General features: G+C 37.2%; 50 protein-coding genes and 1 pseudogene (2 of these 51 cut by a window edge). 37 read left to right on the forward strand and 14 right to left on the reverse strand.

What is annotated here, in order from left to right; genetic code table 11:
* Positions 1-2,400, forward strand: the 3' portion of a protein-coding gene (locus tag I6E82_RS15015; RefSeq protein ID WP_197118204.1) for a TonB-dependent receptor plug domain-containing protein. The gene continues 636 nt to the left of window position 1, outside the view; only the last 2,400 of its 3,036 coding nucleotides appear in the window; its start codon lies off the left edge, out of view; the stop codon is at positions 2,398-2,400.
* A 141-nt stretch (positions 2,401-2,541) separates the two neighbouring features.
* Here the strand turns inward: I6E82_RS15015 and I6E82_RS15020 are convergent, their stop codons facing one another.
* From I6E82_RS15020 to I6E82_RS15050, 7 genes are all read right to left on the reverse strand, one after another.
* Positions 2,542-2,892, reverse strand: coding sequence for an ExbD/TolR family protein (locus tag I6E82_RS15020; protein ID WP_197118205.1), 351 nt, complete (start codon positions 2,890-2,892; stop codon positions 2,542-2,544).
* Between the two features lie 625 nt (positions 2,893-3,517).
* A complete protein-coding gene (locus tag I6E82_RS15025; protein ID WP_007585695.1) occupies positions 3,518-3,961 on the reverse strand; it encodes a ferritin-like domain-containing protein in 444 nt (147 codons plus the stop codon).
* 177 nt (positions 3,962-4,138) lie between these two features.
* Positions 4,139-5,077: a LysR family transcriptional regulator gene (locus I6E82_RS15030; protein ID WP_002961484.1), complete on the reverse strand. Its 939-nt coding sequence runs from the start codon at positions 5,075-5,077 to the stop codon at positions 4,139-4,141.
* Positions 5,078-5,093: 16 nt separating this feature from the next.
* Positions 5,094-6,812 carry a bifunctional isocitrate dehydrogenase kinase/phosphatase gene (gene aceK / locus I6E82_RS15035; protein WP_197118206.1) on the reverse strand — a complete coding sequence of 573 codons (1,719 nt, stop codon included), beginning with the start codon at positions 6,810-6,812 and terminating at the stop codon, positions 5,094-5,096.
* A gap of 103 nt (positions 6,813-6,915) precedes the next feature.
* Positions 6,916-7,395 (reverse strand): DUF4124 domain-containing protein, encoded by a 480-nt coding sequence (locus I6E82_RS15040; RefSeq protein WP_197118207.1) that lies wholly within the window; start codon positions 7,393-7,395, stop codon positions 6,916-6,918.
* A 91-nt stretch (positions 7,396-7,486) separates the two neighbouring features.
* The gene (locus tag I6E82_RS15045) at positions 7,487-8,983 is read right to left on the reverse strand and encodes a DUF3413 domain-containing protein (protein WP_197118208.1); all 1,497 of its coding nucleotides are present in this window, start codon (positions 8,981-8,983) and stop codon (positions 7,487-7,489) included.
* A 5-nt stretch (positions 8,984-8,988) separates the two neighbouring features.
* Complete coding sequence (locus tag I6E82_RS15050; protein ID WP_007375276.1) at positions 8,989-9,201, reverse strand: DUF1414 domain-containing protein; 213 nt, start codon at positions 9,199-9,201, stop codon at positions 8,989-8,991.
* 62 nt (positions 9,202-9,263) lie between these two features.
* Between I6E82_RS15050 and yejK the strand changes: the two genes are divergently transcribed.
* On the forward strand, positions 9,264-10,280 hold the full coding sequence (yejK, locus tag I6E82_RS15055; RefSeq protein WP_197118209.1) for a nucleoid-associated protein YejK: 1,017 nt from the start codon (positions 9,264-9,266) through the stop codon (positions 10,278-10,280).
* 1,255 nt (positions 10,281-11,535) lie between these two features.
* On the opposite strand, the gene rne is transcribed toward yejK, so the two are convergent.
* Positions 11,536-14,730, reverse strand: coding sequence for a ribonuclease E (gene rne, locus I6E82_RS15060; RefSeq protein ID WP_197118210.1), 3,195 nt, complete (start codon positions 14,728-14,730; stop codon positions 11,536-11,538).
* A gap of 772 nt (positions 14,731-15,502) precedes the next feature.
* On the opposite strand from rne, the gene rluC reads away from it, so the two are divergent.
* Positions 15,503-16,462 (forward strand): 23S rRNA pseudouridine(955/2504/2580) synthase RluC, encoded by a 960-nt coding sequence (gene rluC, locus I6E82_RS15065; RefSeq protein ID WP_010554171.1) that lies wholly within the window; start codon positions 15,503-15,505, stop codon positions 16,460-16,462.
* Positions 16,459-17,121, forward strand: a complete 663-nt coding sequence (locus tag I6E82_RS15070; RefSeq protein WP_331459162.1) for an HAD-IA family hydrolase — start codon at positions 16,459-16,461, stop codon at positions 17,119-17,121. Before rluC ends, I6E82_RS15070 begins: the two co-directional genes overlap by 4 nt.
* A gap of 9 nt (positions 17,122-17,130) precedes the next feature.
* Here I6E82_RS15070 and I6E82_RS15075 read toward each other — a convergent pair whose 3' ends face one another.
* The gene (locus tag I6E82_RS15075; RefSeq protein ID WP_121954231.1) at positions 17,131-17,730 is read right to left on the reverse strand and encodes a Maf family protein; all 600 of its coding nucleotides are present in this window, start codon (positions 17,728-17,730) and stop codon (positions 17,131-17,133) included.
* A 131-nt stretch (positions 17,731-17,861) separates the two neighbouring features.
* Between I6E82_RS15075 and yceD the strand changes: the two genes are divergently transcribed.
* The 14 genes and pseudogenes from yceD to I6E82_RS15145 all read left to right on the forward strand — a co-directional run bounded on the left by yceD (position 17,862) and on the right by I6E82_RS15145 (position 29,799).
* Positions 17,862-18,386, forward strand: a complete 525-nt coding sequence (gene yceD, locus I6E82_RS15080) for a 23S rRNA accumulation protein YceD (RefSeq protein WP_007585727.1) — start codon at positions 17,862-17,864, stop codon at positions 18,384-18,386.
* A gap of 9 nt (positions 18,387-18,395) precedes the next feature.
* Positions 18,396-18,566, forward strand: a complete 171-nt coding sequence (gene rpmF, locus I6E82_RS15085; protein ID WP_002962381.1) for a 50S ribosomal protein L32 — start codon at positions 18,396-18,398, stop codon at positions 18,564-18,566.
* Positions 18,567-18,578: 12 nt separating this feature from the next.
* Positions 18,579-19,619, forward strand: a complete 1,041-nt coding sequence (gene plsX / locus I6E82_RS15090; protein ID WP_007585728.1) for a phosphate acyltransferase PlsX — start codon at positions 18,579-18,581, stop codon at positions 19,617-19,619.
* A 52-nt stretch (positions 19,620-19,671) separates the two neighbouring features.
* Positions 19,672-20,598 (forward strand): ACP S-malonyltransferase, encoded by a 927-nt coding sequence (fabD, locus tag I6E82_RS15095; RefSeq protein WP_197118211.1) that lies wholly within the window; start codon positions 19,672-19,674, stop codon positions 20,596-20,598.
* An 11-nt stretch (positions 20,599-20,609) separates the two neighbouring features.
* On the forward strand, positions 20,610-21,356 hold the full coding sequence (gene fabG / locus I6E82_RS15100; RefSeq protein WP_076923841.1) for a 3-oxoacyl-ACP reductase FabG: 747 nt from the start codon (positions 20,610-20,612) through the stop codon (positions 21,354-21,356).
* Between the two features lie 250 nt (positions 21,357-21,606).
* Positions 21,607-21,843 (forward strand): acyl carrier protein, encoded by a 237-nt coding sequence (gene acpP, locus I6E82_RS15105; RefSeq protein WP_002962377.1) that lies wholly within the window; start codon positions 21,607-21,609, stop codon positions 21,841-21,843.
* Positions 21,844-22,059: 216 nt separating this feature from the next.
* On the forward strand, positions 22,060-23,298 hold the full coding sequence (fabF, locus tag I6E82_RS15110; RefSeq protein WP_007585731.1) for a beta-ketoacyl-ACP synthase II: 1,239 nt from the start codon (positions 22,060-22,062) through the stop codon (positions 23,296-23,298).
* A gap of 59 nt (positions 23,299-23,357) precedes the next feature.
* Entirely contained in the window at positions 23,358-24,173 is an 816-nt protein-coding gene (gene pabC / locus I6E82_RS15115; RefSeq protein ID WP_197118212.1) for an aminodeoxychorismate lyase, read from the forward strand.
* Positions 24,167-25,153: an endolytic transglycosylase MltG gene (gene mltG, locus I6E82_RS15120; RefSeq protein WP_197118213.1), complete on the forward strand. Its 987-nt coding sequence runs from the start codon at positions 24,167-24,169 to the stop codon at positions 25,151-25,153. Before pabC ends, mltG begins: the two co-directional genes overlap by 7 nt.
* A 6-nt stretch (positions 25,154-25,159) precedes the next feature.
* Complete coding sequence (tmk, locus tag I6E82_RS15125) at positions 25,160-25,786, forward strand: dTMP kinase (RefSeq protein WP_007585737.1); 627 nt, start codon at positions 25,160-25,162, stop codon at positions 25,784-25,786.
* 1 nt (position 25,787) lies between these two features.
* The gene (locus I6E82_RS15130) at positions 25,788-26,702 is read left to right on the forward strand and encodes a DNA polymerase III subunit (RefSeq protein ID WP_197118214.1); all 915 of its coding nucleotides are present in this window, start codon (positions 25,788-25,790) and stop codon (positions 26,700-26,702) included.
* 11 nt (positions 26,703-26,713) lie between these two features.
* Positions 26,714-27,040 carry a PilZ domain-containing protein gene (locus tag I6E82_RS15135; RefSeq protein ID WP_002962367.1) on the forward strand — a complete coding sequence of 109 codons (327 nt, stop codon included), beginning with the start codon at positions 26,714-26,716 and terminating at the stop codon, positions 27,038-27,040.
* Between the two features lie 115 nt (positions 27,041-27,155).
* Complete coding sequence (locus I6E82_RS15140) at positions 27,156-27,935, forward strand: TatD family hydrolase (protein WP_197118215.1); 780 nt, start codon at positions 27,156-27,158, stop codon at positions 27,933-27,935.
* 4 nt (positions 27,936-27,939) lie between these two features.
* Positions 27,940-29,799: pseudogene (locus tag I6E82_RS15145) on the forward strand (alkaline phosphatase D family protein).
* 777 nt (positions 29,800-30,576) lie between these two features.
* On the opposite strand, the gene I6E82_RS15150 reads toward I6E82_RS15145, so the two are convergent.
* The 5 genes from I6E82_RS15150 to I6E82_RS15170 all read right to left on the reverse strand — a co-directional run bounded on the left by I6E82_RS15150 (position 30,577) and on the right by I6E82_RS15170 (position 36,818).
* On the reverse strand, positions 30,577-30,948 hold the full coding sequence (locus I6E82_RS15150; protein WP_024590372.1) for a GxxExxY protein: 372 nt from the start codon (positions 30,946-30,948) through the stop codon (positions 30,577-30,579).
* A 1,223-nt stretch (positions 30,949-32,171) separates the two neighbouring features.
* On the reverse strand, positions 32,172-33,488 hold the full coding sequence (locus I6E82_RS15155; RefSeq protein ID WP_197118216.1) for an O-antigen ligase family protein: 1,317 nt from the start codon (positions 33,486-33,488) through the stop codon (positions 32,172-32,174).
* Positions 33,489-33,551: 63 nt separating this feature from the next.
* Entirely contained in the window at positions 33,552-34,103 is a 552-nt protein-coding gene (locus tag I6E82_RS15160) for a hypothetical protein (RefSeq protein ID WP_154903343.1), read from the reverse strand.
* A gap of 23 nt (positions 34,104-34,126) precedes the next feature.
* Positions 34,127-36,136 carry a bifunctional diguanylate cyclase/phosphodiesterase gene (locus I6E82_RS15165; protein WP_197118217.1) on the reverse strand — a complete coding sequence of 670 codons (2,010 nt, stop codon included), beginning with the start codon at positions 36,134-36,136 and terminating at the stop codon, positions 34,127-34,129.
* Positions 36,120-36,818: a transglutaminase-like cysteine peptidase gene (locus tag I6E82_RS15170; protein WP_024594585.1), complete on the reverse strand. Its 699-nt coding sequence runs from the start codon at positions 36,816-36,818 to the stop codon at positions 36,120-36,122. Before I6E82_RS15170 ends, I6E82_RS15165 begins: the two co-directional genes overlap by 17 nt.
* 293 nt (positions 36,819-37,111) lie before the next feature.
* Between I6E82_RS15170 and galU the strand changes: the two genes are divergently transcribed.
* The 19 genes from galU to I6E82_RS15265 all read left to right on the forward strand — a co-directional run.
* The gene (gene galU / locus I6E82_RS15175) at positions 37,112-38,002 is read left to right on the forward strand and encodes a UTP--glucose-1-phosphate uridylyltransferase GalU (RefSeq protein ID WP_007585761.1); all 891 of its coding nucleotides are present in this window, start codon (positions 37,112-37,114) and stop codon (positions 38,000-38,002) included.
* A gap of 114 nt (positions 38,003-38,116) precedes the next feature.
* A complete protein-coding gene (locus I6E82_RS15180) occupies positions 38,117-39,130 on the forward strand; it encodes an NAD-dependent epimerase (RefSeq protein ID WP_197118218.1) in 1,014 nt (337 codons plus the stop codon).
* Positions 39,130-40,107, forward strand: coding sequence for a glycosyltransferase family 2 protein (locus I6E82_RS15185; RefSeq protein ID WP_197118219.1), 978 nt, complete (start codon positions 39,130-39,132; stop codon positions 40,105-40,107). Before I6E82_RS15180 ends, I6E82_RS15185 begins: the two co-directional genes overlap by 1 nt.
* The gene (locus tag I6E82_RS15190) at positions 40,108-41,559 is read left to right on the forward strand and encodes an oligosaccharide flippase family protein (protein ID WP_197118220.1); all 1,452 of its coding nucleotides are present in this window, start codon (positions 40,108-40,110) and stop codon (positions 41,557-41,559) included.
* A gap of 4 nt (positions 41,560-41,563) precedes the next feature.
* The gene (locus I6E82_RS15195; protein WP_197118221.1) at positions 41,564-42,520 is read left to right on the forward strand and encodes a glycosyltransferase; all 957 of its coding nucleotides are present in this window, start codon (positions 41,564-41,566) and stop codon (positions 42,518-42,520) included.
* A 110-nt stretch (positions 42,521-42,630) separates the two neighbouring features.
* Complete coding sequence (locus I6E82_RS15200; protein ID WP_197118222.1) at positions 42,631-43,542, forward strand: glycosyltransferase family 2 protein; 912 nt, start codon at positions 42,631-42,633, stop codon at positions 43,540-43,542.
* Positions 43,535-45,007, forward strand: a complete 1,473-nt coding sequence (locus I6E82_RS15205; RefSeq protein WP_197118223.1) for an oligosaccharide flippase family protein — start codon at positions 43,535-43,537, stop codon at positions 45,005-45,007. Before I6E82_RS15200 ends, I6E82_RS15205 begins: the two co-directional genes overlap by 8 nt.
* A 179-nt stretch (positions 45,008-45,186) precedes the next feature.
* Complete coding sequence (locus I6E82_RS15210; protein WP_197118224.1) at positions 45,187-46,338, forward strand: glycosyltransferase family 4 protein; 1,152 nt, start codon at positions 45,187-45,189, stop codon at positions 46,336-46,338.
* Positions 46,339-47,448, forward strand: coding sequence for a glycosyltransferase family 4 protein (locus I6E82_RS15215; RefSeq protein ID WP_197118225.1), 1,110 nt, complete (start codon positions 46,339-46,341; stop codon positions 47,446-47,448). It abuts the gene before it with no gap.
* A gap of 1 nt (position 47,449) precedes the next feature.
* Positions 47,450-48,388 carry a glycosyltransferase family 2 protein gene (locus I6E82_RS15220; RefSeq protein WP_197118226.1) on the forward strand — a complete coding sequence of 313 codons (939 nt, stop codon included), beginning with the start codon at positions 47,450-47,452 and terminating at the stop codon, positions 48,386-48,388.
* A 42-nt stretch (positions 48,389-48,430) separates the two neighbouring features.
* Positions 48,431-49,468 carry a glycosyltransferase gene (locus tag I6E82_RS15225; protein ID WP_197118227.1) on the forward strand — a complete coding sequence of 346 codons (1,038 nt, stop codon included), beginning with the start codon at positions 48,431-48,433 and terminating at the stop codon, positions 49,466-49,468.
* Positions 49,461-50,633: an O-antigen ligase family protein gene (locus tag I6E82_RS15230; protein ID WP_231616939.1), complete on the forward strand. Its 1,173-nt coding sequence runs from the start codon at positions 49,461-49,463 to the stop codon at positions 50,631-50,633. Before I6E82_RS15225 ends, I6E82_RS15230 begins: the two co-directional genes overlap by 8 nt.
* A gap of 42 nt (positions 50,634-50,675) precedes the next feature.
* Positions 50,676-51,062 (forward strand): 3-phosphoshikimate 1-carboxyvinyltransferase, encoded by a 387-nt coding sequence (locus tag I6E82_RS15235; protein WP_197118228.1) that lies wholly within the window; start codon positions 50,676-50,678, stop codon positions 51,060-51,062.
* A 203-nt stretch (positions 51,063-51,265) separates the two neighbouring features.
* Positions 51,266-52,669: an undecaprenyl-phosphate glucose phosphotransferase gene (locus tag I6E82_RS15240; RefSeq protein WP_197118229.1), complete on the forward strand. Its 1,404-nt coding sequence runs from the start codon at positions 51,266-51,268 to the stop codon at positions 52,667-52,669.
* Positions 52,653-53,873: an outer membrane beta-barrel protein gene (locus tag I6E82_RS15245; RefSeq protein WP_197118230.1), complete on the forward strand. Its 1,221-nt coding sequence runs from the start codon at positions 52,653-52,655 to the stop codon at positions 53,871-53,873. The genes I6E82_RS15240 and I6E82_RS15245 overlap by 17 nt, the downstream gene beginning before the upstream one ends.
* Positions 53,873-54,397, forward strand: coding sequence for a polysaccharide biosynthesis/export family protein (locus I6E82_RS15250; RefSeq protein WP_197118231.1), 525 nt, complete (start codon positions 53,873-53,875; stop codon positions 54,395-54,397). The genes I6E82_RS15245 and I6E82_RS15250 overlap by 1 nt, the downstream gene beginning before the upstream one ends.
* 22 nt (positions 54,398-54,419) lie before the next feature.
* Positions 54,420-56,627, forward strand: coding sequence for a GumC family protein (locus I6E82_RS15255; protein ID WP_197118232.1), 2,208 nt, complete (start codon positions 54,420-54,422; stop codon positions 56,625-56,627).
* A 14-nt stretch (positions 56,628-56,641) separates the two neighbouring features.
* Positions 56,642-57,370, forward strand: a complete 729-nt coding sequence (locus I6E82_RS15260; RefSeq protein WP_197118233.1) for a tyrosine-protein phosphatase — start codon at positions 56,642-56,644, stop codon at positions 57,368-57,370.
* Positions 57,363-57,671, forward strand: partial view of a VpsP family polysaccharide biosynthesis protein gene (locus I6E82_RS15265; RefSeq protein ID WP_197118234.1) — the beginning only. It continues 420 nt past the right edge of the window; only the first 309 of its 729 coding nucleotides appear in the window; the start codon lies at positions 57,363-57,365; its stop codon lies beyond the right edge, outside the window. The genes I6E82_RS15260 and I6E82_RS15265 overlap by 8 nt, the downstream gene beginning before the upstream one ends.

The following is a 57,671-nucleotide window of genomic DNA, read 5'->3' on the forward strand; positions in this document are numbered from 1 at the left end:
ATCTTAAGTGCAGAAGCGCTTGAAAATACAGGCCAAACAGAAGTTGGTCGTATGCTACAGTCTATCGCCCCTTCATTTAACTTTTCAAGCTCTGCAATTAGTGACGGTACTGATGCTTTAAGACCTGCGACACTTCGCGGTTTGGGCCCCGATCAAACATTGGTTTTAATTAACGGCAAACGTCGTCACCAAGCAAGTATTATTCATATTAATGGCTCTGTTGGGCGTGGTACCGCAGGTACTGACATGAATGCAATTCCAGCCTCTGCAATTAAACGCATTGAAGTATTACGTGATGGCGCTGCTGCTCAGTATGGTTCTGATGCAATTGCAGGTGTTATTAATATTGTGCTTAAAGATGGTAGCGAAGGTGGCAAAGCGGCTATTAACTACGGTCAATATTCTGAAGGCGATGGCGAAACCATTAACCTTGATTTTAATAAAGGCTTTGCGCTAGGTGATGACGGTTATTTAAATACAACGATTAATTACCGTGACCGTGCACCGACTAACCGTGCAGGTTTACATGGCTCTTGTCAGTTTTATGGTTGTACAGAACTAAGTGACGGCACTTTACTTGCTGGCGATCCGCGTGAGCTGACAGCCGATCGTGATACATTCAGAATTGGTGATGCTGATTCTCAGCAGTTTGGTTTAACAATTAATACCGGTTACGAGTTAGGTGATGGCGAGCTTTACGGCTTTATTACTTACTCAACACGTGAAAATGAGTCGGCTGCATTTTTCCGTCATAATGCAAATGCAGGTGGTAACCCAGTACTACAAGATAATGATGCGACGATTCCGCTAGGTTTCTTACCAAAAATTAATACAACTATCGACGATATCTCGTACAACTTTGGTTATAAAACTGAGTTTGATAACGATGCAAGCCTTGATTTATCATACACCTATGGTGAAAACAGCATTGATTACACGACAAGTGACACTATCAATGCCTCATACGCTAACTTTTTACGTTATGACCAAGGTTTAAGTGCTGCTGATATTCGTACAACAATCCCACGTGAAGCGTACGCTTACGGCATGGAATTATCACTGCAAACAATCAATATTGATTTTACGCAAAACTTTGATGATTATTCTTTAGCAATGGGCGCTGAAATCCGTACTGACGAATATCGCATTTTAGAAGGTAATGAGTACGCATACCGCGATTACGATACAACCAACGGTGTAAGTATTTACAACGGCTTAAGTGGTGGTGTTGGTTCTGAAGATGCATCAGGTGGTTCACAAGGTTTTGGTGGTTCAGCTCCTGCGTCATCAGTTGATGAATCGCGTGATGTAATTTCATTTTACATAGATGCAGAAGCTTATGTGATTGAAGATGTAATTTTATCGGGTGCACTTCGCTACGATAACTACAAAGGCTTTGGTGATACAGTAAACTTTAAGCTTGCTGGTAACTGGTCTGTAACCGACGATATTTCACTACGTGGTGCATTAAGCTCAGGTTTTAGAGCGCCTTCTATGCAACAGCTTTACTTTAATAACGTAAGTACGCAATTTGTTGTTGGTACTAATGGTAATTTAGTTGCAGAAGAGGTTGGTACATTTAGAAATGATTCAACACTTGCGCAAAGCTTAGGTATTCCAAAGCTTAAAGAAGAAAAATCACAAAACCGTAGTTTAGGTATTGTATATAACGTTACAGATAATATTAATGTAACCGTTGATTACTACTCAATTGATATTGACGACCGTATTGTAATTAGTGACCGCTTAGGTAAAGGTTTATCTACAAGCCTTGATGCTGCACTAAATAGTGCGGGTGCTGGCGTAGGTCAGTTCTTCTTAAATGGTGCTGATACAGAAACTCGTGGTGTTGATTTTGTAGCAACGTGGAACACTGAAGGTTTAGGCGGCACGCTTGATTTTACACTTGCAGCTAACTTTACTAAAACAGATGTTGTATCGTTATTTTCGCCTGCTGGCTCAAGCCTTGAGACAGTAAACGTAGAAGATATATTTTCAGCTGAAGACATCTCTATTATTGAAGAGTGGCAACCAGAGGATCGTATTAACTTAAGTGCACTTTATCAACGTGATGATTGGACAGTTAACCTGTCACTTAATCGCTTTGGTGAGTACACAGTAGAAGATGGTGGTCGTCAAACGTATGGCGCAGAAATTTTAACTGACGTTAAAGTTAACTACTTCGTTACTGAAGATTTGTCGGTAAACATTGGTGCAAATAACTTGTTCGATGTTTACCCAGATAAAAATGAAATAGGTAACTCTCGCTCAGGTACTATTGTGGATGCTAGTGGCAACACAGTAATAAGTAGCTCAGGTGTGTTTGACTACTCACGTCGTTCGGCTCCATTTGGATTTAACGGTGCTTACTACTACGTAGGCGCAGAATACCGTTTTTAATTACTAACCTGAACGCAGTTAACGCTGACAATAGCTGCTAGAGATAGATTTATTAGCCAGAATTTAGGTTAAGTAACCTCCCTTTCGTTATTTAACTCAAAGGGCCGTAAGGCCCTTTTTTTGGTTTTATATTGGGCTGTTTTATTTAGAAATCAAACTTATTGAATAATCATCGTATTGCTTAATATTATTCATTACACTCATTAAAGTATTATGTGTACTGTTTTCGTCTGCGGTTATAAGTACCGAACTTATTTCATATTTAGCCGCGAACATCGCTAAATTAGTCGCAACTTGCTCTAAATCAATTAACCTCCCCGAAAAATATACTCCGTTACTTTCATCAATTCTAAATAAAGCATTTTTAACAGGCTTATCTATTTGAGGGCTGTCGAGTGGTCGGTTTAATTCAATAGCCACAGGTTTTACAAAAGATGTAGTTACAATAAAGAAAATTAGTAATATGAACACTATGTCTAACATCGGGGTCATATCTACATCAGCATTATTTTGCAGTTTAGTTAGGGCGTGTGAATCTTTGTGGATTGAAATTTGTTCAATCTAGGGGCGATTAAATCACGGCGCGATGTTTGTAACCTAGTGGGCTAAGTAAAAACCGAGCAACAAAGAGTTAATCGTCCCTAGAAAGAACCCAAAGGGCAGCGCATGTTTGGCCTTTATGCTGCGTTATCGCCTATTTATGGGGAATAACCACACTACATAGGCTCTGCCTTGCCTAAAAACCAAACATACTGATGCAAATTCAACCACCAGAGATCAACACGCCCTAGCTTACTTTTCATATTAGACCTTATTTTTAATTAAATGCTGCGGCGCCACAGCAAGGTTTTAGGTACCTACTAACAAAATTAGCACAGCAAAAATAAAGCGTGGTTAAATAAATATTCTAATAACATTAAATATTTGTATTCATTGTGTATTTAAAATGTGGCGAAATAAGGTGGTGTTTATACTAATTTGCTTATATATGGGGTCTATATGGCATCGTTATAGTGTGATTTAATTCGTTAAATTGCTTAAAGATTTATGCAGATTGGTTTTAGAGGCAATAAAAAACCCAGCGCTAGGCTGGGTTGTATTTATGCGTTATGTAAGCTTACTGCTTTTGCATACGGCTCATTTCTGCATGGCAGCTTTGCATTGTTAATAATGTTTTAGCCAGTGCAGCTTCGCAATCAGCCGGTTGTGGTTTATCCATAGCGGCTTTAATTTCTACAAGCGTTTTATCTTCTACTTCTTCAAGCTCTTTTACATACGTGCTGTCGTTATGTGAGGTGAATGTAGTAAGTAAGGCTGTGTATGCACGTCGTGCTTCAACTGCGAAAGATGAACCATCTTCGCGTTCGCCTTTTTCATTAATTGCATATGGCTGCAAGCGCTCAACACTCACTTTTCGGGCATCTATCATACGCTGAAAAAGTGCGCCAATAGCAGGGTCTTCAACTTTTTCCTGTGCTTTTTGATAAAAATCGATGCCGCTGTTCATAACTTGAATGATGTCAGTAATATGATTTACTTCTGATCCTTGATGGGTGTTCATAATGACCTCTTTTATTAAATGAATGTATAGTTCAACTTAATAAAAGCAATGTATGTTCCACGTTTTTATTTTTATGTAGTTGTTTGATTTTATTAGTTTAATTTTATTTCAGAAAGGGGCTAAGTTAATGAGGAAAGTATTAACTTAGCAATTTTTACATTATATTGTGTAATAAAGTTATTTTAGCTCTTCAGCTACTTCAGCTACTTTTTGGCGTAACCAGATATGGCTCGCATCGCGATGTAACAGTGGGCTCCAAATCATATCAAGCTCAAAAGGAGGAATTGGAAATGGTGGCTCTAAAATTTTAAGCCCCGGATCATCTAAGTATATATTTGCGGCTTTTGAAGGAAGGGTCGCAATCAAATTTTTCTCTTTAGCTAAATGAATCGCTACATGGTAGTTACGCGTAAAAGTGGCAATGTTACGATGTTTACCAAAGTGGGCAAGTGCTTCGTCAACCCAACCAAGTTTTTGCACATCTTTAGGGTCCATGCCCACGCCTACACCAAAACCTGTTTTACTCACCCATATATGGCGCGCTTTTAAGTAGCTGTCGAGGCTAAAGTTTTCAATAATAGGGTTGTCGGCCTTAACTAAGCAGCAAAAACTGTCTTTCCAAATACGTTTATGATGAAAAGACTGAGGTAAGTTTTCAAAACGGTTGATTGCCATATCTACTTTACCGTTTTCTACGTCATGAAAGGTTACATCACTTGGTGTGAGTATATCTAAAGTAGTATCGGGGGCTTCTTCGTGTAGTTTACTTAAGAGCTTTGGCGCTAACGTACTTGCAGCGTAATCACTGGCCATTATTCTAAATACACGTTTACTCTGGCTTGCCTCAAATTCTCTATTAGGTGCTAGGGTTTCTTCAAGCGTCATTAATATGCCACGAATAACGGGTTGTAACTCTAAAGCGCGCTCTGTCGGGACCATACCATCGCTGGTACGAACTAAAATAGGGTCGTTAAATAAGTTACGAAGACGTTTAAGGCCATTACTCATTGCGGGCTGCGTAATACTCAATTGATTAGCAGCGCGTGTTACATTGCATTCTCGAAGCAATGTATCGAGATAAACGAGTAAATTTAAATCTATTTTACTTATATTCATTGTGTGTCCTTTGCGTCTACCAGTGATGGATAAATCGCTGTGCTGTCGGGTAAGGGTAAATATGACTTACCTGCCCATTTTTTATATTTTGTTGAGCCTGCTTCCAAAAGCTAACATCTATAAGCTCTGGATGAGTGCTGAGGAAAAACTTTTTATAGATAGGATTAGGCATTACAAATGTACATAACTGCTCTGGGAATACATCTTGTGGTGCAACAGAGTAACTTTGTTCATCCATTAAATAATCGTCGTAGCTCTTTGCTTTCGGTAATGCTCTAAAGTTCATATCTGTTAGGTATTGAACTTCATCGTAATCGTAAAAAATAATACGTTTGTGCTTACTTACACCAAAGTTTTTTAAGAGCATATCGCCAGGAAATATATTAACGGCAATCATTTCTTTTAGAGCTTGCCCGTATTCTTCAATCGCGTCTGCGGCACTTTCTTCATCAGCATTTTCTAAAAATAAATTGAGTGGTGTCATGCGCCGTTCAATATATAAATGCTTGATGATCAACCATTCGCCTTCAATTATCATTGATGAGCCAATTGTTTTATGTAATTGCGTAAGTAAATTACTATCAAAACGCGCCAAAGGAAATACGACGTTAGAATACTCTATGGTATCGGCCATTCTGCCAACGCGATCATGGTTTTTTACTAGTTGATAACGCTTTAATACGGTATCACGGCCGAAGGGCTTACTTTCACCAAATTTGTCTTTTATTACTTTAAAAACATAACCAAATGAGGGAAGGGTAAATACCATCATCACCATACCGGGAGTACCAGGTGCAATTGTAAACTTATCACTTGAGTGAGATAAGTGATTTAAAAACTCTCGATAAAACTCAGTTTTACCCTGCTTGTGAAAACCCACTGCATTATAGAGCTCAGCAAGTGTTTTGTTTGGCATAAGTTGATTTAAAAACCGAACAAGTGCTGAAGGTGCATGAGTCTCTACCATAAAGTAGGCGCGGGCAAAGCCAAAAATGACACGCATTTGAGACGATTTAGTTAAAAGTGCATCTAAATATAATCCGTTATCTTCATCGTGTAACACGGCGGTTATAAAAGGCTGAACACCACTTTTTGAAACAACACGTCCTACTATATAAGCTGCTTTATTACGGTAAAAAGGTGTGTGTAAAATATCAAAGCGCATTTGCCAAGGTTGATGATGTGTATCGGGGGCTTGTTTATAAAAAGCTTTAACAAGAAGGCGAATATCACGATCTAAATTTACAAATGGTGCTTTAAAATCAAAATGATCAATAATGCGTATTATTGTTGACTTTAGGCCATCAACTACTGGAAAGTATGTCCTATATTCGGCCTCAACAGGTACTGAAGGAGCATCTTTTAAGGTTGCTTCTACAAATATAAAGTCATTATGAAAATAGCGCCTGTGGTACAGCCGGCAAAATACAGAGTTATAAAAGGTTTCGGCGAGCTCTGCTTGAGGGTGGAAACATAAAAAATGCTGATATATCTTTTTAACTTCGAGCCATAGGCTTTCATCTAATTGCTCTGTTGGGGTTTCTTTTTTTAGCGCTTGTGTGGTTTCGTTAACACGATCATCATAATAGCTGATACGCAAACGGCTGATATCATTAATTGCTTGCCAATCTTTTTTTGCAAAGGCGAGAGGGGCTTTGGCCGTTGTTTTTTGAAATAGCTGATAGTGCCTTTTAAAACCCGTTAAAATTAATTCAGCAATATGGCGAGGCTGCATTTGCACTCCTTAATAGTCCCTAGAGCTTATACTCTATTGTGTTAAGGGTATGTTATTTTAAGTTTAAAACCAAGATAAATATTACTTGCTAATTAAGAGTGATTTATTGGTATTGAGCTATCTTTTTTTCGAGAATTTTAATTTGTTTAGTAATAACCAATACATCTTTTTTGTACTCTTTATTAATTATTTTTAATTTTTTAGTAATATCTTTGGTAATACGCTTTTTATCATCAATGGCTAGAATATGATTTAACCGCTCTTGTTGTTTGTATTCAGCACGCTCTTTATTACGATCAAGTATTGTTAGCTTATGGTTATTACTGCGAAGCTCTGCCTGTAAGCCAGATAGAAGCCTTTCACGCTCAAGTTCGTTTAGTTGTTTAGTGTAGTCAACCTTAGGACCAGAATAATGATTACCCGTCGTGTTAACTTTATAAGTCGTTGCTTCGTCGTCACAGGGGAGTTGAGAAAAGACAGTGCCTTTTTCTGTTACACATTTGTAGTAAGTGGTATCGCTAAAGCTAAAAAAACTGATAAGTAAAAAGCTAGAATGGAGAATATAACGAGAAGTTTTAAACATGTATGCCGTCCTTGATTTTTATATTTTTTAGTAAAACAATATAAAACTATAACCTAGCTTGGTGGTATATCAAGCTAGGTTAGGATAACGGCTATTGGGTGAAGGTTTTAAGCTTTTTAATACTCTGTACTAAAAATGGTATATCTAAACCTTGTTCAATAGAAAAACCTTCAGCGGCAGAGATGTTTTTAAAGTTACCATCTGAATCTATTAAGGTAATCCTATCTTTTTTATAGGCTATAACAACACCCTGAGAGTAGTTAACGCCCATATCATCTTTTTTCTTGTATAAATTAACGCCCAGCATTGTTTGCTTAGCAATGGCTTTACAATTTAAATATTGGCCAACACTTGTTGCAATTAAATCGCTAGGTTGAATAAGTCCATCTACTTTAGAAATACGTTTGTCGGAGCTATATAAAGTTGATGTTGTTACTACTTCTTGCTTGTTATTGGCAAGACTAAAAGCAAAAACCTGTGTTTTATCATCTCGTACAACGGCGTTATCGCTACTTTTAATAACTCTAATTGCGCTAGAACTATGTGCTTGATCATTTATAAAACTAAGTTCTTCCACGCCGGTTACTTCAATGCTGCGGCGCTGACTTTGCCATGCGGGAAGAGTTTGATCTCTTAAAATTGCTGCTTTATAAAAAGCTGGCAAACCATACACTAAGCTAAATAGCATATCGTCGTGATTAGTTGGCTGTAAAAACTGCTCTGTTTTGTGTAAGTTTTTATTATCGGCAACAAATTTAGCGAGTTGTTGCTCGGTTTCAAATACAAAAATATCTACATTGGCTTGTGTGTAGTCTTCACACTTATCAAGCGGGCTTGGCATTTGATAACTAATGTTTTGGTTATTAATTTTTACGTTATGTGCTTGCTTATAGCTTTCTATATCAAGCAGGTCATTTTTAGCTAATAAACTTTTAGCGGTAGTAGGGTATGACAGTGGTAGTACATTATCTTGCTTCGTTACGTCAAAGTTTAAATTTGCGTCGGCCCAAATATGAATACTGTGACTAAGTGAAAAACACACTATTAAAAATGAAATTGCGTAACGTGCAAATTTATATTGTTTTAAGCGCTCAAGGTGTTGCCATGTGTAATTACTCACAAGTAGCTGAAAGCCTAAAATAAGTAATACAATCCCACTGGCTAAAATGGTTGTTAAAGCAGGTGAACTGGTTAAGCGATGCCACAGTAGAGAAATAATCTCAGGTAAGGCAGATATACTTAGATGATAACCCAAATTAACATACACATAAGCATCAAGGGTAAGCAGTGAAGCGCCTAGTGTGGCTATAACAGCCGCCATGCCTCGTATATGTCGTGGGTAGGGGAATATTAAACTAAGCGGAAATACCGTCAGCACAAACGCTAAAAAGGCGATAAAACTAGTGTGGCTTAACCACGTTACTAGCATATAAGTAATGCCCATAAAGCTTGTTGGTGGCGAGTCGGCAAATAAGTAGCTTAAGCTAATAAATAGCGCCAAGCCAATATTGGCAAAAGTAAACCAATGGCCCCAGCTTAATAGCTGACTCGCTTTTGATGAAAACTGATTGTGCTGCGATAAATTCATAGAGTTTATTTAACCGACTGTGATAGAGCTTTTGCAAAGTTCTCAGTTACGGCTTGTCTTTTCCCTGTTGGTACATGCTCTTTTAAGATATGCGTGATAGAATTTCCTAAACACATAAGGCTTAAATCTACCGGCGCATTGTGTTTAGTTAGCACATCAATAAGCTGATCGACGATTTGTTCTACTTCTTCATTAGAGTATTTTGATAAGATTGGCATCAGTTGGTTCAATAAAATAGTTATATTCTCGTATTTTAACACTAGAGGCGTGAAAAACAAAGATGACAACAGACGTTAAAAAATTAGTCGTTCATTATGTAGACAAAAAAGACGACGATACGCAAATTCACCTTCGAAATGATGAGATGGTAATTAACGATAAAGTAGCCGTTTTTATCGAACAATTACATCATGCATATAATGGTAAGCCAGGTAAAGGTTACTGTGCTTTCAGTGGTGATAAAAACAGCGTTGTAGCATCTGCAATGCAAAGCTACCGTAACGATGAGCTAGGCTTTTGGCATATGACCGAGCAAGCCTCAACGGTTTTAAAAGAAGAGCTTGATAAGTATGCATTTAGTGAAACAGGCTATTTAGTATTTTGTCATTATCAGTATGTTGCTACCGATTACATGTTAATTGCGATGATTAACATTAAAGAGCATTATTCTATGACGTCTGAGCTTGATTTAGCGGCTTCTCGCCATTTAGACATATCTCGCATGCAACTCGCTGCTCGTATCGATTTAACAGCGTGGGATACGCAAGCAGAAGATAATCGTTATATTTCATTTATTAAAGGACGTGCGGGTCGTAAAGTTGCTGACTTTTTCTTAGACTTTTTAGGCTGTGAAGAAGGTATTGATTCAAAACAGCAAAGCCAAGTAATGCTTAGCGCAGTAGAGGATTATTTATCAGAGCAACAGTTTGATAAATCAGAAAAAGACGATTTACGTAAGCAAGTATTTGATTACTGTAATGATTGCGTAACCACAGGCGAAGATGCAAGTGTGAGCGATCTATCTGCAACGCTTACAAAAGGCGATGACAGCCCGTTTGATAGTTTTTGCAAAGAGCAAAGTTATGACTTGGAAGAAACTTTCCCCGTTGATAAAAAAACAGTAACCAGTATGGTTAAGTTTTCAGGCCTTGGCGGTGGAGTTAGTGTAAGCTTTGAACGTAAGCATTTAGGTGAGCGTGTTACCTATAACGAAGTAACCGATACGTTAGTTATTAAAGGTATTCCGCCAAACTTAAAAGATCAGCTACAACGTTTTATGGAAAGTGAAAGCGAGTAAATTTAACAAGTTAGGTTAAAAAGCTGATTTAAGAGCGCGATATTTATATCGCGCTTTTTTATACCGGTATCTAAATTTGTTGCATCGGAACAAAGCTACTAAAATATCTATTGCAAAAATAGAAGTGAAAGAAGAGTAAGTGAGAAAACACAAGCCATGCTTTATTAGCAAGACTTAGCCCTATTACTACCTCTAAAAGCGCAGCGTCTCTTAACCTCTTTGTGAATAAGTCGCTTATTACGGACGTTACTCGTCACGACAATAAGTTGTGCTTCTACAGGTTAATTTGTACTTGATATTTAATTTCGGCTGTAGGCGTGAAGTTTGCTTACGCAAGAAGCATCGCTTCTGTTTACTTAATTTCTTTGCTAACAAAACCACTTAAAGATCTATTGAACAAAGAGAACTGAAAGAGGAGTAAATGAGAAAACACAAGCGATGGTTTATTAGCGGAGCTTTTTCAATTTAGCTTTATTGTTACCTCTAAAAGCGCAGCGTCTCTTAACCTCTTTGTGAAAAAATTACTTTTTACGGGCTTTGTGCCCGTCACGCCAACAAGTTGTGCGTCTACAGGTTAATCTTATTCGGTTTTAAATTTCGGCTGTAGTCGTGAAGTTTGCTTACGCAAAAAGCACCGCTTCTGTTTATTTAATTTCTTTGCTAACAAAACCACTAAAAGATCTATTTCACAAAGAGAAGTGAAAGAGGAGTAAATGAGAAAACACAAGCGATGGTTTACTAGCGGGGCTTTTTCAAGTTAGCTAGGCTTGGCCTTTTTACTACCTCTAAAAGCGCAGCGCCTCTTAACCTCTTTGTGAATAAGTCGCTTATTACGGACGTTACTCGTCACGACAATAAGTTGTGTTTCTACAGGTTAATTTGTACTTGATATTTAATTCCGGCTGTAGGCGTGAAGTTTGCTTACGCAAGAAGCATCGCTTCTGTTTACTTAATTTCTTTGCTAACAAAACCACTTAAAGATCTATTGAACAAAGAGAACTGAAAGAGGAGTAAATGAGAAAACACAAGCGATGGTTTATTAGCGGAGCTTTTTCNAAACACAAGCGATGGTTTATTAGCGGAGCTTTTTCAATTTAGCTTTATTGTTACCTCTAAAAGCGCAGCGTCTTTTAACCTCTTTGTGAACAAATCGCTTATTATGAGCGTGAAGAAACTTTAATAATTATTCAAAGCATGTAAACAAAAAAGCCCCGCTATTTATTAAATAGCGGGGCTTTTTAATAAGTGTTAGTTATTAATCAACACTCAATGTTTTAGTCATTGCAGAACTTGCACGACCAGCAGGTTTGATAGAGCCCGCACGTAAACCACTATCTGGCACTAGTTCACGTTTATCGTGAGCCATTGCTACAGATGTATGCTTTACTTCGCTATCAGCTACAGGAGTAGGCTGTGCCATTGGCGCACTTGCTGACCCTTGAGTTACCGATGTTTTAACATGCGGTGCTGATTTCTCTGCTTTTGCTGGAGCTTCAGTTACTACTGGAGTTTCAACTTTAGCAGGCTCTTCAGTGGCTACTGATGTTTCAACTTTAGCTGGCTCTTCAGTTACTACTGGAGTTTCAACTTTAGCTGGCTCTTCAGTTACTACTGGAGTTTCAACTTTAGCTGGTTCTTCAGTTACTACTGGCGCTTCAACTTTAGCTGGCTCTTCAGTCACTACTGGAGTTTCAACTTTAGCTGGCTCTTCAGTTACTACTGGCGTTTCAACTTTAGCTGGCTCTTCAGTTGCTACTGGAGCTTCAACTTTAGCTGGCTCTTCAGTTACTACAGGAGTTTCAACTTTAGCTGGCTCTTCAGTTGCTACTGGAGTTTCAACTTTAGCTGGCTCTTCTACAGCTTCAACTTTTGCTAAGTCTTCAACTGCAACGGCTTGTTCAATTTGCTGCGCTGCATCTACAGGTGTTTCTTCAGATTTAGCTTTAAGTTCTGCTTCATATTCTGCAGCAGCTTGATCAGCAACTGGAACAAATGCAGGGGCTTCGTCAGATTTAACTTCTGCTTCACCTTCAGGACGTCGACGACGTTGACCTGATGCACGAAGATGACGAGGAGAACGGCGTGAACGCGTACGTGTTTGCTCTTGCTCGTCTTCAGTAGTTGCTGCTTCATCGTTAGAATCAACAACGTCAACTTTCTCTTCTTTAATGTGAGCTGTTTTTTCTGCCGGAGCTTGTGTTTGCTTTTCTACAACAGGTGCTTGCTCTTGAACTTGTGGAGTGTCAGTAACTACCGCTTGTTCAGGTGTTTGCTCTGTTGAGTTTGCTTGCTCAGCGTTTTCATCTTGCAGACGTACTTTTTTACGTATGTTACGACGTTGACGGCGAACCTTAGGCTTTTGCTCTTTAGGCTCTACAGCTTGAGCTGGCTTAGAATCAGTTTCTACTTCTACTTCTGCTTTTACAGGGGCTTCAGTTTTAACTTGATCTTTTTCTTCGCTTTTATGCTCTGGGCGCTTACGAGAGTTAGGGTTACGACGACGCTTATTGCGGTTCTCGTTTCTCTCTTGCGTCTCGGTGCTTGTTGCTGCTGGTGAGTCTGTTTTAACTTCCTCTTCAGCTGCAGGGCGCTCATTGCGTGGTTTATTAGTGCGCGGGTTATTATTACGACGACGTTGGTTGTTATTACGACGACGATTATCGTTACCACGGCGAGCGTTATTACGCGCTTCTTGCTGCTCTTTTTCTACAGCTTCTTTTTTCTCTTCTACTGTTTCGCTTGCAAATAACGATTTAAACCATTTAGTGATTGCTTCAAACAAGCCACCTTCAGTTTTAGTCTCTGTTACTACTGGCTGAGCTACTGGTGTAGGCGCTGCTTGTGGAGCCGGTGTAGAAGGCATTACAACACCTTTTAGCATTGGCTCTTCACGTACTGGTGCACTTGGTGATTTTGACATCTCAAATGCTTCAGGTTCTGGCGCAACAACTTGCCCGTAACTTACCGTTTCAAGTGTTTCGTCTTTACGTAAACGCATAACTTCGTAATGTGGTGTTTCCATATGTTGATTAGGAATAATCACTACGTCACATTTATGATGTTTTTCAATGCGATGAACACTACGACGTTGCTCATTTAATAAATAAGCGGCAACGGCAACAGGCACTTGTGCATTTACTTGTGCTGTGTTGTCTTTAATTGCTTCTTCTTCAATTAAACGAAGAATAGAAAGCGCAATTGATTCGTTTGAACGAATAGTACCTTGGCCACTACAACGTGGGCATGGGCCTTGGCTTGCTTCACCTAATGAAGGACGCAAACGCTGACGCGACATTTCAAGTAAACCAAAGCGTGAAATTTTACCAATTTGAACACGAGCACGATCTGGACGAGCAGCATCTTTTAAACGATTTTCTACTTCACGTTGATGACGCGGAGGTGTCATATCGATGAAGTCGATAACAATTAAACCACCTAAGTCACGAAGACGTAATTGACGTGCAATCTCATCGGCCGCTTCTAAGTTAGTATTAAGTGCTGTTTCTTCAATATCGCCGCCTTTAGTTGCTTTAGACGAGTTGATATCGATAGACGTTAGTGCTTCAGTTGGGTCAATTACAATTGAACCACCAGAAGGTAGACGTACTTCACGCTGGAACGCAGACTCAATTTGGCTTTCAATTTGGTAATGCGTAAATAAAGGAGTGTCGCCTTGATAAAGCTTAACACGGCTCATAAAGTCAGGACGAAAACGCTCAATGTGCGCTTTAGCTTCTTCAAAAACACGTGGTTTATCAATTAAAATTTCGCCAATATCACGACGTAAATAATCGCGTATCGCACGGAATATTACATTGCTTTCTTGGTGTATTAAAAATGGCGCTTTAGCACTATCGGCTGCTTGTCTAATTGCTTCCCAATGTACTAATAATGCTTTTAAATCGTAGTTTAATTCTTCAAACGATTTACCAACACCCGCTGTACGAACAATTAAGCCCATACCTTTAGGAAGTTCTAAACGACCCAATGCTTCTTTAAGTTCAGTACGTTCATCACCTTCAATGCGACGAGAAATACCGCCAGCACGTGGGTTGTTAGGCATAAGCACTAAGTAGCTACCAGCAACACTGATAAAAGTAGTTAACGCAGCGCCTTTTTGGCCACGCTCTTCTTTATCAACTTGTACTATAACTTCTTGACCTTCTTTTATTACGTCGCGGATGTTAGGGCGACCATGAAAAGTGTAACCTGCAGGGAAGTAAGTACGGGCAATTTCTTTTAAAGGAAGGAAACCATGGCGGTCAGCACCGTAATCAACAAATGCTGCTTCAAGAGATGGTTCAATGCGAGTGATTTTGCCTTTATAAATATTGGCTTTTTTCTGTTCGTGACCTGGGCTTTCGATATCTAAATCATAAAGGCGCTGGCCATCAACCAGTGCTACGCGCATTTCTTCTTGCTGCGTTGCATTGATTAGCATACGTTTCATATTGTTACTCTACTTATTTATGTCGCTGACATGACGATGTTTTTCTCGCCTGTTCAGTTGTCCCTATTTTTAGAATGTGCAGCCTCACGACTGGGTCTTTAACGGAACGGCTCTGTTTCACGTATGCAGTATTTTAAATGCTGGCAAACAATAGCAATTATTATCGCTATTAAATTCTTAATGGTGCTAAAACTGTCGGCTTTTCAGCTACGTTTACAAGTTTTACCCAGAAGTCGGCCTGTCATATTAATCTTACTAAATATCATTCATATTAGGCGCGTAGGGCTCATTAAGTTGGTGAGCAATACATACTGATGTATCGCTAATATCCGTTTTAAGAGCAAAAATCGCTGCCGATGTTAATGAACGCTTATTTATTAGATTTTTTTAGTTCTAAATAAGCTGCTATACGGTACTACAATAATTGAGCTAGTGCTGAACGACGTTTTTTACGTCGTCACTATCAGACAAATTATCTGTTCATTGCTTTCTCTAGCACGTTAAAAATCGCTTCATGTTCAAACTTAACCAGCAATATATTACGCGCATTGCCGTTAATTGATCGCACGTGTTAACTGAGGAGGCATAAAAGCTTTGGAAAACTTAACTCGGATCTGTATGATCGGCTACCCAGAATGTGCATCACGAATGTTTTAATGTGTTAAAAAGCACCGTTGTTATTTGCAAATACTAAATATTTGCGCTGCTGATTATCCCACTATTATTACAGTGTTAGCAACTAAATTATTTTACTTAAATTAGTGATTAGGCAATGTCAGAAAAAAACGACTTACAAGTAACTTATGTCACGATCAACGAAGACCATTTAGGTCAGCGTATTGATAACTTTCTTATTACCCATTTAAAAGGGGTGCCTAAAAGCGCTATTTATAAACTTTTGCGCAAAGGTGAGGTACGCGTTAATAAAAAGCGTATTAAGCCTGTATATAAACTACAGCTTGAAGATGTACTTCGTATTGCACCTATCAGAGTTGCTGAGCGTGAAGAATTTGTTCCATCAAAATTAGACAAAGTAACTCGCCTTGAAAACGATATTTTATTTGAAGATAAATACCTTATCGTAATAAATAAACCATCAGGTATGGCTGTTCATGGCGGTAGTGGTTTAAGTTATGGCTTAATTGAAGCTTTGCGAGCACTTCGCCCAGAGGAACGTAGCCTTGAGCTAGTTCATAGGCTTGACCGTGATACATCGGGCTGTTTACTTATAGCGAAGCGTCGTTCGGTGTTAACAGCATTGCATGAACAACTTCGTGAAAAAACAATGGAAAAAAATTACTGGGCACTTGTAGAAGGGCAGTGGGACTCTAAAACTAAAAACGTAACCGAAGGGCTGCGTAAAAATACACTTAAATCGGGCGAGCGCGTAGTACGCGTAGATAACACTGAGGGAAAACCTTCACATACTCGTTTTAAAGTACTTGAACGTTTTAACGATTGCTCACTTGTACAAGCATCGCCTGTTACAGGGCGTACGCACCAAATTCGTGTGCATACGCAATGTAAAGGTCACCCAATAGCGTGCGACGATAAATATGGCGATCAGGGTTTCGACGATTCTATGCGTAAAGTTGGGTTAAACCGATTGTTTTTACACGCACATGATTTAAGTTTTTATCACCCTAAAAACGAAACAACCATGCGTATTGAAGCACCGCTAGATAAAACGCTTAAAAATACATTACTAAAATTACGAGATGCAAAACTGTGATAAAAGTAGCCCCAATTAAAAAATATAAGCTCGTCATTTTTGATTGGGATGGCACCGTTATGGATTCAGTAACTAAAATAGTTAACTGTATTCGTAGTAGCGCCGAGTCACTTAATTTAGTGTCGCCAAGTGATTTAGCCATTAAAAACATTATTGGTATGTCGCTTGAAAAAGCAATTGACGTTTTATTTCCTGATAATGTAGCGCAGCACCAAGCGTTAATTTCAGGTTATAAATATCAATACAGTGTGGATACTACTCCCACGCCTGTATTTGCTAATGTTGTCAGCGTTTTAAATGCCTTAAAAGAGCAGGGCATTGTTTTAGCGGTTGCAACAGGTAAAGGTAGGGGTGGGTTAGAGCGTTTGCTTGAACAAAGTCAATTGCGCCATTTTTTTAGTGCAACACGTACAAGCGATGACGCGCAATCAAAGCCCTCTCCAGATATGTTGTATCAATTACTTGAAGAACTTGGCATAAGTGCTCAAGACGCTGTAATGATTGGCGACACTCAAATAGACATGACTATGGCAAAAGCTGCTGGCATGGATAGAATTGGCGTAACAATGGGTGTACACAACGCACAGCAGTTAAATAAGCTTAGTCCTGTTGCAACAGTAGATAACTATCTGCAGCTGCAACAGGTTTTGCTTGGCTAATTTATTTAACTAGAACTTGTTTTGAGCAGTAAGTACATCAATACCAAACTCAGCCAGTAACTGGCTGAGTTTAATTAATGGTAATCCAATTAAGCTATTAGGATCGTCTCCGCTTAACTTTTCAAATAAACAGATACCCAACCCTTCACTCTTAAAGCTGCCAGCACAGTTATAAGGCTGCTCAGCATCGCAATAAGCACTAATTTGTGCATCACTGAGTGTTTTAAACGACACATTAAAAGGTTCTACGCAGGTTTTTTTAGTGCCAGTTACAATATCGTAAACACAAAGCCCAGTTAAAAATGTTACAGTATTACCGCTAAATAAATTTAGTTGTTTTACGGCATTTTGTTTATTATGTGGTTTACCTAAAATTTGATTATTAAACACAGCGACTTGGTCTGATCCAATAGCTAACCCTTTGTTAAAGTGTTTATTAGCCGCTGAGGCTTTTAATTCACTTAAACGCTTAACCAGTTCGGTAGGTGTTTCGCATTCAAGTGCTGATTCGTCAACGTCTGGTGAAAACGTATCAAATGGTAAATTAAATTTTTGTAATAAAGACTGCCTAAAAGGCGAGCTTGACGCTAAAATGAGTGGATGCTTCACGGACTGTTTTCCTACGATAATTCAGATTGAGTTAGGATAAATCAGATCCGAGAGTAAAACACGTTAAAAACCAAGTAAAAATGGTTTTTTACTTTGACTAACAAACTAACTATCTATATGATGCAGCCCCTATGCAAAAGGTGAAAATTCCCATCACTCTTCATCCAGGCAAAGCAGCGCAGCACCGTTTAAAGTATGACGGAATTGTACCGCTTGAAAAACTTACTCGTTTAGAGAAAGTTGTGCAGGAAGAAGTAGGTGAAATAGCGGTAAAAATACATTGCAAAAACGATGATCAAGGTTTCGCTGTGATTAGAGGCAATTTGTCCACACACGTTACTGTCATTTGTCAACGTTGTAATGGTGATTTAGGGTTGGATTTGGTTCAAGACTTTGCATATTCACCAGTAGGTGAAGATACAGAGTTAGATATTTTTCCAGAAGACTACGATGAAGTAGCGCTTGATGAAAATGGTGAAGTTAACGTTTTTAATTTAATTGAAGACGAACTAATTTTAGCAATTCCATTAGTGGCTACCCACAACGAAGCTTCATGCAGTTATTCAGCAAAGCCTGCCAGCTTTGGTGTATTAAAGGCGGAAGATGATAAACCTAATCCATTTGATATTTTGAAACAACTTAAGAAAGATTCTTAGGAGAAGACTATGGCTGTACAAAAAAGCAAAAAGTCTCGTGCAAGACGCGGCATGCGCCGTTCACACGATGCGATCAGTGGTCCAACTTTAACTGTAGATCAAACATCTGGTGAGACTCATCGTCGTCACCATGTGACTGCAGATGGTTACTACAAAGGCGTTCAAGTAATTTCTAAATAAGAGATTACTTATATGCTGAAAGATCTAACCATAGCGTTAGATATGATGGGGGGCGATTACGGCCCCCGTTCATCTATTCCTGCTGCCGTTTGTGCAGTAAATGCTCATGCCAATTTAACTCTCATTTTATGTGGCAATGAACATGTTATATCTAAAGAACTCGAATCCCTCGATTCTCTACCTCATCCTAGACTCATAATTCGTCACTGTAGTGAAATAGTCACCAATGCCTGTGAACCTGCAATTGCTGTGCGTTCAAAAAAAGATTCATCTATGCGTGTTGCCCTAGATTTAGTTAAATCGGGCGAGGCTCAAGCATGTGTTAGCTCAGGTAATACCGGCGCTCTATTTTTTATGGCTCACTATGTATTAAAAATGCTGCCAGGTGTTAAACGTGCCGCACTCATTTCATCTGTTCCTACAGAGCTTAAAAACCCAGTATATTTACTCGACTTAGGTGCTAATGTGCATTGTGATGCGCAAATGCTCTATCAGTTTGGCATTATGGGCTCTATAGTTGCAGGACAAGCACTTGGTTTGGATAATCCTCGCGTTAGTTTATTAAATATTGGTGCTGAGGACATTAAAGGCCACGACGACATTAAACAAGCTGCACAATTAATGCAGCAAAGCCCACATATAAATTATATTGGTTACAGCGAAGGAAGTGATATTTTTTCGGGTAAGGCTGATGTCATTGTATGCGAAGGGTTTGTTGGTAACGTAGCACTTAAAACATGTGAAGGCATTGCCAAGCTTATTATGAATAAGTTTACAACCGCGCTCGAAAAGCACCTTTTATATAAATGTATGGCGTTTATATTGCGTCCAATAATAAAAAAACTCTATAAAAGGGTGAACCCCGACCAGTATAACGGTGCTTCTCTGGTAGGATTGCGCGGTATTGTCGTTAAAAGTCATGGAAATGCGTCAGCTAAAGCATTTCAAGCAGCAATTGATGAAGCGGTAAAAGAGGTTGAACGTCAACTTCCTGATAAAATAGCCGCTATTTTCGAAAAAACACATTCTAAAGACACGGCGGTTAATCAATAATTGATGTGCCGTGTATTTCATTATTTATTTGTTTAATTAAAAAGAGCAAAGTATGGCACAAAAAATTGCACTTCTATTCCCAGGTCAAGGCTCGCAAAGCGTTGGTATGTTACAAGAACTACTAGAGAGTTCTGACATTGTTAAAGCAACATTTGCAGAAGCGTCAAATGCACTGGGTTACGACTTAGCAGAGCTAGTTCTTAATGGCCCAGAAGAAAAATTAAATCAAACCCACCGCACACAACCTGCATTACTAACTGCAAGTGTTGCTATTTACCGTGATTGGTTAGCAGCTAACCCTGATGCAGACGTCGTTATGGCGGGTCACAGCTTAGGTGAATACTCAGCGTTAGTATGTAGCGATGTATTAAGCTTGAGCGAAGCCGTAAAGCTTGTTGAAAACCGTGGTTTATACATGCAAGAAGCCGTGCCAGCAGGCGTAGGTTCAATGGCTGCTATTATTGGCTTAAGCGATGAAGAAATTAAAGCGGCTTGTGCTGCCTCAGCGCAAGGTGAGGTTGTGTCTCCAGTTAACTACAACTCTCCTGGTCAAGTTGTTATCGCAGGCCATAAAGCGGCAGTAGATAGAGCATCGCAAGCATGTAAAGATGCCGGTGCTAAACGTGCATTACCACTTTCTGTTAGCGTACCTTCACATTGTGAGTTAATGAAGCCAGCAGCTGACAAGCTAGCAGCAGACTTAGCCGCTTTAACATTTAACACACCTAAATGTGATGTAATTAATAATGTTGATGTAAAAGCTGAAACGTCAGCTGATGCAATTAAAGATGCATTAGTACGCCAGCTTTACAGCCCAGTTCGCTGGACAGAAACAGTACAAGCCCTGGTTGCGCAAGATGTAACACAAAGCTACGAATTTGGTCCTGGTAAAGTATTAACAGGACTTGCTAAACGAATTGATAAAGCAATGATCTGTGGCTCAGTAAACGACGCCGCTTCAATTGATGCAGCTAAATAAGAGTATATAAAATGTCTAATTTATTTTCATTAGAGGGCAAAGTTGTCCTAATTACTGGCGCCAGCCGTGGTATTGGTAAAGCAATTGCAACAACATTAGTTGCACAAGGTGCAAAAGTTGCAGGTACTGCGACAAGTGAGTCGGGCGCTGCTAAAATCAGTGAGTACCTAGGTGACAGTGGTAAAGGTTATGCATTAAACGTAACCGATCCTGCATCTATTGAAGCAACACTTGCTGCAATAAAAGCTGATTTAGGCGATATTGACGTACTTGTAAATAACGCAGGTATTACACGCGATAACTTATTAATGCGTATGAAAGAAACTGAGTGGGACGATATTATTGACACTAATTTAAGCTCAGTTTTCCGTTTATCTAAAGCGGTACTTCGTCCAATGATGAAGAAAAAGAAAGGCCGTATTATTAACATTGGCTCAGTAGTAGGTACTATGGGTAATGCAGGTCAAGCTAATTATGCAGCGGCTAAAGCGGGTGTAATTGGTTTTTCTAAGTCACTTGCGCGCGAAGTTGCATCACGTGGTATTACAGTTAACGTAATCGCACCTGGTTTTATTCAAACAGACATGACTGATAATTTAACTGATGAGCAAAAAGCAGCAACACTTGCAAATGTTCCAGCAGGGCGTTTAGGTCAACCAGACGAAATTGCTGCTGCAGTATGTTATTTAGCATCTGACGCGGCTGCGTATGTATCAGGCGAAACTTTGCATGTAAATGGCGCGATGTACATGGTTTAATAGCCATTGTACCTAAATTACTACTTGATAAAGTTAAGTAAGTTACCTCAAAAACATTGAATTATTTGTGAACTTGCTTTAAACATACTTGAAATCGCTGCGAAAATAAGCGATAAAAGACAAAATACACACTCAGAGGTTTGACCAGACAATTATTTATGGTCAAATCATTGAATCAGAGAATTATGCGGCGTAAACTACGCCGCAATCTGAAAATAACGCATTGGCGTTTTTAATAAAGGAAAGAAGAATGAGCGATATCCAAGAACGCGTAAAGAAAATTATCATTGAACAACTAGGTGTTAAAGAAGAAGAAGTTAAAAATGAATCTTCTTTCGTAGATGACCTAGGTGCAGATTCTCTTGATACTGTTGAACTAGTAATGGCTCTTGAAGAAGAGTTTGATACTGAGATCCCAGATGAAGAAGCTGAGAAGATCACTACAGTACAAACTGCTATCGATTACGTTACAGCACACGCTGAGTAATTAATCGCACGTTAAAGGCAGCATCCGCTGCCTTTAATTTTTTATATCCAAACCACCTCAAAGTTCGTGATTCAAAACTTAAATCTCTATGCTCAATTTTAGCTAAAAATTAATTTTGATAGTGTTATGCGTTTTTAATCTATTTTGGGACTAGCACTTTGAGGTAGCTTGGGTATGATCATCCCCTTGTAAAATATCCCTTATTGGAGGCAAACCGTGGCTAAACGTCGAGTCGTCGTAACTGGCTTAGGAATGTTGACGCCGCTAGGTAATGATGTTCAATCAACCTGGCAAGGCTTATTAGATGGTAAAAGTGGCATTCAAACAATAACGCACTTTGATACATCAAAATTTGGTACTAAATTCGCTGGTTTAATAAATGATTTTGATGCAACTGCATACATGTCAGCGAAAGATACTAAAAAAATGGACTTGTTTATTCAGTACGGCATTGCAGCGGGTGTTCAAGCCTTTAAAGATTCAGGCCTTGAAATCACTGAGCAAAACGCAGCACGCATTGGTGTAGCTGTAGGTTCAGGTATTGGTGGGCTTACGTTAATTGAAGAAAACCACATTAAGCTATTAAATAGTGGTCCGCGCAAGTTATCGCCATTTTATGTGCCGTCTACCATCATTAATATGATCTCAGGTCATTTATCAATGATGCACGGACTTCGTGGTCCAAATATTTCAATTGTAACTGCCTGTACTACTGGTTTGCATAATATTGGCCATGCAGCCCGCATGATTGCCTACGGTGATGCAGATGCAATGGTTGCTGGCGGTGCAGAAAAAGCGTGTACCCCAATTGGTATGGGTGGCTTTAATGCTGCGCGTGCACTTTCAACCCGCAATGACGATCCACAAGCGGCTTCTCGCCCTTGGGATAAAGACCGCGATGGCTTTGTGCTTTCTGACGGCGCTGGTGTTGTTGTAGTTGAAGAGTACGAACATGCTAAAGCACGTGGTGCTAAAATTTATGCTGAGCTAGTAGGCTTTGGTATGAGTGGCGATGCGTACCACATGACATCACCACCAGAAGATGGTGCGGGTGCTGCCCTTGCAATGCAAAACGCACTAAACGATGCGCAAGTAAACGCTGAGCAAATTGGTTACATTAACGCACACGGTACATCTACAAATGCAGGCGATAAAGCAGAAACTGCCGCTGTTAAGTCTATTTTTGGTAATGCAGCTAAAGATGTAATGGTAGGCTCGTCTAAATCGATGATGGGTCACTTGTTAGGTGCTGCAGGTTCAGTTGAATCGATTATTTCGATTTTATCACTGACAGATCAAAAAGTGTCACCAACTATCAACCTTGATAATCCAGACGAAGGGTGTGACTTAGATTATATTGCTCACACTGCACGTGATGCAAAGTTAGACTTTGCACTGTGTAACTCGTTCGGTTTTGGTGGTACTAATGGCTCGTTGCTATTTAAAAAGGTATAATCTTTTTTAACAACGAATCAAATTATAAGAGCTCAGTTGTTTAACTGGGCTTTTTTTATATGCCAAACAAAATGCAAACAATAATAGCAGTAGATCAAAACAGCACTTTAAGCACGCGTGACAGGGGCTTAAATTATGGTGATGGCTTTTTTACAACCGCTAAGGTTGTTGATGGGCAAGTACAGTATTGGGCTCATCATAAAGCGCGTTTGATTGAGTGCGCACAGCGTTTGGGTTTTCCTGAGTTAGACTTTAATAGCCTTGAAAATCAAATTGCTTTGCATATAAACGCTGCACCACTAAACGTGCTTAAAATACTTGTAACGCGAGGCGAAGGCGGGCGTGGTTATGGGCTGCCAAGTGAGTGTAATGTCACTATTTTATTGAGTGTGTTGGACTACCCTAGTAATTACGAAGCGCTTACTAAAAAGGGTGTAAACCTCGAAATAAGCCCGATTAAATTAGCTGCACAGCCACATTTAGCGGGTCTTAAAACACTAAACCGGCTTGAGCAAGTACTAGTTAAAAAAGCAATGCAAACGCAAAACTGCGATGATGTGTTAGTGCTTGATTACAATAACAATGTAATTGAAGCTTCAGCTGCTAATATTTTTGCGATTAAAAATAAGTGTGTGTTTACGCCATTGCTTGATGAGTGCGGAATAAAGGGCGTTTATCTACAATCGTTATGTGATAAATTGCCTGTTGAATTTAAACGCGTGAAAGTAGAAGATTTAACCCAAGCAGACGCTGTATTTGTGTGTAATAGCTTAGTGGGAGCAGTACCTGTTAAACGTATTGAGCAACAGGTATTTAATACAGACGACAGCCACGCATTACTAACTAAATTATTAGCCAAGGAGGCTGAGTGTTAAAAGTTATTTTATCGGTACTTTTTTTAGCTGTTATAACCACTGCTATTGGTTACCAGCAATTACAAGCAACAATAAATAGCCCGCTAAAAGTAGCGCAAAACACACAATTTGAAGTTAAGCATGGCACTGGCTTTAATAAGTTATGTCAGCAGTGGCAAGCTAATAACTGGGTGGAAGGCTGCTGGCGTTATCAAGTAATTGCCAAATTAGATCCCACACTCACCGACTTAAAAGCGGGACTTTACGAGCTAACAGCCGATAGCGTTATTAATAACGTAAAAAAAATTAACCAAGGTCAGCAAATTAGTTTTAGTTTTACCATAATTGAAGGGCAAAACTTACGTGAAGTACTAAGTGCTATTAAAAAAGCTGATAATTTACAAAACGATTTAAAAACTGACGAACTAAGTACTCAAATACTGGGTAATGACACGCACTTAGAAGGCTGGTTATTCCCCGACACTTACCATTATCATAATAACGATACTGCAAGCAGTGTATTAAAACGTGCAGCACAAAAAATGCAGCAAACGTTAGACGACGCTTGGCAGCAGCGCGCTGTTAATCTGCCCTACAAAACAGCATACGAAGCACTTATAATGGCTTCAATTATTGAAAAAGAAACAGGCCTTGCCAGCGAGCGTCCGTTAATTGCATCAGCGTTTGTTAATCGATTAAACACCAATATGCGCTTACAGACCGATCCAACCGTAATATATGGATTAGGCACTGATTTTGATGGCGATATTAAACGCAAAGATTTACGCGATTATACGCCTTACAATACGTATCGTATTAATGGTTTACCACCAACACCGATTGCAATGCCATCAAAAGCCGCTATTTTAGCTGCAGTTAATCCGCCACAAAGTGAATACGTTTACTTTGTATCAAAAGGCGATGGTAGCCACCAATTTTCAACCACGTTAAAGCAGCATAACGCAGCAGTTAAAACGTATATATTAAATAAAAAGAATTAATATTTTATGAAATCAAAATTTATAGTAATAGAAGGGCTAGAAGGCGCGGGTAAATCAACCGCTATTTCGTTATGCCAAGACTTTTTAAACAAACAAAAAATAGACTTCATTAACGTCCGCGAACCTGGCGGCACGCCGCTTGCTGAATCGCTTCGTACGCTTGTAAAAGCAGAGCACGAAGAAGAAATTGCCTTTGAAACCGAGTTGCTTATTATGTACGCAGCACGTTCGCAATTAATGCACAATGTTATTACCCCAGCGCTTGATAAAGGCCAATGGGTACTTGCCGATCGTCATGATTTATCGTCTCAGGCGTATCAAGGTGGCGGGCGTGGTATTAGCTCAAATACATTAGCTTCACTTTCGTCAATGGTATTAAAGGGCTTAAAGCCTGATTTAACTATTTACCTTGATATTGACCCAGTGATAGGCCTTGAACGTGCAAAAGGGCGTGGTGAGCTTGACCGTATTGAACAAGAAGCCATTGAGTTTTTTCAGCGTACACGTATGCGTTATGTTGAACTTGCTAATGACGACAACACAATTAAAACGGTCGATGCAAACCAAAGTATTGATAAAGTACATCGCGATATAACCAATGTACTGCATTCATTTTTTGAAGGCCTAAAATAATATGCCATTGCCGTGGCTACATGATACCCAAGCACGTTTAGCGCAAAGTTATCGTGCAGAGCGTTTTCATCATGCGCAATTATTTTGTGGGCCTGTTGGCGTAGGTAAGTTTGAGTTAAGTGATGAGCTTGGTAATGCTTTGTTATGCCAAAATATAGCTAAGCAGGTAGCTGCGCAAAACAGTATGCTAAAACCTTGCGGACACTGTAAAAGCTGCTTACTTACTCTTGCGGGTACTCACCCCGACAAGCGCTTAACGCAAGTTGATGGGCAAAGCATAGGCGTAGATGATATACGCGGCATTAGTGATTTTATGAATCACTCAGCAGCGCAAAATGGTAATAAAGTAGCAATAATCGAAAATTGCGAAAAAATGACCACTGCAGCAGCTAACGCATTATTAAAAACACTTGAAGAGCCAACTAATAGCCGTTTTCTAATATTAACTACAAGCCAACCAGCACAGCTCCCTGCAACTATTTTAAGTCGATGCGCTAAAAGTGACGTAAAAATAACAAATACAGCACTTGCTCAGCAATGGTTAGAGACATTAGATATACCTAACTATAGTTGGCTAGCACTTTTTTATAACCAACCGCTGCAAGTAAAGCATTGGCAACAGCAAGACCAGCTAAAAAATATTGATACACTGTATAAGTTTGCAACTGAGTTTAAACAAAGCCATAATTTCAAAGCGTTAGTCGATATAATAAATAAACAGCCTGAACTTGTTCGTATATTTACTTTGTTTTTAAGCGTGCAACTAAAGCAGCAATTACTGCAAGGTATGAGTTTTGACGCTTATCAAAGTGCGCAAAATGCATTAGGCGAATTTTTACAAAATAACACACAAGTACTTGGCCTTAATTTATCGCTTGCTGTATCACGATTAGCATACACATTGCGAAATTCTTAAAAGGATTAATCATGCAAGAATTACTAGTAGACATTGACGATTTAGACGAGTTATACCGTTGTTATATGCCTTACTTAAAAAAAGGTGGCTTATTTGTACGTACTAATATGCGTTACGAAGCAGGGCATTCATTAGCACTTAGAGTTACCTTGCCCGATGCCTTAGAAGATGATGTAGTAACAGGTAAAGTGTCGTGGATCACGCCACAAGGGGCACAAAGCTCTAACCCTCCAGGTATTGGTATTAGCTTTTTAGACGATAAAACAAACCTAAACGCTAAAATCGAAAAGCTACTTGGGACTATGTTAAACTCAGGCGATCAAACATATACCATGTAGTTATAGGGTCGGTTTTTCATTGAGATTAACACCGCCCTATATTGGGTTCTTTTAATTGCTAACATAATAAATTAAACGAACAAATTTAAACCCTGAACATAATACAGGCCTTATAGTGATTGTAGATTCTCATTGCCATTTAGACCGTCTTGATTTTGATAAACTAGACTTAAACCTTGACCAAGTTCTTGATAAAGCGCGTGCAAAGCAAATAGAGCACTTTTTATGTGTAAGCGTAACGCTTGATCAGTTTCCAAGCATGCTTGATAAAATTAAGCACTACGACGATGTATCAGCCTCATGTGGTGTACATCCACTTGATCAAAAAGACGCCCTTAATAAACAGCAACTAATCGACTTAGCCTCACACGAAAAAGTTGTTGCCATTGGCGAAACGGGCCTTGATTACTACTATTCAAAAGATACTCACGCAGTGCAGCAAGCAAGTTTTGTTGGGCATATTGAAGTAGCTAACGAATTACAAAAACCGTTAATTATTCATACTCGTGATGCCCGCGCCGACACCATTAATTTAATGCGTGAGCACAAAGCCGAAAACTGCGGTGGTGTACTACATTGCTTTACTGAAGACTGGGATATGGCTAAAAAAGCCATAGACATGGGCTTTTATATTTCTATTTCGGGCATTGTTACCTTTAAAAATGCTATTGAATTAAAAGAAGTAGTAAAACAAATACCGCTCGATCGCTTACTAATAGAAACCGACTCGCCTTATTTAGCGCCGGTACCGCATCGTGGGCAAACAAATCAGCCAGCGTACGTAGAAGATGTTGCTTATTACATTAGCGAACTTAAAGGCATTAGCTTTAATGAACTTGCTAAAGCGACTACCGAGAACTTTTATTCTTTATTTAAATTAGCAGCTAAAGGCTAAATACATGATTACTCACACGGCAAACCTTCCTATTTTACTAATGGGGCCAATGGTGCGCCGTGCAGAGCAAACTGGAGTCTGCATTCAGTTTGCTACCTCCAAGCCTGCAAACTGCCAAATAACACTTATAAATTACGAATGTTATAGCGATCAACACACTGTTTCTTTAGGGGAACATTTGTACCTGCATTTCGTGATTATAAAGCCAGTAAATAATAAACTTCCTGTAGATAGCTTATTAAGCTATGAACTTATAATTGACGATACAGCAATCGATTTATCGCCGTGGTGCTATAGCAATCAAACAACGCCTGCATTTGTAATTCCCAATAAACTCAGTGATATTTTGCATGGCTCGTGCCGTAATGCACATCATCCAGCAAAAGACAGCTTAGTGTCTGCAAGTCACTGGCAAAATACTCAGCGTGGTAATAATAACCAGGGCGCACAATTGCTATTACTGAGCGGTGATCAGGTGTATGCCGACGACGTAGCAGGGCCCATGTTGCTAGCTGTTCATCAGTTAATTAAAGCCTTAGGTATTTATAAAGAGCAACCACTTGCCATTGAGCTACCCGCCGACATAAATGAGCAACTTTATAATCGCCATTTGTTCTTACCAAAAACGCCGTGGCAAAAACGCTCAAAGTTAGGTGTTGGTTACTGGCTAAAAAAAGACGAACCTCACTTTTCAAGTGTAAAAGCGTATAACCACCTTATCCACTTTGAAGAATACATAGCACTTTATTTACTAAATTTTAGTGCTGCTGCTTGGCAATGCGTTGATATACAAAACACAACGTATTTAGGTCAAAGCGAGCAAAACAAAACTATTTTTAACGCTGAAAAAACAGCATTAATTGATTATGCAAAAGGCTTAAGTGAAGTAGAGCGGTTGTTTGCCAATGTATCGACATTAATGATGTTTGATGATCACGATGTAACCGACGATTGGAATCTCACCGCTGGGTGGGAGCAAGCTATAAATGAAAACCCAAGTAGTAAACGGATCATTAATAACGGTTTAATTAGTTATTGGCTATTCCAAGGAATGGGGAACGATGCACTAAATAAAACGGGCGAGCTACTAACACCTTTTAAGCAAAGCCGTACTGCTAATAATTTATGGCAGTTTAAAGCATTTGATAAACCACTAAACGATTTTAGCTTTTGGCATTACGAACTTACTACAATACCCAAAGTAGTGGTGCTAGATACACGTACGCACCGCTGGCGAAATGAGCAAAACTTTAACGAACCTTCAGGGCTACTTGATTGGGAGCGCCTCACAGAGCTTGAGGGAAGCCTATTAAGCCACGACCAAGTTATTATTGTATCGCCAGCTCCTGTATTTGGTGTTAAATCAATAGAAGCTATTCAAGCCATGTTTAACATTTGCGGGCAACCGCTTATGGTAGATGTAGAAAACTGGATGGCGCACGAAGGTTCAGCCAAAAAGCTACTCGATACTTTTAGACGAACCGACACCCCAAACGAAACGCTTATTTTATCGGGAGACGTGCATTACTCATTTTGCTTTTCGGTGCAAAAGCGTTTTGGCGATCATCCCAATCGAATTTGGTAACTTACTGCCAGTGGTATTAAAAACGAATTTCCGCGTAAGTTAATAAACATACTCGATAAGCTCGACTCAATTTTATACGGCCCAAAAAGTCCCTTAAACTTTTTTACCAAACGTTGGCATATGGAAGTAGATAAGCACCAAACCATAGGTGAAGGGCAAAAATACTTAGTAAGTGACTCAGCTATTAGTTTAATAACACTAGAACAAGGAAATTTAGCCCGCTACCAGCTTATACACGGCGATGGTCATTTAACTGAGTTTGATTTAGAAGAACAGTAATTTTTAATCAATAATTAAAGGCCTATTTGCACAAAGAGAAGCGAAAGAGGAGTTAATGAGAAGACATAATGCCAATCAGGATATATTATCGGTTTTATTTCTTCTCTAAAAGCGCAGCGCCTCATACCCTCTTAGTGAATAAATTACTTACACGGGGTAAGGTTGTTACGAAAGCAACGCTTAATTTATTTAAAAATCAGCTAAAAATCTATTTGCACAAAGAGAAGCGAAAGAGGAGTAAATGAGAAGACACAATGCCAATCAGAATACAGTTTCGGTGTTTATTTTCTTCTCTAAAAGCGCAGCGCCTCATAACCTCTTTGTGAATAAATTACTAATTACGGAGTAAGGTTGTTAAGAAAGCAACGCTTAATTTATTTAAAAACCAGCTAAAAACCTATTTGCACAAAGAGAAGCGAAAGAGGAGTAAATGAGAAGACATAATGCCAATCAGGATATATTATCGGTTTTATTTCTTCTCTAAAAGCGCAGCGCCTCATACCCTCTTAGTGAATAAATTACTTACACGGGGTAAGGTTGTTACGAAAGCAACGCTTAATTTATTTAAAAATCAGCTAAAAACCTATTTGCACAAAGAGAAGCGAAAGAGGAGTGAATGAGAAGACACAATGCCAATCAGAATACAGTTACGGTGTTTATTTTCTTCTCTAAAAGCGCAGCGCCTCATAACCTCTTTGTGAATAAATCGCTTAAAAATTTAATGTACAGTTACTTATAGCCCTTTGAATAACGACTTAAAACCTAAGTAAATAATTTTTATGAATTAAAGCGCTTTATGCCATCGACTAGCTTTAGAACATTGAAGTTTATTAGTAAACCAGTACTTATTTCTGAAAGTTTCATATAAGTTATTAATTGTGCAGAGTGAATTGGAAGAAGCTTATCAACCGCCTTTAGTTCAATTATTAATTTATTAGGCAATAAAATATCTAACCGGTAACCTGTATTTATATATTGATCTTTATAATATATCGGTAGCTCAACTTGGTTTTTAGCAGATAAGCCAATTTTACTTAATTCATATATTAAGCAAGCTTCGTAACTTGATTCTAATAACCCAGGCCCTAAATTCCTGTGTACTTCTATAGCGCAACCTATTACTGTTTTTGTTAATGTATCAGTATCCATAGGTATCCTTTTGCTTAATCTACAAGCATTTAATTAACTAAGAAACAGTTTTAAAATAAGAATTAAGTGTAGTACAAATAAAATAGCAAAATTGAAGACTTGTAGGCTATATGAAGCAATCTATTAAGTTGTCACTCGTTTGTTGATCTTAAATCAATCGAAGATCTATTTGCACAAAGAGAAACGAAAGAGGTGTAAAGGAGAAGACATAATGTTAATCAAAACTGTGTTTTATGTTCATTCCCTTCTCTAAAAGCGCAGCGCCTCATAACCTCTTAGTGAATAAATTACTTATAACGGGTACGCTTGTTACGAAAGTCACGCTTAAATTATTTAATCCATTCACCAATAAATCAATTAAAGATCTATTTGCACAAAGAGAAGTTAAAGAGGGGTAAATGAGAAGGCATAATACCAATAAAAAACGCGTTTGGTTTTTATTTCCTTCTCTAAAAGCGCAGCGCCTCATACCCTCTTAGTGAATAAATTACTAATTACGGAGTAAGGTTGTTATGAAAGCAGCGCTTAATTTATTCACAATCAGCTAAAAACCTATTTGCACAAAGAGAAGCTAAAGAGGAGTAAATGAGAAAACATAATACTAATAAAAAACGCGTTTGGTGTTTATTTCCTTCTCTAAAAGCGCAGCGCCTCTTAAGCTCTTAGTGCATAAATCACTTATAACGGGTACGCTTGTTACGAAAGTCACGCTTAAATTATTTAATCCATTCACCAATAAATCAATTAAAAATCTATTTGCACAAAGAGAAGCGAAAGAGGAGTAAATGAGAATACATAATACCAATCAGGATATAGTTTCGGTTTTATTACTTCCTCTAAAAGCGCAGCGCCTCTTAACCTCTTAGTGAAAAAATCTCTTATAATGGGTACGATTGTTACGAAAGCCACGCTTAAATTATTTAATCTATTCACCAATAAATCAATTAAAGATCTATTTTCACAAAGAGAAACAAAAGAGGAGTAAATGAGAAGACATAATACTAATAAAAAACGCGTTTGGTGTTTATTTTCTTCTCTAAAAGCGAAGCGCCTCTTAACCTCTTAGTGCATAAATTACTTATTACAGGCTTTGCTTGTCACGGCAACAAGCGGAGTTTTTCAAGTTAACCGTAAATTGAACCTCGGCGGTAGAAGCAGAGCTTGCTCGCGTGAGAAGCGTAGCTTCTAATTACTTTGTATTAGGTAATTACTTAGCTTTGTATTTAACTGTGCTCTTTTCGACTTCGTTTAGACGCAGGTAATTTACTACTTAATATCGCCAAGCATAGAATAGTCATAAACAACATAGAATTTGCACCCGCTTGTAAAGAGTAATCTACCAACGAATGCAGGAGCATATCTATAATTGCAATGGCGCAGCCAAAAGCAACGCCCTGAAACAATGCTGTTTTACGCTTTCGCATAGTCGCAATACATAACCATAAACAATAGAGTATAAGTGAGCCCAGTGCGGCTGTAGTGGGTATACCCAGCTCTACTGCAAACTGTATGTAATCGTTATGAGCATTATCGTAGTAACCCGAATAAGGCTCAGACTGATATGCCGGAAACGCAGTATAAAATGTACCCCCACCAGAGCCCAACAAAGGCTTATCTAAAATAAGGGGTATTGAATCACGTACAACTTCGTCACGGGTTTCTGATGAAATACTGGTTTCGCTAATACGCTGTTTAACTTTTTCTACATCAAATATAGCACCAATGATAATTAAATCGATTATAAAAAAGCTGACTATAAGTAGTTTAAAGGCTTTAGGTTTTTGCCTGTAAATAAAAAATGCGAGTAAGCTAACAGCCATTAATGCAATAAAAAATGCAGAGTTACCCATACGGCTACGGGTTAAAATTAACGCAACAATAATAATAATTAACGAAATACGTAAAATTATTTTTGAGCTTAAAAGTATTTCAGTCCACGCCCGAAGCGTTTGTTTTAATGTTTGTTTGTAATCGCTAGTAGAGCGCTTTAATTCGCTAACTAACACACCAATACCCAAACATAAGCATAAAGCTAAAAAGTTAGCCAAAAAATTAGAGTAAGTAAACGTACCAATAGCACGGTCGGTATGCTTATAACCAAATAGTGGGCTAATAATATCAGGCGATAAATTCAAATAAGTGGCATATAAAGCCTGAAACACGCCGGCACTTATAATTGCATATATTAAATTTTTAATACGCTTTTCAGTATTACAATAAATAAATAATAGCCAACAAAATAAAACCATAAAACTTGTTTTAATAAGCATTTGTTTGGTCTGAAAAGGGTCAAGGCTAATGCTAAATATTTGTATAAAGCAAATTAAAACAACAACACCAAGAGCAACAAATAAAGGCCAGGAGTATAAAGGAGGGTAGAGGGGCTGCTTATTGTTTATAGCGCTATTAATTAAATGAATTAAAAAAGTAACACCAATCAACAAACCTATTGCCAAAATAGCCCAAGGGCGATAGCTACCTAAAGGAATAGGCAGCAAAAAAAGTATTGCACATAGCAAAATAAATATAAAACGGTTCAATTTAAACTCATAAAGTAAAAACGCAGCCAAAGGCTGCGTTTGTATTATATTTGAGAAGAGTGCTTAGTTACCAACTTCTGATATACCAGCATCACCACCAGTACCACCAGTACCTTGAGGTACAGTAGTTGTTGGTAAAACAACAACAGGAGGAGCTGCAGTTGGGGTATCATCAGTAGGACCCGCAGCAGTAGCTTCAGATGCAACTGTGGCATCTATACCAGCAGTAATTGCAGCAATAGTTACCGCATCACTATCAGAACCAGCAGTTACTAAGGCTGCTAAAAAGTCAGAAATTAACGCATTATCGGCACCTAAAGAAGCAACAACTGCGTTAATTAATATATCAAGTTGTTCAGCACTACACGAACCGTTTGCAATAGGCGAATCGAGGTCAATAGGACCCATATCTTGGCAAAATTGCTCAATAGCAGCAACTAACTCATTTTGTAGTTCCTCAGACGAAATATCATCCGGAGCATTATTTAAAATATTAAGTAAATTAGTAAGGCTGTCAGATTGTACTACAACGTCAGAATCTGCTTGTGAGTAAACAGGTGAAACAGTAAAAGCCATTGCACCTATTAATAAACTCTTTAAAAAAATTGATTTCATCTTGTGTCCCTTTAAGTGAGTATCTAATTACAGAATTTTAGCGTGTCTGCGCAAAAAGTAAACTCTTTATTAACGTTATCACGGTTCTTATTTGTAAGTACTTTAGAAGGCTCCATAATTAAATTACCTTGTACACCATCACAGCCTAAATTTTCAAGCATTTTTAATGTTTCGGGTTTTTCAATTAAGCATGCCAACACTTTAATACCAAAGCCATGACAAATATTATTAACGGTTTGAATAAAAAATTGGCTTTGAGAATTATCTAACAAGTCTTGAATATAACTGCCATCAATTTTTACATATTCAATATCAAGGCCTTGTAAATACCTAAACGACGTTAAGCTTGTTCCAAAGTGTTCTATACACACATTAATGCCAATATCTTTAATTGCATCTATATGCTTTGAGGCTATGTGCACATTATAAAGTAAACTAATTTCATGTAACTCAAAAATAAGGTTAGTTTTAATAACGGGTTTGGTGTGTGCGTAAAGCGTTAACCACTGTATAAAATCAGCCGAATATAAAGATGCCTTACTTACGTTTAAGGCAAATACGTCATCAGGGTATTGCTCTTTTATATTTACAAAGTTACGAATTATTTTTTTGTCTAACTCTTCGGTTAAATTAAGCTTTTCGGCCATAGCAAATAAATGGCCATTATTTACCTTTTCACCTTCATGGGTAAAGTGGGCAAATGCCTCAAAGTAACACTGCTTGTTTTGTGAGTTAGTGCGTTTAACTGGCTGCACCGAAAAGCTAACTTCACCAGAGTCAATAATCGACTGAATAAGTGTACGCCATTGTTTAACACTAAATAGCGTATCTTTATCTATTTTGTTAGTGTCTATTGTATCGCCAATAGTGCTACCTGTATCTAAAGCAGATAAAACACTACCAATAGATGAGCCTTTATTTACTTCTAATATAGCAAAATTAGCAAACCCATTAACATGTAAGCTATTTTTTTGTTTACTAAAAGCATCGGTAATTTCTAAACGGGTTCTATTTAAAAACTGCTTATCGTAAGGTACAAGCGCAATAAAAGTACTACCATTTAACCTAAATATTTTAGAGTTAGTAAGGTTGCCAATAATTTTAGCAAGAATAACGCTTACATCTTTTACATGGGCGTCACCATCTTGATAACTAACAGTTTGGTTTATATTTGTAAGTGAAGGTAGGGTAATCATCATTGCGGTAAGTGGAACATCGGTGGTTATTGTGTCAACAACCGAGCTAAAGTGATTTTCAAATAACTTTCGATTACCTAACCCTGTTAAAGAATCAATATAAACTTCTTCAGTTAAGGCTTGGGTTTGTTTAGTTAAAGAATCAAAAGTACTTTGTAAATTAATAACCATATTATTTATAGCTTTAGTTACTGTGCGCAGCTCTCGTGCAATAGGTATTTCTTCGTTTAATGTAAAGCGCTTACGAGTAACAAGGTGAGCTTGATGCTCAACTGCTTTTAAAGGCTTAAATACTTCGCGTAATATTAAAAAGGCAACTGCAAGCGAGGCAATTAGTATTAAAAAAGAACCATAAAAGCTGCGTTTTGTATGCTCCCACAACGTAACATAAGACTGGCCAGTATGGCTTGTAACCTCAAGTATACCCGCCATAATCCAACCATTATTTAGTTCCGACTGCATAGTGGGTGCTTTTAAACTACTTAAAGCAATAAACCAATTAGGCACAGATTCAACACGCTTAGGATTTTCCAGATCAAATACAACTTGGCTTTGTGAATTTGTAAATTTAATTTCTTTGTAGTAACCAGAATCAAAAATAGCAGTAGCCATTGTTTCAGCTATCACTAGGTTTTCTGGCTCCAAATAAGGCGAAATAGAAAGCCCTAAACTGGTAGCAGTGTCTTGGGCATGGCTTCCCATTTGGGTTTGTAAATAATCGCGGGTGGTTTCAACATCTGTAACTACCCTGACCACAAATGAAACAACCGAAATAACGATTATTAAACCGTAAACTTGGGTTTTAAGACTCAATCCATTTTTAAAAAGTCGAGACATAACTGGTAGTTCCTTTAATGTTACTTTTAATGGGAGCAAGCTCACCTTGTTCAATTCGCTCTAGCATAGTATTCCAAGCCGATACACCACGGCTATTTTTTACCTTATTGCCTAACCCTTTCGATTTAGCTAACCAAAGCCCTTGACCATTAAAACTGTAAATAGGCGTTAAATCGGGGCGTTTATTAGCGGGCAGCAGTTTAGTATTAAAGTTACCTAAAACAAAGGGAATTCTGTTTGGATCTTCTATATATATAAGTACCATGTGGGGTTGGTTGACTGTGCGCTGTCGTACATACATTAAACGAATTTTATCCTCAGGAACACCTAGCGCTATTAACGTAAAGTATTTAGCAATAACGTAATCTTCGCAATCGCCCATACCAACGCCTAAACTCTCTAGTGGGGTAGCCCAGTAATCTTTTTGCTGCCAAAGATCTTCATCGCTTTTATATTTAATGTGTTTATTAAAAAAATCGTTAACAAGGTGAATTTTTTTCCATTCGCTTTCATCAGCCGAGTCATCAATAAAGTTAAGCCAATCTTTAATTCGTTTATGACCTTCGTTGCCATACTGTTGCTGTGCACGGGTAATAATATCGCTATTACGCAAATACAAAAGCATATCTTGTGCGCATACAAAAAACGACACAATAAATAAAATGCAAAGCCCTAAGCGCACAAATGTTCCTTAAGTTGGTAATCCCTAATAAACGACATTAACCAGTATAGTATTATTACTTTTAAAAAGGTAGATCATCATAAAGAATGAGATGCCCCAACATGACTCACCCCGACCAGTTTGGTGCAACATAAAGTTAACAAAAAAACAACCTAAAAGGATGTTTTATTTATTGAGTCAAATATTATGGCGTGTATAATAATCCTAACACAAGGTATGTGAAGCACGTTATATGGAAGTAAACTTTAGTTTCTTCTTTATATATTTACAAAATAATAATGAAAGGAATTAAAGTGAAAGTTTTAAAAGCCGTATTACCTGTAGCTGGCCTTGGAACGCGTATGTTACCAGCCACAAAAGCCATTCCAAAAGAAATGCTGCCTCTGGTAGACAAACCACTTATTCAATACGTAGTTAACGAAGCTGTACAAGCAGGTATTAAAGAAATAATACTTGTTACTCACGCTTCAAAAAACTCAATCGAAAACCATTTTGATACCAGCTTTGAGCTAGAAGCCACACTAGAAGCACGCGTAAAGCGTAGCCTACTAGAAGAAGTGCGCTCAATAGTACCGAAAGACGTAACCGTAATTTCGGTTCGTCAATCTGCGCCTTTAGGCCTTGGCCACGCAGTACTTGCCGCCAAACCAATAGTAGGCAACAACCCATTTGCAGTAATGTTACCTGACGTAATTATTGATAAATACAAATCAAATCCAAAAACCGATAATTTAAGTCAAATGATCGACCGATTCGACAAAACAGGCCACAACCAAGTAATGGTAGAGCCAGTACCAAAAGAACAAGTACACCAATATGGTGTGGTTGACCTGGCCGGTATAAAAATTAACGCGGGCGAAAACGCAATAATTAAAAACATGGTAGAAAAGCCAAATACCGATGAAGCACCAAGCAACTTAGCTATTACAGGCCGTTATGTTGTATCGCCTACTATTTGGGATTTATTAGAGTACACACCTCCTGGTGCCGGTGGCGAAATACAACTTACCGATGCATTACTGCAATTACGTCACCTAGAAACACTTGAAGCGTACCATTTAAAAGGCCAGTCGCACGATTGTGGTTCTAAATTAGGCTATATGCTTGCTAACGTAGAATATGCAATGCAATCAAGCCATATGGGTGAAGAATTTACTAAAGCGGTTAAAAAATTGGTTTCGTAGCTTACTTTTATAAATCACAACCAAATTTAATTTGTATTTAGCGTTATTACTTTAACGCTAAAACAGCAGTGCTTGAAATTAAATTAATAAAGAAAATTTAAAGGATTCTTACAAATGAAATATCTTGTAACTGGTGCCGCAGGGTTTATCGGTAACTTTGTAGCTGAACGCTTATGTAACGATGGCCACGAAGTAATAGGGCTAGATAACCTAAACGACTATTACGATCCGGCATTAAAACATGCAAGACTTGAGCGTATTAAACACCTTACTCAATTTCGTTTTGTAAAAATGGATTTAGCAGACAGAGACGGCATAGCTAATTTATTTAAAGATGAAAAATTTGACCGCGTAATACACCTAGCAGCGCAAGCCGGTGTGCGTTACTCAATAGAAAATCCGATGGCATACATTGATTCTAATTTAGTAGGCACTGCTACTATTTTAGAAGGGTGTCGCCACAATAAAGTGCAGCATTTAGTATATGCATCATCAAGCTCTGTTTATGGTATGAACGAAAAAATGCCATTTTCGACTGACGATGCAGTAGATCACCCAGTATCACTGTATGCAGCAACTAAAAAATCAAATGAGTTGATGGCGCATAGCTATAGCCACCTATACGACCTACCAACAACAGGGCTGCGCTTTTTTACAGTATACGGCCCGTGGGGTCGCCCAGATATGGCCCCTTACTTATTTACCGATGCAATATTAAATAACCGAGAAATTAAAGTATTTAATAACGGAAAAATGAAACGCGACTTTACCTACATAGACGACATTGTAGAGGGCATTATTCGCATTCAAGACGTAGTTCCAAAAAGAGACCAGTCAAATAGCAATACCTCGCCAGAGTCAAGTAAAGCTCCATACCGTGTATTTAATATTGGTAACAACGAACCTATCGCACTAATGACCTTTATAGAATCAATTGAAAAAGCAGCAGGTAAAGTAGCTGACAAAAACTATATGCCAATGCAAGCAGGAGATGTTCCAGCAACATTTGCAGATATAGATAGCCTACAAAAAGAAGTTGGCTTTAAACCTAATACAAACATTGACTATGGTATGCAACAGTTTGTTGATTGGTATAAAGCTTATAATGATATGGTAATAGATAAATAATGCTATCTGAAAATACCAATGAAATAGTTTCTATTATCACTCCGGTATATAACGGAATGAACTTCATAGAAAAGTGCTTTGAGTGTATAAAAAATCAAACATATACAAATATCGAATGGGTCGTTATAAACGATGGTTCACAAGATAGTACTTTGTTGCAGCTATATAAATTAAAAAGAAAAAACATCGATCTACGTATCATAGATCAAAAAAATTCTGGAGCCGCTGAGGCAAGGCGTGTAGGAGCACTTCAAGCTAAAGGTGACTATATAGTCTATTTAGATATAGATGACTCTATATCTGCAGATGCTATAAAACTAGCTATGAATAAGTTTACATCCCAAACTAACGTAGTTTTATTTAATCAAATTAAGGTGGGCGATCAAAAGTCAGCTCCCTTTGATATGTTTACTCAACAATGGCCTCAATCTGGTGAAAATGTTTTTAAAGCATGTATCGATGGATGGGGAGCTCACAGTTTTGGCGTTTATAAAAAGTCCATTTTTATAAACGCTTACAAAATTTTAGACACTTTCGAAAACCTAAGTAAGACTTATAAAGATGAGCTTTTATCTCGTATAATTTTCATTCAGTCAGAAATGATTGATTTATGTGAAGGGAAATACTTTTATGATTTAAATGATGCATCAGTTAGCAAGAAATTCAATTCAGAATATTTTTTAATCGCAAACAATGCGCACGCATTAAATAGCTATTTAAACTCCGCAGATAAAAATATTAATATAGAACGTATGTATAGCAGGTTGTTTTTTGATATTTTAGGACGCTATATTTCTTGGCATAAAAAAATAAATAATAAAACCGACTGGTTTTGTACTCTAATTAAGCTCGTAAAAAAAATATCACTTAAAAACGATATTAAAAGAAGCCTTAAAAAATCAACTTTTAAAAAGCTAATAGCACGTACAGTATTTATATTAACTTTTAAAATATTGGCATTTGTAAGGCGCTTATAAATGTCAGAAAAAAAATCGGTTTCGTCTGGTATTGGCACTATGGCTGTACTAACTATCTCATCAAAGTTAGTTAGGCTCGTTATATTAATGATTACAGCGCGTTTTTTAACACCAGAAGATTTTGGTGTAGTTGCAGCATTTACTATGGTGTTTGCTTTTGCTTATTTAATTACTGATATGGGTATTATAAGAACACTTATCCAACGCCCTGTTATTAGTGATAAGCATGTTGGTAGCGCGTTAGTTTTATCTATATCTTTATGTGTTTTAATTTGTCTATCGCTTTTTTTGTTTGCCGATGATATCGCTAATCAACTAAATGTTAATGAAATAGCTTTGTCATTAAAAATATCAGGCATAATATTTTTGTTATTGGGATTTAGTAATATTTGTTCGGCTTTATTTCAGCGCAGTGGCGACGTTGTTTTTATAGGTAAATTACAAGCTCTTGGTACCGTTACCGGAAATATATTTGTAACAGTACCCTTGCTCTATTTTGATATTGGTTTTTGGTCAATCATTATTGGCCTGTGGGTATCGGAGTTGATTTCAGTAGTATTTATACTGCTCAGAGGTTGGAAAATCCTTCACTTTAAAGTTTATAAAACTGAGCTAACAGAAATAATTAAATACGCAACTGCATTCTTTTTTAACAGTACTCTTGGTTTACTTAGCCAGCAAATAGACATCGCGATTATAAGCAAAATGATGGGCAGTACAGCTCTGGGGTTTTATTCAAGAGCTATGCAGTTGGTAGAGTTTCCTAATCAAGTATATTGGTTGGTTGTTGACCGTGTGGTATTTCCTGTGATGTCGGCAATGAAAGACGATAAAGAAAAGCTATCTCAGTTTTTTTTACAATCACTAAGTTTACTTAGCCTGGCCTTAACTATAGGCTCGCTTATATTAGTTGTAGGTGCAGACCAAATAGTATTAATAATGATGGGTGAACAATGGGGTGAAGTTGCATCAATATTAGAAATATTAGGGCTTTGCATAATATTCAGAGCCTTGGCATCTTTCATGGACTCTTTTATAGCAGCTTACGATTTAATCAAGTTGTTAACAATTAAGCAGATTGTATCACTATTAATACTTGTTACAGCCATATGGTTTGGCGCCGATTACGGAGTGCTAGGTGTTGCATACGCTGTAGTCATTACCAGCGCAATGCGTTTTTTATTAACAGTAGCTTTAATTTTGAGCTGTTCAAAAGTTAGATTAATTCAAATTTTGAAGGTTTTTATCCCTAGTGTAATTACGCCTTTAACTATATTTGTAGTTTACTTATGTGTATCTGAAGTAGAGATATTGCAAGGTTTGTTTGGAATAATAATCGCTGCAGCTTTAGTTTTATCTTTATGTATTGTAAGACCTTTCGCATTTTTGACCTCAAGTACTGGTAAAAAACTAATTGATAAAAATTTAGCTCTAATTAGGATTAAAAGTTGAAATTATGGAAAATATCAAACTAAGTATAGTTATACCTGTTTACAACGTACAAGACTATTTAGCTGATTGCCTCGAGTCTGTTTACGATGTAAATGAACAATCCAAAGAGATTATTATAATAAATGACGGGTCTACAGATAACTCGGCATTTATTATAGAACAGTACAAAAATAAATACCCACTACAAACTCAGGTTATTACACAACATAATCAGGGGTTATCGGCGGCAAGAAACGCGGGTATTAATGCTTCTAAGGGAAAGTTTATTTTATTTTTAGATAGTGACGATACGCTTGAAAGCGAACCTGTATTTAACTTAATACAATTTGCCTGCGATAATGATTTGGATATTTTACAAGGGGTTGCCACTAAGTTTGGTGATGTGCCGAAAGAGCAGTTATCCATGCCGCAAGATGTCTTTAATCACCCTGTTTGTAACGGCCGAGATTTTTTAAATAAATACGGTAACTCATCTTCAATTGCTAAGCAAAATTTTAGGCCAGAGGCATGGCTTATGTTGGTAAAACGAGATTTATTTATAAAAAACAATATATATTTCACTGAGGGTATGTATTTCGAAGACGAATTAATGACACCAACTTTATATTTAAATGCAAATAAAGTTAAAGCTTTGGATATACCTTTTTATAACTATCGTATTCGCGCAGGAAGTATAACTTCTGTTTTCAATGAAAAGCACATAGCAAGTAAAGCGCTTTTAGTTAAGGAATATTATTCGCTGTTAGCTAAAAGTAACTTTTATCATGCCTTTCTTAATGGCCGATTAATTGGTTGGTGCCGAGAATCTGAAGAATACTTGAGCATTAAAGACATAGCTAAATTATTTTTGTTGCGTAAGTATAAATTTAAAGACTTTGTGCTTTTGAATATCCTGTTACTAAGAAAAATAATTACTGCAGGGCGTTTTAAGGATTTAACCAGTGTGATAAATGTTAAGTAAGTGGTGTTTTGTCATTTAAGAGAACAGTTTCAGAAGAAAACCATCTAGGGCATCTTTATATTTATATAAGCTGTCATATCTAAGTGATTTTGTGTTATTAAGGAATAATTATGGACCTAAGTATAGGGGTCACTTGTTGGAATGCCCAAGATTCGATACTGATAGCACTGGAAAGTATTCGTCACATTACTGATAAGAACCTTAGTTACGAAGTTATAATAGTAGATGACGCTTCAAACGATAACTCTGCACTGATAATAGAGGAGTATATAACTCTACATTCATTAAGTAACTTTTTTCTTGTAAAATCACCTGTTAACAGAGGTGTTGCTAGTGCTCGCAATGAGATAATTAACCATGCCAAGGGTGTGTTTTTAGCTTTTTTAGATGATGATGATGAGTGGCTGCCTATAAGGTATTCAGCACAGAAAAAAGCTCTACTTATGGCTGAGGAAAAGTATAGGCATGTTTTATGTTACGGTGGGCGCTCTCAAAAAAGTAAAGCAGGCTATTTGGGACATAAAAAAGCATTAGGGTATCCAGAAATGGTAAGTGGAAAATTAGTCAAAAAATTCTTTGTTTCTGGAGATAAGCAAAATGTAGATAGCTTTAATCCCCCAGGCACCTGCGTCTTATTTACGCGCTTATCTAATTTAAAAAAATTAAATGGTTTTGACGAGTCATTTAAGCGCATGGAAGATGTTGATTTAGTTATAAGGCACTGTGATTCTGGTGGCGTATGCATTGGTACTAATGAAGAAGTAATAATACAAAATATTACATATTCAAAGGATAAAGGTTTTGAACAAGAGCTATATTATCGGAAAAAATTAATTAAGAAATATATACCTTCAAATAGCCTTGGGTATTTATATTCTTATGTTCAAATGCATAAATCACTTGCTTACAAACAAGGTAAGTATTTTAAAGCAAAAGCATTCATGTTTATTTCATTATTTCTTTCGCTTAACAACTTTAAGTTTAACGTAAATAAAATTCTGAAAAGTCTACGCAATGATTAAAACTTTAAATAGCAGTAAATGGGTTTTTTTTAACAGTATTACTCAACAGCTTATTGGTTTTCTGTTTTTTGGAAGTATGACATACCTGCTCTCACCTAAATTATTTGGTGTATATGCTATTGGCTTAATTTTTTCAGAAGTTATAGGGCAAATAGTGAGATTGGGTATGTCTGCTAACTTAATAAATAGAAAGAAATACAAGAGCCTAGCTTTAAATAATGCGTTTTGGATTACGCTTATTTTTGGTGTTTTTTTTAGTGTTTCTTTTTACCTCTTAGCCTACTTAGTTGTTTTATATTTCGATATATCGGAGCATATATTAGTTATTCAGGTAATGTCTATTCTCCCTTTTATTTTTGCACTTGGTTGTGTTCCCGATGCTTTGTTGCAAAGGAAGTTTCTGTATAAAAAAATAGCCTTTGCTACATTTATAGCGAGTATAATTTCATGCGTTGTTGCTGGAATAATAGCATTTACTCAGTTTTCACAGTTTACTTTTGTAATTCAAAAAGTCACATATGAAATGATTATGCTAGTTATTATTTGGAAATCAATAAAATGGCGACCTAGATGGTTAATTGATTACGCAATTTTAATTGAACAATTGAGGGTGAGTGTCCCTTTATTGTTTGCAGGATTAACAAATGTAGCTGCTAACAAATTGAAGGATATATTTATCGCTTCTGCTTTAGGCCCCTCGTCACTCGGAATCTATAGACTAGCTATTAAACTACAAGATTTTTTAGTCAAAATTACTATAGGCCCCATCACTGCGGTTGCAATTCCTAGTTTAGCTCGCGTTAAGGAGGATGATTTTAAAGAGACGATAGGTACATTTATTAATTGGATGGGTATTTTATCGTTTCCCATTTTTACTGGAGTTGCGGTAATGTCTCCTGAATTGTTAAACGTACTTTTCACTGACGAGTGGGCAGAAGCAGCAGCAATATTACAAATGCTATGTTTACTAGGTGTATTATCTGTCTATATTCATATGTTTAAGCCAATATTTAGTGTTTTGGAACAAGGCTTTATCCTTGTAAAGTTAAGGATGATTTATTTTGTTTTGCTATTCATTCTTTTATTTTTTACAGCAAGTTATGGTATTTTGTACATAATATTTTCAGAAATAATTGTTACTATATTATTGACCTTCTTAGGCCTTTTTTCATTAAAAAAAGTATTACAATTTAATGCTTTTTATTTTTTACGTGACTTAAAACCAGCACTCGCATCTAGTCTGTTTATGTTGTTTGTTATGCTTTTTACAAAGACTCTACTTAATGAAAACTTAATTGTCGGTGATTTTTTTCTTTTACTGATATTTTTCTTTTTAGGTATCATTTCATATTTTATTTTTTTAAAGCTGTTTTTCGCAGGTATATACGCTGTTATAAATAATTATATAAAGTGTAGTAAACTTTATATTTTAGCTATTAGAAAGGTTAAGCCATCTAAAAGATGAGATACTTGCTAATACTTTATTGTTGCCTAGCTAAATATTATATAGGTAAATTTATTGCATTATCTATTAGTAGAATGATTTTAAGATTAGGTCTTAATATAATATTAGCCCTGTAAATATATGATTGCATCGCTGTTTTTCATGGGAAATCAGCGTCAGGTTGAGGGATGCATGTTTAAATGAAAATTCTAATGCTTACATGTCAATACATGCCAGACGTATTTGGTGGTGCTGAAAAACAATGTGGGCGAGTTTCTAAAGGAATTCAAACTGAGGGAGTTAATGTACATATATTAACATCACGTCAAAAATTTAATGGCAAAGCAAATGAAGTAATGAACGACGTGCATGTAACTCGGTTATATTCACCAATAGCACCAGATTGGCTAGGCCGTTGGTTCATTTTTTCTTTTTTTTGGCTAATACAGGTAATTGCTTGGGGGGTGTTGAATAATAAAAGCTTTGATGTAATACATTGCCATCAAGGTAAATTTGGTGCTTTTGTGGGGTGCTGCTTAGCGCGCTTATTTAAAAAGCCAATATTAATAAAAGCAGGTAACTCTAACCAATATATGGACTTTAAAGCGTTAAAATCTAAAAAAATTGTTGGGTCAATAATGGCTGATTTTGTATTAAAAACTAACCCTACAATAGTCGCAATATCGGGTGTTATCGCACAAAACTGTAAAGAGTTCGGCTTTAAAAATATTATTAATATACCTAACAGTATTGATAAAAGTTTGATTAATGATGACAGCTCATTTTCTGATAGTAAAAACGATTCTGTAATAAATCTTTTTTATCATGGCAGGTTAGAGAAAATTAAAAAAGTAGATGTACTAATGGAGACGTTTGCATTGCTTACTAAAAAGCATGAACAAGTGCATTTTCATTTAATTGGCAGTGGTAGTGCGCTACCTGCAGCAAAAAAGTATATTGAAGCAAACAACTTGCAAAGCAAAATAACATTTTATGGTGAGGTTAACGACCCGGTAAACTTTATCAAGCAATTTGATATTTTTGTTAATGCTTCTGAGGCTGAAGGATTTTCGAACTCATTGCTTGAGGCTTTATTAGCTGGAAAAGTATTAGTGTCGACACCTGTAAGTGGGGCAAGCGATGCTATTTTTACAGATGAAAACGGTTATATTGCTACAGGTTTTAGTGCGGCTGAAATTGCTAAAAGTACAGAAGATGGTATTGCACTATACTATAAAAATAGTGGTGAAGTGCAGGTTTTTTCTGAGCAATTAATAGCAGCTAACTTTACAGTAGATGTAATAGCGAAAGAATACATTAAACTTTATAAAAAATTACTTGGAGCTTCTTAGATGAAGGTTTTAATAGGGATGACGCGTTCGGATACTATTGTATCTGGTTCATTTAAACATATTTGCCAAATAGGCGAAAAGTTTAGAGACGAAGGTGCTGAAGTTGTATACGCACTAGGTGGCAACGGCGATGCTATAACTAAATTACGATCGGCTGGTTTTAAAGTGCATGCTTTAACTAATTTAAAAAGAGATTTAAGCCCGCTAAGCGATATTTGGTCATTGTTAAAATTAATATGGCTTATTATATCGGAAAATCCGCAAGTTTGTTCTTGGCATACGGCTAAAATAGGTGCGCTTGGGCGTATAGCTACAATGCTTACTTTTAAGCGCTCTTATTATGTACCTCATGGTGTGCCTTTTGTTAATACACCCGAAAATAAAGGCTTTAAAAAATATGAGCGACTTGAAAAGTTGCTATCATATTTACCTTCAAAAATTATAGGCGTTTGCGAGTTTGATAAAAACGAGTATTTACGAATAGGCGTGCCCGACAAAAAGTTGTTAGTGATACGTAACGGTATGCTTGGTAAATTTAACGATACGTGGGAGCTAACCGACAAGCCCGTTAATTTTATTACCGCAGCTCGTTTTGAAGATCAAAAAGACTACACTACGCTCGCTCAAGCGTGTAGCTCTTTATTAAGCCAAGGTAAACCCTTTACTTTAAGTATATACGGCGATGGCCAGTACGAAGCTAAAGTAAAGCAGTTGTTTGCTCACTTTCCTGAAGGGGTAATAAACTTTTGTGGCGTGGTTGACAACTTTGCTGAAAAACTAACTCAAGCTGATGTATTTATACTCTCTAGCTTTTGGGAAGGCTTACCACGAAGTATTATTGAGGCTATGGCGTGTAAAAAAGCGGTAATTGCATCTGATGTTGGTGGCTGCTCTGAGCTAATAATAGAGGGTGAGTCAGGCTATTTAATCCCTATTCGTGATGCATCTACAATGGCTATTGCCATGGGTGAATACATTAATAATAAAGCTAAAACAGTGTCACATGGTGATGCTGCTTACACGTTATATAAACAAAAGTATTCCTTACCTGTAATGCTAGAGAGCTATGCAAAACAATATGGCGTAATAAAAAGTGGTGTAAATAATTAATATGCCTATAAAATTATCACTTATATGCCCTGTTTATAAAGTAGCTGAATTTATACCTGATTTAATGAAAAGCTTACTGCAAGGTGTTAATAGCGACCAAGTTGAGATTATTTTTGTTGACGATTGCTGCCCTGAAAATTCAATAAGCCTGTGCGAAAGCTTTATTTTAGAGCATAAATCAAACATAAAATTTAATACAACGATAATTAAGCAACCAGTTAATAAAGGCCAAGCTGCTGCTCGTAATGCCGCATTGCTCATTGCGAAAGGTGAGTATATTGGCTTTATAGATTCTGACGATGCAATTGCCTCCAATTATTGGGATGTACTCTCATCTTATGTAACTGAACTAAAGCACGATATAATTGAATTTAGCTTTGAAGAGTTTACTTCTGTTTTGCCAGCTAGTGCTTCTTCGGCATTAGTAGAATTAGAGTCATCAAATTTAAACCCGTTCCATAGTGGTTTTTTTGTTTGGACTCGCTTATACAGGAAAAGTATGTTGAATGGTCTTACTTTCCCCGAAGGTATGATTTACGAAGATGTTTTTTATAATGTCCAGGCTTTTTCGAAGGCAAGTACAACAGTGAAAATATCTTCTGTTTTGGTTTATTACAGAAAAAGAGCGGGTTCTACAACTAGCATACGCACTTCTACTTATTCTCATTTATTACTCAACTTAGTTAACTCAGTTAAAGACACTATTGAGCTTTTCGATCGTAAAAACATTGTTACCGCTGAGGTTGCTAGGTTTTCTTTACTTACAGTATTAAAAGGTTCTAAAATTAAAGATAGGAAAGACAGACATCTATTTTATAGGCAATGCTTAAAAATAAATGATTCGTTTAAACCTTTGTTCCTTAAATATAATGATTCAATTGTTGAACGTTTAAAGTTTAGTTTTACTTACTTTTGCTGTCTCATTGGGCGAGTTTTGTAATTTAACTGTGTATTTAAAGTTAAAGCTTATTATGGATAATAAATGAAAAAAATAGTGCACATAACAAATGACCTGCAGCGTTTAGGCGGTGTTCAGCGTTTGCTTGTAGATTTAATGACGCTACAAAACAATGACTTTAAGTTTGAAGTGATTTTAACACGTGGTAAAAACGAATACGTAGATGAGTTAAAAGTTTTAGGGGTTGAGGTATTCCATAAGCGTGACTTGGGCTTTTTTGGTGTTATAAAACGCTTAAATGCTGCTGATTTAGTGCATACCCATTTGTACCCGTCAATTTATATTGCGTACTTTACAAATACGCCAACACTAGTTACAGAGCATAACCCACATTATAGGCGCCGCGATATACTCTTTATTAAAACCCTTGAAAGTATTATTTATAAAAAGTTTAAAAAAATCATTTGTATATCAGAGGGCGTTAAAACTAAATTTTTAGAAAGCATTAAAGCAAGCAACTCAAAAGCTTATGTTATAAATAATGGTATTAATTTAGAGCGGTTTTCTCAAATACCTAAAACACTAAGTGCTGATGCTAAAGTGATTAACATCGGTATGGTTGGTCGATTTGCACCACAAAAAGATATAAAAACCTTACTAAAATTAATGACTCTGCTTGATGATCGGTTTGTACTTAATTTAGCGGGCGATGGTGAACTAAGGTCTGAGTACGAGGCTTATGCATTAAGCTTAGGTGTGAGTAATAAAGTTAAATTTTTAGGGCAAGTTAACGATATACCCACTTTTTTAAACTCACTAGATGTTTACATACAATCTTCCCATTGGGAAGGGTTTGGCATTGCAGTAGTAGAGGCAATGGCAGCTGGGTTACCATCGTTTGCTACTAATGTTAAAGGTTTGAATAATGTAGTTGTTGAGCAAGGTTTATTTGAAGTGGGTGATACACATACACTAGCTGATAAAATAAACACGCTAGTTAATGATGCTAATTATTATAATGAGCAGTCTGTAGCAGCGGTTAATAAAGCAATGAGCTTTTCAATTATTAATACAGCTGTTGAGCACACCCAAATCTACAAAAGTGTGTTAAACAATGTTTAGTATTAAAGTAAAGAACCTTGAGTATGTGCTTTTTATGATTAGCGCTATGGTTATACCATTGTATTTTACTAATTTTAGATTAGATGCTGGCGGACTTATTGTAAGACTGTCTGATATTTTAGCCTTGTTTTCGATTTCTATTTTTTTATTACTATTATTAAAAAATAAAATAGTTATTAAGTACCCTGTTGGTTTTAACTATATGTGTATTTTTGTAATCTATTGTTTTTTTAATGCGCTAGTGCAAGTAGGTTTAACTAAAGCTATTATTGCTACTGTACAGTGGATGCTAATTCTGTTTACTTTAGTGGTGGTATATACAAGTGCGGTGAAAAATCCAGAAAAGTTTAGGGCGGTTTTTATAAAAACTCTGTTAGTTATTTGCTTTGTCACCTTGATTTACCACCTCATGCACGGTCACTTAACACGCTATAAGTTTTTAGGTGACGCAAAATATGCCTTTGCATTAACTGGTGTAATACTTATAAGTTGTGCTTATTATTTTGACGATAAAAGCTACTTAAAGCCATTAATGTTTTTATACCCAGTAATACTGCTCTCCCTTGAACGAAAAGGGATTTTAGCATTTCATATGGTTGCCTTTTTTTATATCTTTATTACTTTAAAACCCTTGTATAAATTTTTAATGTTAGCTCTATGTAGCATAGCGTTGATGCTATTCGCGTTATTTTATGACTTGTCATTTTTAAATACGTTTACTTTTTTTGAATATTCAGATCTAGAAATGCTCTACCTAGATGAAGAGCGAGCTCTGTGGAGCTCCAACCTGCACAGGCAATCATTATTAACAAATGGTTGGGATATACTTACTACCCATTATATTTTCGGGGTTGGGCCTAAAATGCTACCTGATTATATGGGGCATTACTTTATTAATCAAGGGCTTGCTTTATATACACATAACGTTTTTTTAGATACGTTAATTGAGCAAGGGTCAGTTGGCTTGTTTTTATTACTTTTACCTTACTTTATTTATATTACCCAAGGTGTTGGTTTAAAAAATAAAAAAGATAAAACGATATTTTTTGCTTTGTGCTTATACTCTATTTTTATGCTGTTTTTTATGTCTGGCGGGGCGCCATCTATGGTAATATTTTACTTGCCAATCTTTAAAGGTTTTATTGCCAACAGGACGAGTATTTAACTTGTTGCATTTAATTAAATATCCAACAAAGTGGAGTAGTTAATGCCTACTTTATCTGAAGACCCAGCAATAAGAAGTTTATTAAATAGGATGCCTCAAGGCGTACAAAACAGCTTTACTGAAGAGCAGCTGTCCCATCTTAAAATAGCTATTGGCGCTAGGCAGTGGGGTGCACATGCCGTAGATTACAGAGGCGTTGTTAGATTATTTAAATACAGATATTATTTTGTGTTATTAGCAGGTCGTAATAGGCGGCAGTTAAGTGCTACCGAAAAAAAAGCCTCTGCCATAGCCCAAGCCACTGTAGTAACATTAGGTTTTTTTATAGTGCTGTTATTTATTTATTTATTAAAGTCGGCGTTAGGTATTAACCTGTTTGAAGGTTTTTCATTAGGTATATGGAGTTACGTTAAAAGTTTATTTTTATAACATAAGGGTAAACAAATGCTAAATGTTTATTTTTGTTTATATATGTTTTTATTTTATCAATAATGAGTTAATTTTATTGCTGACTGTTACACTATTTTTAGCTTTTAAAAACTGCATTATTGAATACAGATAAGTAATACGTTATTATTAATTTATAGCTATGTGGGTATTTATCCACTGCACTTTACTTAGGGACTAAAAGTATGAAATCGTCAAGGACGTTTAAGCCATCTAGCTCATCCGATGCTAATTTTTATCGTTTGTTCGATATTTTCGCGTTATTTTTAGCCTTTCAATGCTCTGCACTCTTTTATAGTTTTGAACTAACAGCCCATTATATGGTGGCTGTTTTAACCGTTGCACTAAGCTTTTTATACTGCGCTGAAATATTTTCTGCTTATCGCTCTTGGCGTGCAGGTAAATTTAAAACCATGGTTTTGTGTGCTTGGGGCTCGTTGTTTGTTGCCTTTAGTATTTTATTTTTTATATCTTTTATGTTTAAGTTTACTGAGTCGTTTTCGCGTATTGGTTTAGGCTTATGGTTTTTACTTAGTGTTGCTTATTTATATATATGGCGCTTTGGGGTGCAATTATATAAACGTAACCGCCGTAGTTTAGGCATGAACTTACGTAACGTTGCAATAGTAGGTGCTACTGAGTCGGCTGTTTATTTGTATGACGAGATTGAAAAAAACGATGAGCTTGGTTTTAAGTTTTTAGGCTTTTTTGACGACCGCAAACCAGAGCGATTATTTAATAACGTTAAAACGTACGAAATATCCGGAACTATCCAAAATGCTATATGTGCTGCCCGCGAAGGCAAAATAGATATACTTTATATAGCACTCCCAATGAAAGCCGATAAGCGTATAGCCGATTTGTTACTGCAACTTGGCGACACTACGGTAGACGTACACTTTATACCTGATTTTTTACTTTCAAATTTAATACATGCCCGTGTTGAACACGTTGGCGATGTAGACACACTAAGCGTTTTTGAATCTCCTTTTATTGGTGCTCGTGAGTTTATTAAACGTACTGAAGACATAATAGTGTCGTCAATTATTTTACTACTTATATCTCCTGTGCTTATTGCTATAGCGTTTGCTGTTAAGTTTACCTCTAAGGGGCCTGTAATATTTAAGCAAGACCGATATGGGCTTGATGGGCGTAAAATTAAAGTGTGGAAATTTCGCTCTATGTCGGTAACCGAAAATAGTGCAGTAGTCACTCAAGCTACTAAAAACGATGCTCGTATTACAAAGTTGGGCGGCTTTTTACGCCGAACTAGTCTAGACGAGCTACCGCAATTTATAAACGTGCTAAAAGGCGATATGTCGATAGTTGGGCCACGCCCACACGCTGTTGCCCATAACGAAGAGTATCGTAAAAAAGTTGAATTTTACATGTTTAGGCATAAAGCTAAACCAGGTATAACTGGATGGGCACAAATTAATGGTTGGCGCGGCGAAACCGATACGCTTGATAAAATGGAAAAACGCGTTGAATACGATTTACATTACATAAAGCATTGGTCTTTATGGTTAGATGTTAAAATAATTTTTATGACAATTTTTAAGGGATTTAAAAATGCAAATGCATACTAAAAAATCAGTTATACCTTGTGCTGTAGTTTTACTGTCGGCAACGTTGTCAGCTCCTGCCTCGGCCGAGTTTACGCCAGGCAGCTTTATGACCAAAGATGGTGCCGAAATTACTCCGGTTTTACAAACAGGCTTAAGCGTTAACGACAATATTTTTAATACACCAACCGACGAAGAGTCGCGTGTAATTTGGACTATTTCGCCAGGGGTTGCAGCTGTAATAGACGATGGCCCCGACAGCTACAAACTAAACGTCGGCACCAGTAGCTCTTTATATAATAAAGACTCTGTTGATAACTTTACTCAAGTTAACGTGGGTGCCGGTGTACATAAAGAGCTTACCAGTCGTCACGTTTTTGATATTAACGGCACGGCTGATTGGTTGTATGAGCCACGAGGTACTGGTTTAACGCAAGGCTTGGGCGATATTGTTGATGAGTTAATAAAGTACCAACAACAAGATATTACTGGTACTTATAAATTTGGTTCGCAAACATCTAAAGCCCAATTAGAGTTGGTTTCTGGCTTTTACAGTAAAAAGTATCAAAATTTTAGAGCTTCCTCACAATTTCGTGATTACGATAAAACGTTAATTGGTGCAACTGGTTATTATAACACGCAAGCTGCAACACGTATGTTTGTAGAAGTAACCCGCAATGACTACCGCTACGACGTTTTAGAGTCTAGTGGTGTTTCACGTAACTCCGACGATATTAAAGTACTTTTTGGTATGGAGTGGGAAGCAACGTCGCTTACCTCTGGCACTTTTAAACTTGGTTATCAAAACAAAGACTTTGATGATAAGCAACGTGATAGCTTTAGTGGCTTAAGTTGGGAGGCTGGCGTTACTTGGCAACCTTTAACTTACTCTACATTTGATTTTACAACCAGTAGAGCGGCGACCGACCCACTGCTTGAAGGCGATTACATTAAAGAAAGCACCTACGGTGTTAAATGGAAACACGATTGGAGCGATTATTTAGCCTCTGTAGCAAGTGTGAGCTATATAGATGAGCAATACACTGGCGATATTGGTCGTAAAGATGAAACAAAAAGCGCTCGACTTGGCTTAAATTACCAAGCTAATAACTTTGGTTTAATTTCGACTTATGTTGATTTTATTGATAAAAACTCAAACCAGCCATTAATTGAGTTTGACCGCGTAATTGTGGGTGTTAATTTTACGTTTGCTTTAAAGGCTAATTAATGAACTGTAAACTTTTTTTTAGTGCATTGTGCTTTTTATTTAGCACAGTGTGCTTTGCACAAACGGCGCAAGACTATGTGTTGGGCCCAGGCGATAAAGTAGAAATAAAAGTATTTGGTGAACCCGATTTAGAGGTAACTGCGCTACTAGGTAATAGTGGTGAGGTTAATTACCCATTTTTAGGGGCACTTAAACTTGCTGGGTTAACTACCTTTGAGGTTGAAAAGTCAATTGCTAATGGCCTGCAGCCTGATTATTTAAAAAACCCAAGTGTATATGTGCAGGTTGTTGAGTACAGACCCTTTTATATTCATGGGGAGGTTAAATCTCCTGGTGCTTACCCTTATCAGCCAGCCATGACAGTTAACCAAGCCGTTGCATTAGCGGGTGGCTTAACTGAACGGGCATCAACTGATAAAATTTATATTTTTAAAGAGCAAACTAAGCAGCAGCAACAAAAAGGCACTCTTAATAGCCAAATTGCAGCAGGCGATACAATAAAAATAGAACAACGCTTGTTTTAAGCAGTTTTAAAGGCAGTAAATAATGAATAAGTTTGAGAATAATTCAATTGATAGCGAAGATGTTATCGATTTCACTGTTTACCTAAAGGTTATACAACGCGCTAAGTGGCGTATTATTGGCTTTTCGGTAGTTATTACTTTATTAACAATTATGTTTGCTTTAACGCTTGTGCCGCAGTATACGGCATCTGCTACGTTACTTATTGAATCAGAGCAATCTAAAGCCGTTAGTTTTGAAGAAATTTATGGCCTTGATACCACAAAAAAAGAGTATTACTTAACACAGTTTGAAATACTTAAATCTGACAGTATTGGCCGAGAAGTAATTACCAAACTTAATTTAGAAGAACACAGCGATTTTATTCCTAAACCTAGTTTAATGGGGGAAGTTAAAGGCTATGTAAAAGGCTTACTGCCTTTTTTAAATAAAAACGAAGAAAGATATTTATCTGCAGAAGAAAAAGCAGAGCAAAAAATGCTTTTTTTACTGAGTATTTATAAATCTAAGCTAGGTATTGAACCAATCAGTAATACTCAATTAGTAAATATAAGCTTTGAGTCGAGCGATCCCACGTTAGCCGCTTTAGTTGCTAATGCTGTAGGCGATATATACATAGAAAGCCAAATGCGCGCAAAAATGGGAATAACTCAACAGGCTTCTAGTTGGTTAAACTCGAGGTTATCGCAACTTCGTATTCAGTTAGACGACTCAGAAAAGCGCTTACAAGACTTTAGAGAAGATCAGCACCTTATTGATATTGAAGGTATAGCAGGGCTTGCAACACAAGAACTTGAGCAAATATCGGCTCAGTTAATTGAAGCGCGCAACGAAAAAAATAAGCTTGAGAGCATTAACCGAGTTATAACCGAATACGGTAACAACAACCTTGAGTTATTAGGAAGTATGCCTGAAATAACATCACATAATGTTATTCAAAACGTAAAACGTGACGTAGTTACCGTTGAGCGAAAATTAAGTGAGTTAAGTGAAGTTTATGGCCCTAAACACCCTAAAATTATATCAGCCAGTGCAGAGCTTATTACCGTTAAAAACAACCTTAATAAACAAATTAAAGGCCTAATTACGGGTATCGAAAAAGAGCTTAATAGGGTAACAAGAACCGTTGGCGCTCTTGAAAATGATTTAAATAATATTAGAGCGCGTTACCAAGATATTACCCGTAAAGAAACTCAATATAATCAGTTAAAACGTGAAGTAGAAACTAACCGCAATATATTTAATACGTTTTTATCACGTTCTAAAGAAACCGAAGTAACAAGCGATTTTACCTCTGCTGCAGCGCGTTTTACCGACCGAGCGTATGCACCAAATAACCCTAGTAAACCTAATAAAAAGCTTATTGTTGTGCTTGCGTTTGTAGCTAGCTTTATTTTTGCAATAGTTATGAGCTTTATTTTTGATGCCCTTAACGATACCGTTAAAACTAAACCAGACGTAGAAAGCAAGTTAGCTCAGCGAATGCTTGGCTTATTACCACAGGTAAGTTTACCTAAAAAAAGTGTGTTGCCTATGCATGCATATCTTGACGAAACGTATAGGCGCTTTGCAGAGTCGGTAAGAACATTTCGTACCAGCTTACTTTTAACTCAGCTTGATAAACAGCATAAAATAATTGCAGTTACTTCTACAGCACCAGGTGAAGGTAAAACAACAACATCTTCTAATTTAGCTATATCTCTAGCTCAAATGGGTAAAGTACTGCTAATTGATGGTGACTTACGTAAGCCAGCTATTGCTAAGCGATTTGAAATACCGGTTTATCACCCTGGTTTAACAAATTTAATAGTGGGTACAGAAGAGCTAAGTGAGTGTGTTCATATTGATGAAAAATCAGGTGTAGTAATAATGCCAAGTGGGCAAATACCAAGTAACCCACTTGAGTTATTATCAAACATTAAGTTTACACAGTTGATTGAACACCTTAAAACTCAGTACGACCATATAATTATTGATACACCACCAACACAAGCCGTGAGTGATGCATTAGTAATAGCCCAAAGTGCTGATTCGGTGATATATGTTGTAAAATCAGATGTTACGCGTATAAAACCAATTAAGGCAGGCCTTGAGCGTTTATTTGAGGTAAAAGCACATGTAGCGGGCGTGGTGCTTAATCAGGTAGATATGAGTAAGTCTAACGATGAGCATAGCTATGGTTACTACGACTACCACGATTACTCTAAAAAACCTGAACCAGAAAATACTTAAATGGCCTATAAATTGTGATTGATATACATTCACACATTTTGCCAGGTATTGATGATGGCGCTAAAGATTTAAACGAGTCTTTAGCGCTTTTAAAAATGGCGCAAAACGACGGTATAACGCATATTGTTGCAACCCCACATATTCATTTAGGCCGATATAATAATTCGGCTCCCCAACTTTTAAACGATTTAACCCAATTAAAAGCAGCTTGCTTAGGCCAAAATATTAATATAAATATTGCAGTAGCCGCTGAGGCTCGCCTTGATGTTGAGTTAATGCCGCTAGTATTAACTAATAAACTACCGTTTATTGGCAAAAAAAATGGCTTTAATTATTTATTGTTAGAACTACCTCATTCACATGTGCCTCAAGGGTATGACAAATTTATTACTTGGCTTGCTAAACAAAATATAAAAGTGGTTATTCCGCATCCAGAGCGAAATCGTGATATTCAGTCAAACCTATTTTACATTGAAAAACTGACACAGTTAGGGTGTGAGTTTCAGTTAACAGCGTCTAGCATTGAAGGCCTATGGGGTGAGAAAGCTCAATACATTAGTGAACATATGATTAAAGCTGATTTAGTGAGTTATATTGCATCTGACGCGCATTCGGTAAAGCGCAGGCCACCTATTTTAAGTAAGGCAAAAAAACGAGTAACCGACATGATTGGTGAAAGTAAGTCGCATGCGCTGTTTGTAACAAACCCTAAGTGTTTAACTGAGGTATTGTTTGATGTTTGAGCAGCTGGCTTTTAAGCGGTTACAAGTTGCGCTATTGGCAATAGTTACACTCATTATTTGTTATTTTAGCGTGCAAAGTATGCGCGCTAATGCTTGGTATTTTAGCTCACTAAATACAGTACAAGAACTCAGTAACACCTCTCCCGTTGATGCACCAGAGGCTTTTTATAATAACCTTAACAAAGCCCAAAATGCTATTAAGTTAGCCATAGAGCTTGAGCCTGAACATGCTCATTATTTACATTTTTTAGCGTATATTAAGCTACTCGCTATAGCTAACACGGATCGGACTGGACAAAGT

The sequence above is a fragment of the Pseudoalteromonas sp. NZS11 genome (assembly GCF_015864765.1).
Classification (GTDB): domain Bacteria; phylum Pseudomonadota; class Gammaproteobacteria; order Enterobacterales; family Alteromonadaceae; genus Pseudoalteromonas; species Pseudoalteromonas arctica.

Coding starts and splice junctions, on each gene's coding strand:
- I6E82_RS15020 (WP_197118205.1), bottom strand. CDS start 2,892: ATGACCCCGATGTTAGACATAGTGTTCATATTACTAATTTTCTTTATT.
- I6E82_RS15025 (WP_007585695.1), bottom strand. CDS start 3,961: ATGAACACCCATCAAGGATCAGAAGTAAATCATATTACTGACATCATT.
- I6E82_RS15030 (WP_002961484.1), bottom strand. CDS start 5,077: ATGAATATAAGTAAAATAGATTTAAATTTACTCGTTTATCTCGATACA.
- aceK (WP_197118206.1), bottom strand. CDS start 6,812: ATGCAGCCTCGCCATATTGCTGAATTAATTTTAACGGGTTTTAAAAGG.
- I6E82_RS15040 (WP_197118207.1), bottom strand. CDS start 7,395: ATGTTTAAAACTTCTCGTTATATTCTCCATTCTAGCTTTTTACTTATC.
- I6E82_RS15045 (WP_197118208.1), bottom strand. CDS start 8,983: ATGAATTTATCGCAGCACAATCAGTTTTCATCAAAAGCGAGTCAGCTA.
- I6E82_RS15050 (WP_007375276.1), bottom strand. CDS start 9,201: ATGCCAATCTTATCAAAATACTCTAATGAAGAAGTAGAACAAATCGTC.
- yejK (WP_197118209.1), top strand. CDS start 9,264: ATGACAACAGACGTTAAAAAATTAGTCGTTCATTATGTAGACAAAAAA.
- rne (WP_197118210.1), bottom strand. CDS start 14,730: ATGAAACGTATGCTAATCAATGCAACGCAGCAAGAAGAAATGCGCGTA.
- rluC (WP_010554171.1), top strand. CDS start 15,503: ATGTCAGAAAAAAACGACTTACAAGTAACTTATGTCACGATCAACGAA.
- yceD (WP_007585727.1), top strand. CDS start 17,862: ATGCAAAAGGTGAAAATTCCCATCACTCTTCATCCAGGCAAAGCAGCG.
- rpmF (WP_002962381.1), top strand. CDS start 18,396: ATGGCTGTACAAAAAAGCAAAAAGTCTCGTGCAAGACGCGGCATGCGC.
- plsX (WP_007585728.1), top strand. CDS start 18,579: ATGCTGAAAGATCTAACCATAGCGTTAGATATGATGGGGGGCGATTAC.
- fabD (WP_197118211.1), top strand. CDS start 19,672: ATGGCACAAAAAATTGCACTTCTATTCCCAGGTCAAGGCTCGCAAAGC.
- fabG (WP_076923841.1), top strand. CDS start 20,610: ATGTCTAATTTATTTTCATTAGAGGGCAAAGTTGTCCTAATTACTGGC.
- acpP (WP_002962377.1), top strand. CDS start 21,607: ATGAGCGATATCCAAGAACGCGTAAAGAAAATTATCATTGAACAACTA.
- pabC (WP_197118212.1), top strand. CDS start 23,358: ATGCCAAACAAAATGCAAACAATAATAGCAGTAGATCAAAACAGCACT.
- tmk (WP_007585737.1), top strand. CDS start 25,160: ATGAAATCAAAATTTATAGTAATAGAAGGGCTAGAAGGCGCGGGTAAA.
- I6E82_RS15130 (WP_197118214.1), top strand. CDS start 25,788: ATGCCATTGCCGTGGCTACATGATACCCAAGCACGTTTAGCGCAAAGT.
- I6E82_RS15135 (WP_002962367.1), top strand. CDS start 26,714: ATGCAAGAATTACTAGTAGACATTGACGATTTAGACGAGTTATACCGT.
- I6E82_RS15150 (WP_024590372.1), bottom strand. CDS start 30,948: ATGGATACTGATACATTAACAAAAACAGTAATAGGTTGCGCTATAGAA.
- I6E82_RS15160 (WP_154903343.1), bottom strand. CDS start 34,103: ATGAAATCAATTTTTTTAAAGAGTTTATTAATAGGTGCAATGGCTTTT.
- I6E82_RS15165 (WP_197118217.1), bottom strand. CDS start 36,136: ATGTCTCGACTTTTTAAAAATGGATTGAGTCTTAAAACCCAAGTTTAC.
- I6E82_RS15180 (WP_197118218.1), top strand. CDS start 38,117: ATGAAATATCTTGTAACTGGTGCCGCAGGGTTTATCGGTAACTTTGTA.
- I6E82_RS15185 (WP_197118219.1), top strand. CDS start 39,130: ATGCTATCTGAAAATACCAATGAAATAGTTTCTATTATCACTCCGGTA.
- I6E82_RS15190 (WP_197118220.1), top strand. CDS start 40,108: ATGTCAGAAAAAAAATCGGTTTCGTCTGGTATTGGCACTATGGCTGTA.
- I6E82_RS15195 (WP_197118221.1), top strand. CDS start 41,564: ATGGAAAATATCAAACTAAGTATAGTTATACCTGTTTACAACGTACAA.
- I6E82_RS15200 (WP_197118222.1), top strand. CDS start 42,631: ATGGACCTAAGTATAGGGGTCACTTGTTGGAATGCCCAAGATTCGATA.
- I6E82_RS15205 (WP_197118223.1), top strand. CDS start 43,535: ATGATTAAAACTTTAAATAGCAGTAAATGGGTTTTTTTTAACAGTATT.
- I6E82_RS15210 (WP_197118224.1), top strand. CDS start 45,187: ATGAAAATTCTAATGCTTACATGTCAATACATGCCAGACGTATTTGGT.
- I6E82_RS15215 (WP_197118225.1), top strand. CDS start 46,339: ATGAAGGTTTTAATAGGGATGACGCGTTCGGATACTATTGTATCTGGT.
- I6E82_RS15220 (WP_197118226.1), top strand. CDS start 47,450: ATGCCTATAAAATTATCACTTATATGCCCTGTTTATAAAGTAGCTGAA.
- I6E82_RS15225 (WP_197118227.1), top strand. CDS start 48,431: ATGAAAAAAATAGTGCACATAACAAATGACCTGCAGCGTTTAGGCGGT.
- I6E82_RS15230 (WP_231616939.1), top strand. CDS start 49,461: ATGTTTAGTATTAAAGTAAAGAACCTTGAGTATGTGCTTTTTATGATT.
- I6E82_RS15235 (WP_197118228.1), top strand. CDS start 50,676: ATGCCTACTTTATCTGAAGACCCAGCAATAAGAAGTTTATTAAATAGG.
- I6E82_RS15240 (WP_197118229.1), top strand. CDS start 51,266: ATGAAATCGTCAAGGACGTTTAAGCCATCTAGCTCATCCGATGCTAAT.
- I6E82_RS15245 (WP_197118230.1), top strand. CDS start 52,653: ATGCAAATGCATACTAAAAAATCAGTTATACCTTGTGCTGTAGTTTTA.
- I6E82_RS15250 (WP_197118231.1), top strand. CDS start 53,873: ATGAACTGTAAACTTTTTTTTAGTGCATTGTGCTTTTTATTTAGCACA.
- I6E82_RS15255 (WP_197118232.1), top strand. CDS start 54,420: ATGAATAAGTTTGAGAATAATTCAATTGATAGCGAAGATGTTATCGAT.